The 55,479-nt window shown below is 68.5% G+C and carries 57 protein-coding genes, 1 tRNA gene and 1 pseudogene (1 of these 59 running past the window's edge); 33 read left to right on the top strand and 26 right to left on the bottom strand.

Annotated features, from left to right (window positions below; genetic code table 11):
* Nucleotides 1-57 carry the final stretch of an alpha/beta fold hydrolase gene (locus tag LJ657_RS16830; protein ID WP_232649422.1) on the top strand. The gene continues 912 nt to the left of window position 1, outside the view, so only the last 57 of its 969 coding nucleotides appear in the window; its start codon lies off the left edge, out of view; the stop codon is at nt 55-57.
* A 188-nt stretch (nt 58-245) separates the two neighbouring features.
* Nucleotides 246-428: a hypothetical protein gene (locus tag LJ657_RS16825; protein ID WP_232649421.1), complete on the top strand. Its 183-nt coding sequence runs from the start codon at nt 246-248 to the stop codon at nt 426-428.
* A gap of 29 nt (nt 429-457) precedes the next feature.
* Here the strand turns inward: LJ657_RS16825 and LJ657_RS16820 are convergent, their stop codons facing one another.
* The 3 genes from LJ657_RS16820 to nth all read right to left on the bottom strand — a co-directional run bounded on the left by LJ657_RS16820 (nt 458) and on the right by nth (nt 3,514).
* Nucleotides 458-1,657: a MarP family serine protease gene (locus tag LJ657_RS16820; RefSeq protein ID WP_232649420.1), complete on the bottom strand. Its 1,200-nt coding sequence runs from the start codon at nt 1,655-1,657 to the stop codon at nt 458-460.
* Between the two features lie 113 nt (nt 1,658-1,770).
* The gene (locus LJ657_RS16815) at nt 1,771-2,475 is read right to left on the bottom strand and encodes an NUDIX hydrolase (RefSeq protein ID WP_232649419.1); all 705 of its coding nucleotides are present in this window, start codon (nt 2,473-2,475) and stop codon (nt 1,771-1,773) included.
* A gap of 79 nt (nt 2,476-2,554) precedes the next feature.
* The gene (gene nth / locus LJ657_RS16810; protein ID WP_232649418.1) at nt 2,555-3,514 is read right to left on the bottom strand and encodes an endonuclease III; all 960 of its coding nucleotides are present in this window, start codon (nt 3,512-3,514) and stop codon (nt 2,555-2,557) included.
* A 318-nt stretch (nt 3,515-3,832) separates the two neighbouring features.
* On the opposite strand from nth, the gene LJ657_RS16805 reads away from it, so the two are divergent.
* Both LJ657_RS16805 and LJ657_RS16800 read left to right on the top strand, forming a co-directional pair.
* On the top strand, nt 3,833-4,507 hold the full coding sequence (locus LJ657_RS16805; protein ID WP_030942386.1) for a Crp/Fnr family transcriptional regulator: 675 nt from the start codon (nt 3,833-3,835) through the stop codon (nt 4,505-4,507).
* Between the two features lie 85 nt (nt 4,508-4,592).
* On the top strand, nt 4,593-5,420 hold the full coding sequence (locus LJ657_RS16800) for a nucleotidyltransferase domain-containing protein (RefSeq protein WP_232649417.1): 828 nt from the start codon (nt 4,593-4,595) through the stop codon (nt 5,418-5,420).
* On the opposite strand, the gene LJ657_RS16795 is transcribed toward LJ657_RS16800, so the two are convergent.
* From LJ657_RS16795 to sp36, 4 genes are all read right to left on the bottom strand, one after another.
* Nucleotides 5,417-6,247, bottom strand: a complete 831-nt coding sequence (locus LJ657_RS16795; RefSeq protein WP_232649416.1) for an MBL fold metallo-hydrolase — start codon at nt 6,245-6,247, stop codon at nt 5,417-5,419. The two genes, LJ657_RS16800 and LJ657_RS16795, sit on opposite strands and share 4 nt — an antisense overlap.
* Before the next feature lie 175 nt (nt 6,248-6,422).
* Nucleotides 6,423-7,340, bottom strand: coding sequence for an NUDIX hydrolase (locus LJ657_RS16790; protein ID WP_232649415.1), 918 nt, complete (start codon nt 7,338-7,340; stop codon nt 6,423-6,425).
* A 59-nt stretch (nt 7,341-7,399) separates the two neighbouring features.
* On the bottom strand, nt 7,400-7,864 hold the full coding sequence (locus LJ657_RS16785; RefSeq protein WP_232649414.1) for a RidA family protein: 465 nt from the start codon (nt 7,862-7,864) through the stop codon (nt 7,400-7,402).
* Nucleotides 7,861-8,019: a Sp36 family protein gene (sp36, locus tag LJ657_RS16780; RefSeq protein WP_003967454.1), complete on the bottom strand. Its 159-nt coding sequence runs from the start codon at nt 8,017-8,019 to the stop codon at nt 7,861-7,863. The genes LJ657_RS16785 and sp36 overlap by 4 nt, the downstream gene beginning before the upstream one ends.
* Before the next feature lie 95 nt (nt 8,020-8,114).
* Between sp36 and bagA the strand changes: the two genes are divergently transcribed.
* Both bagA and bagB read left to right on the top strand, forming a co-directional pair.
* On the top strand, nt 8,115-9,092 hold the full coding sequence (gene bagA, locus LJ657_RS16775; protein WP_232649413.1) for an ATPase BagA: 978 nt from the start codon (nt 8,115-8,117) through the stop codon (nt 9,090-9,092).
* Between the two features lie 58 nt (nt 9,093-9,150).
* On the top strand, nt 9,151-10,515 hold the full coding sequence (gene bagB, locus LJ657_RS16770) for an ATPase BagB (protein ID WP_232649412.1): 1,365 nt from the start codon (nt 9,151-9,153) through the stop codon (nt 10,513-10,515).
* A gap of 14 nt (nt 10,516-10,529) precedes the next feature.
* On the opposite strand, the gene wblA is transcribed toward bagB, so the two are convergent.
* Complete coding sequence (gene wblA, locus LJ657_RS16765) at nt 10,530-10,868, bottom strand: transcriptional regulator WblA (RefSeq protein ID WP_232649554.1); 339 nt, start codon at nt 10,866-10,868, stop codon at nt 10,530-10,532.
* A 408-nt stretch (nt 10,869-11,276) separates the two neighbouring features.
* Between wblA and LJ657_RS16760 the strand changes: the two genes are divergently transcribed.
* On the top strand, nt 11,277-13,535 hold the full coding sequence (locus LJ657_RS16760; RefSeq protein WP_232649411.1) for a transglycosylase domain-containing protein: 2,259 nt from the start codon (nt 11,277-11,279) through the stop codon (nt 13,533-13,535).
* Between the two features lie 66 nt (nt 13,536-13,601).
* Here LJ657_RS16760 and LJ657_RS16755 read toward each other — a convergent pair whose 3' ends face one another.
* Nucleotides 13,602-14,042 carry a hypothetical protein gene (locus LJ657_RS16755; RefSeq protein ID WP_232649410.1) on the bottom strand — a complete coding sequence of 147 codons (441 nt, stop codon included), beginning with the start codon at nt 14,040-14,042 and terminating at the stop codon, nt 13,602-13,604.
* A 200-nt stretch (nt 14,043-14,242) separates the two neighbouring features.
* Entirely contained in the window at nt 14,243-14,710 is a 468-nt protein-coding gene (locus tag LJ657_RS16750) for a GatB/YqeY domain-containing protein (RefSeq protein WP_232649409.1), read from the bottom strand.
* Between the two features lie 118 nt (nt 14,711-14,828).
* Here LJ657_RS16750 and LJ657_RS16745 point away from each other — a divergent pair, with 118 nt between their 5' ends.
* The 4 genes from LJ657_RS16745 (at nt 14,829) to LJ657_RS16730 (ending at nt 18,590) form a co-directional block, all read left to right on the top strand.
* Nucleotides 14,829-15,755, top strand: coding sequence for a metallophosphoesterase (locus LJ657_RS16745; RefSeq protein ID WP_232649408.1), 927 nt, complete (start codon nt 14,829-14,831; stop codon nt 15,753-15,755).
* A gap of 54 nt (nt 15,756-15,809) precedes the next feature.
* A complete protein-coding gene (locus LJ657_RS16740; protein WP_232649407.1) occupies nt 15,810-16,592 on the top strand; it encodes a Pr6Pr family membrane protein in 783 nt (260 codons plus the stop codon).
* Between the two features lie 42 nt (nt 16,593-16,634).
* Nucleotides 16,635-16,708 (top strand) — tRNA-Pro (locus LJ657_RS16735).
* 607 nt (nt 16,709-17,315) lie between these two features.
* Nucleotides 17,316-18,590: a hypothetical protein gene (locus tag LJ657_RS16730; RefSeq protein WP_232649406.1), complete on the top strand. Its 1,275-nt coding sequence runs from the start codon at nt 17,316-17,318 to the stop codon at nt 18,588-18,590.
* On the opposite strand, the gene LJ657_RS16725 is transcribed toward LJ657_RS16730, so the two are convergent.
* A complete protein-coding gene (locus tag LJ657_RS16725) occupies nt 18,520-19,362 on the bottom strand; it encodes a PE-PGRS family protein (RefSeq protein ID WP_232649405.1) in 843 nt (280 codons plus the stop codon). The genes LJ657_RS16730 and LJ657_RS16725 overlap by 71 nt on opposite strands.
* A 659-nt stretch (nt 19,363-20,021) precedes the next feature.
* Here LJ657_RS16725 and LJ657_RS16720 point away from each other — a divergent pair.
* A complete protein-coding gene (locus tag LJ657_RS16720) occupies nt 20,022-21,446 on the top strand; it encodes an SNIPE associated domain-containing protein (RefSeq protein WP_232649404.1) in 1,425 nt (474 codons plus the stop codon).
* Nucleotides 21,447-21,477: 31 nt separating this feature from the next.
* Nucleotides 21,478-22,355, top strand: a pseudogene (locus tag LJ657_RS16715) (phosphorothioated DNA-binding restriction endonuclease).
* Between the two features lie 823 nt (nt 22,356-23,178).
* On the opposite strand, the gene LJ657_RS16710 reads toward LJ657_RS16715, so the two are convergent.
* The 3 genes from LJ657_RS16710 to LJ657_RS16700 form a co-directional block, all read right to left on the bottom strand.
* On the bottom strand, nt 23,179-24,696 hold the full coding sequence (locus LJ657_RS16710) for a LacI family DNA-binding transcriptional regulator (protein ID WP_232649403.1): 1,518 nt from the start codon (nt 24,694-24,696) through the stop codon (nt 23,179-23,181).
* A 32-nt stretch (nt 24,697-24,728) separates the two neighbouring features.
* Nucleotides 24,729-25,103: a helix-turn-helix domain-containing protein gene (locus LJ657_RS16705; RefSeq protein WP_232649402.1), complete on the bottom strand. Its 375-nt coding sequence runs from the start codon at nt 25,101-25,103 to the stop codon at nt 24,729-24,731.
* Nucleotides 25,104-25,234: 131 nt separating this feature from the next.
* On the bottom strand, nt 25,235-25,750 hold the full coding sequence (locus tag LJ657_RS16700) for a helix-turn-helix domain-containing protein (RefSeq protein ID WP_232649401.1): 516 nt from the start codon (nt 25,748-25,750) through the stop codon (nt 25,235-25,237).
* A 382-nt stretch (nt 25,751-26,132) separates the two neighbouring features.
* Between LJ657_RS16700 and LJ657_RS16695 the strand changes: the two genes are divergently transcribed.
* The 7 genes from LJ657_RS16695 (at nt 26,133) to LJ657_RS16665 (ending at nt 33,343) form a co-directional block, all read left to right on the top strand.
* Nucleotides 26,133-27,053 (top strand): hypothetical protein, encoded by a 921-nt coding sequence (locus LJ657_RS16695; RefSeq protein WP_232649400.1) that lies wholly within the window; start codon nt 26,133-26,135, stop codon nt 27,051-27,053.
* Complete coding sequence (locus LJ657_RS16690) at nt 27,050-27,766, top strand: ATP-binding protein (protein ID WP_232649399.1); 717 nt, start codon at nt 27,050-27,052, stop codon at nt 27,764-27,766. Before LJ657_RS16695 ends, LJ657_RS16690 begins: the two co-directional genes overlap by 4 nt.
* Before the next feature lie 275 nt (nt 27,767-28,041).
* The gene (locus tag LJ657_RS16685; protein ID WP_232649398.1) at nt 28,042-29,358 is read left to right on the top strand and encodes a hypothetical protein; all 1,317 of its coding nucleotides are present in this window, start codon (nt 28,042-28,044) and stop codon (nt 29,356-29,358) included.
* Between the two features lie 50 nt (nt 29,359-29,408).
* The gene (locus tag LJ657_RS16680) at nt 29,409-29,855 is read left to right on the top strand and encodes a hypothetical protein (RefSeq protein ID WP_232649397.1); all 447 of its coding nucleotides are present in this window, start codon (nt 29,409-29,411) and stop codon (nt 29,853-29,855) included.
* A 40-nt stretch (nt 29,856-29,895) separates the two neighbouring features.
* The gene (gene mobC, locus LJ657_RS16675) at nt 29,896-30,570 is read left to right on the top strand and encodes a plasmid mobilization relaxosome protein MobC (RefSeq protein ID WP_232649396.1); all 675 of its coding nucleotides are present in this window, start codon (nt 29,896-29,898) and stop codon (nt 30,568-30,570) included.
* A complete protein-coding gene (locus tag LJ657_RS16670; RefSeq protein ID WP_232649395.1) occupies nt 30,567-32,300 on the top strand; it encodes a relaxase/mobilization nuclease domain-containing protein in 1,734 nt (577 codons plus the stop codon). Before mobC ends, LJ657_RS16670 begins: the two co-directional genes overlap by 4 nt.
* A 185-nt stretch (nt 32,301-32,485) precedes the next feature.
* The gene (locus LJ657_RS16665; RefSeq protein WP_232649394.1) at nt 32,486-33,343 is read left to right on the top strand and encodes a ParB/RepB/Spo0J family partition protein; all 858 of its coding nucleotides are present in this window, start codon (nt 32,486-32,488) and stop codon (nt 33,341-33,343) included.
* Between the two features lie 277 nt (nt 33,344-33,620).
* Here LJ657_RS16665 and LJ657_RS16660 read toward each other — a convergent pair whose 3' ends face one another.
* The 3 genes from LJ657_RS16660 to LJ657_RS16650 all read right to left on the bottom strand — a co-directional run bounded on the left by LJ657_RS16660 (nt 33,621) and on the right by LJ657_RS16650 (nt 35,594).
* Complete coding sequence (locus tag LJ657_RS16660; RefSeq protein WP_308117045.1) at nt 33,621-34,256, bottom strand: hypothetical protein; 636 nt, start codon at nt 34,254-34,256, stop codon at nt 33,621-33,623.
* 94 nt (nt 34,257-34,350) lie between these two features.
* Nucleotides 34,351-34,650 (bottom strand): hypothetical protein, encoded by a 300-nt coding sequence (locus LJ657_RS16655; RefSeq protein WP_372487926.1) that lies wholly within the window; start codon nt 34,648-34,650, stop codon nt 34,351-34,353.
* 260 nt (nt 34,651-34,910) lie between these two features.
* Nucleotides 34,911-35,594 (bottom strand): SPDY domain-containing protein, encoded by a 684-nt coding sequence (locus tag LJ657_RS16650; protein ID WP_232649552.1) that lies wholly within the window; start codon nt 35,592-35,594, stop codon nt 34,911-34,913.
* A 353-nt stretch (nt 35,595-35,947) separates the two neighbouring features.
* On the opposite strand from LJ657_RS16650, the gene LJ657_RS16645 reads away from it, so the two are divergent.
* Entirely contained in the window at nt 35,948-36,580 is a 633-nt protein-coding gene (locus tag LJ657_RS16645; RefSeq protein ID WP_232649393.1) for a DUF2461 family protein, read from the top strand.
* Between the two features lie 332 nt (nt 36,581-36,912).
* On the opposite strand, the gene LJ657_RS16640 is transcribed toward LJ657_RS16645, so the two are convergent.
* Both LJ657_RS16640 and LJ657_RS16635 read right to left on the bottom strand, forming a co-directional pair.
* Nucleotides 36,913-37,377, bottom strand: a complete 465-nt coding sequence (locus LJ657_RS16640; protein WP_232649392.1) for a hypothetical protein — start codon at nt 37,375-37,377, stop codon at nt 36,913-36,915.
* 39 nt (nt 37,378-37,416) lie between these two features.
* Nucleotides 37,417-38,607: an amidase domain-containing protein gene (locus tag LJ657_RS16635; RefSeq protein ID WP_232649391.1), complete on the bottom strand. Its 1,191-nt coding sequence runs from the start codon at nt 38,605-38,607 to the stop codon at nt 37,417-37,419.
* Between the two features lie 187 nt (nt 38,608-38,794).
* Here LJ657_RS16635 and LJ657_RS16630 point away from each other — a divergent pair, with 187 nt between their 5' ends.
* The 8 genes from LJ657_RS16630 (at nt 38,795) to LJ657_RS16595 (ending at nt 45,454) form a co-directional block, all read left to right on the top strand.
* Nucleotides 38,795-39,019, top strand: coding sequence for a hypothetical protein (locus LJ657_RS16630; protein ID WP_232649390.1), 225 nt, complete (start codon nt 38,795-38,797; stop codon nt 39,017-39,019).
* Between the two features lie 447 nt (nt 39,020-39,466).
* Nucleotides 39,467-39,796, top strand: coding sequence for a hypothetical protein (locus LJ657_RS16625; protein WP_232649389.1), 330 nt, complete (start codon nt 39,467-39,469; stop codon nt 39,794-39,796).
* On the top strand, nt 39,793-41,250 hold the full coding sequence (locus LJ657_RS16620; RefSeq protein WP_232649388.1) for a hypothetical protein: 1,458 nt from the start codon (nt 39,793-39,795) through the stop codon (nt 41,248-41,250). Before LJ657_RS16625 ends, LJ657_RS16620 begins: the two co-directional genes overlap by 4 nt.
* A gap of 84 nt (nt 41,251-41,334) precedes the next feature.
* The gene (mycP, locus tag LJ657_RS16615; protein ID WP_232649387.1) at nt 41,335-42,627 is read left to right on the top strand and encodes a type VII secretion-associated serine protease mycosin; all 1,293 of its coding nucleotides are present in this window, start codon (nt 41,335-41,337) and stop codon (nt 42,625-42,627) included.
* Nucleotides 42,628-42,667: 40 nt separating this feature from the next.
* Nucleotides 42,668-42,958, top strand: coding sequence for a DUF6317 family protein (locus tag LJ657_RS16610; protein ID WP_232649386.1), 291 nt, complete (start codon nt 42,668-42,670; stop codon nt 42,956-42,958).
* 2 nt (nt 42,959-42,960) lie between these two features.
* Nucleotides 42,961-44,193: a WXG100 family type VII secretion target gene (locus LJ657_RS16605; RefSeq protein ID WP_232649385.1), complete on the top strand. Its 1,233-nt coding sequence runs from the start codon at nt 42,961-42,963 to the stop codon at nt 44,191-44,193.
* 7 nt (nt 44,194-44,200) lie between these two features.
* Nucleotides 44,201-44,776 (top strand): hypothetical protein, encoded by a 576-nt coding sequence (locus LJ657_RS16600; protein WP_232649384.1) that lies wholly within the window; start codon nt 44,201-44,203, stop codon nt 44,774-44,776.
* A gap of 339 nt (nt 44,777-45,115) precedes the next feature.
* Nucleotides 45,116-45,454, top strand: coding sequence for a hypothetical protein (locus LJ657_RS16595; RefSeq protein WP_232649383.1), 339 nt, complete (start codon nt 45,116-45,118; stop codon nt 45,452-45,454).
* Nucleotides 45,455-45,567: 113 nt separating this feature from the next.
* On the opposite strand, the gene LJ657_RS16590 is transcribed toward LJ657_RS16595, so the two are convergent.
* Both LJ657_RS16590 and LJ657_RS16585 read right to left on the bottom strand, forming a co-directional pair.
* On the bottom strand, nt 45,568-45,798 hold the full coding sequence (locus LJ657_RS16590) for a DUF397 domain-containing protein (protein WP_232649382.1): 231 nt from the start codon (nt 45,796-45,798) through the stop codon (nt 45,568-45,570).
* Nucleotides 45,795-46,676, bottom strand: coding sequence for a helix-turn-helix domain-containing protein (locus LJ657_RS16585; RefSeq protein WP_232649381.1), 882 nt, complete (start codon nt 46,674-46,676; stop codon nt 45,795-45,797). Before LJ657_RS16585 ends, LJ657_RS16590 begins: the two co-directional genes overlap by 4 nt.
* 232 nt (nt 46,677-46,908) lie before the next feature.
* On the opposite strand from LJ657_RS16585, the gene LJ657_RS16580 reads away from it, so the two are divergent.
* The 3 genes from LJ657_RS16580 to LJ657_RS16570 all read left to right on the top strand — a co-directional run bounded on the left by LJ657_RS16580 (nt 46,909) and on the right by LJ657_RS16570 (nt 49,252).
* Nucleotides 46,909-47,457 carry an ATP-binding protein gene (locus LJ657_RS16580; RefSeq protein WP_269786540.1) on the top strand — a complete coding sequence of 183 codons (549 nt, stop codon included), beginning with the start codon at nt 46,909-46,911 and terminating at the stop codon, nt 47,455-47,457.
* Nucleotides 47,458-47,549: 92 nt separating this feature from the next.
* On the top strand, nt 47,550-48,473 hold the full coding sequence (locus LJ657_RS16575; protein WP_232649379.1) for a TauD/TfdA family dioxygenase: 924 nt from the start codon (nt 47,550-47,552) through the stop codon (nt 48,471-48,473).
* Nucleotides 48,470-49,252: a hypothetical protein gene (locus LJ657_RS16570; protein WP_232649378.1), complete on the top strand. Its 783-nt coding sequence runs from the start codon at nt 48,470-48,472 to the stop codon at nt 49,250-49,252. Before LJ657_RS16575 ends, LJ657_RS16570 begins: the two co-directional genes overlap by 4 nt.
* Nucleotides 49,253-49,324: 72 nt before the next feature.
* Here LJ657_RS16570 and LJ657_RS16565 read toward each other — a convergent pair whose 3' ends face one another.
* From LJ657_RS16565 to haaT, 5 genes are all read right to left on the bottom strand, one after another.
* On the bottom strand, nt 49,325-49,690 hold the full coding sequence (locus LJ657_RS16565; RefSeq protein ID WP_232649377.1) for a hypothetical protein: 366 nt from the start codon (nt 49,688-49,690) through the stop codon (nt 49,325-49,327).
* The gene (gene haaN, locus LJ657_RS16560; RefSeq protein ID WP_232649376.1) at nt 49,687-50,166 is read right to left on the bottom strand and encodes a cyclophane-containing RiPP N-acetyltransferase HaaN; all 480 of its coding nucleotides are present in this window, start codon (nt 50,164-50,166) and stop codon (nt 49,687-49,689) included. The genes LJ657_RS16565 and haaN overlap by 4 nt, the downstream gene beginning before the upstream one ends.
* Before the next feature lie 82 nt (nt 50,167-50,248).
* Nucleotides 50,249-51,406 (bottom strand): FxsB family cyclophane-forming radical SAM/SPASM peptide maturase, encoded by a 1,158-nt coding sequence (locus LJ657_RS16555; RefSeq protein WP_232649375.1) that lies wholly within the window; start codon nt 51,404-51,406, stop codon nt 50,249-50,251.
* Between the two features lie 13 nt (nt 51,407-51,419).
* A complete protein-coding gene (gene haaA, locus LJ657_RS16550) occupies nt 51,420-51,611 on the bottom strand; it encodes a HaaA family cyclophane-containing RiPP peptide (RefSeq protein ID WP_232649374.1) in 192 nt (63 codons plus the stop codon).
* A gap of 155 nt (nt 51,612-51,766) precedes the next feature.
* Nucleotides 51,767-54,547, bottom strand: a complete 2,781-nt coding sequence (haaT, locus tag LJ657_RS16545; RefSeq protein WP_308117044.1) for a cyclophane-containing RiPP biosynthesis TPR protein HaaT — start codon at nt 54,545-54,547, stop codon at nt 51,767-51,769.
* A 282-nt stretch (nt 54,548-54,829) separates the two neighbouring features.
* On the opposite strand from haaT, the gene LJ657_RS16540 reads away from it, so the two are divergent.
* Nucleotides 54,830-55,321 (top strand): hypothetical protein, encoded by a 492-nt coding sequence (locus LJ657_RS16540; RefSeq protein ID WP_232649372.1) that lies wholly within the window; start codon nt 54,830-54,832, stop codon nt 55,319-55,321.
* The last annotated feature ends 158 nt before the right edge of the window (nt 55,322-55,479 follow it).

Genomic DNA, 55,479 nt, shown 5'->3' with positions numbered 1-55,479 from the left:
GTCGCCTTCTCGGCCGAGCTGGTCAACTGGCTCAAGGATCCCGAACCTGACCGGTGACACGCGCACTTTCTGCACAGAACTGGTCAATTGGCCGGAAGGCCCCGAGCCCGGTCGGTGACCGAGCCGATGCGCCCGGTATCCGGATCTGAACGTGTGTCCTACGAACAGCCAATTGCCTGGCGCATAGGCCAATTGGGGGCTCAGGGGGCGGTTATCGACCTTGGGGCGGGGGCAGACGTCCGGGTATGGGCTGGACGCACGACTACAGTGACGCAGCACGCAATCGCCGCTCGGCCAGTGGCCTGAGCCCCCACCAGCGAGGCGGTGCACCGCAGATGGCGGGCACAGACCTCAGGGTGGGCATTCCGCGCATTCTGCGCCGCCGGGCCCGCTGGGTCTCGGTACGCCTGCGCCATCCCCGGGGCTGACGCGCCCCTCAGTTTCCCCGAACGGCAGCTCACAGCGCGCAGCTGTCGCTGTCCACCTGCTGGTTCGCGGTACGCCCCTTGGTGATGTCCTCCTGGATCTCGTCCGCGGTGAGGGCGTACCCCGTGTCGGCGTCGTCGAGGGACTTCGCGAACACCACGCCGTACACATTCCCCTTGGCCGTGAGCAGCGGACCGCCGGAGTTGCCCTGGCGGACGGTCGTGTACAGCGAGTAGACGTCTCGGCGGACGGTGCCGCGGTGGTAGATGTCCGGGCCGTTGGCCGGGAGGCGGCCACGCACGCGTGCGGCCCGTACGTCGTACGCTCCGTTCTCCGGGAAGCCCGCGATGATCGCGCCGTCGCCGCTGCGGGCGTCCGTGGTCGTGAACTTCAGGGCGGGCGCCTTGAGATCGGGCACGTCGAGTACGGCGATGTCGCGGTGCCAGTCGTAGAGGACGACCTTCGCGTCGTACTTCCTGCCCTCGCCGCCTATCTGGACGGTGGGCTCGTCGACGCCTCCGACCACGTGCGCGTTGGTCATGACGCGGCGGTCGCCGAAGACGAAGCCGCTGCCCTCCAGGACCTTGCCGCAGCTCTGGGCGGTGCCCATGACCTTGACGATGGAGCGCTTCGCGCGGGTGACGACGGGGCTGTTCGCGAGGGCCGGGTCGGGAGGACGGACATCGTTGATCGGCTCGTTCGAGAACGGGCTGAAGACCTGCGGGAAGCCGTTCTGCGCGAGGACCGAGGAGAAGTCCGCGAACCAGGTGTCGGCCTGGTCGGGAAGGGCCCGGGCGACGCCGAGGAGCACCTTGGAGCCGCGGACCTCCTTGCCGAGGGTCGGCAGCGTCGTGCCGGCCAGGGCCGAGCCGATCAGCCAGGCCACCAGGAGCATCGCCACGACGTTGACCAGGGCGCCGCCGGTCGCGTCCAGGGCGCGGGCCGGGGACCAGGTGATGTAGCGGCGCAGCTTGTTGCCGAGATGGGTGGTCAGGGCCTGGCCGACGGAGGCGCAGACGATGACGACCACCACCGCGACGACGGCGGCGGTCGTGCTCACCTCGGCGTTGTCGGTCAGCGCGTCCCAGATGACGGGCAGGGTGTAGACGGCGACGAGACCGCCGCCCAGGAATCCGATCACCGACAGGATTCCGACGACGAACCCCTGGCGATAGCCCACGATCGCGAACCACACGGCGGCGACCAGCAACAGGATGTCCAGCACGTTCACCGGTTCGAGCCTCGCCTCATCACTCTGCGGTCACCTCAGGTCGGCCGGGGGGCCGGCGCGTCGGTGACCGATCACAGTGTCCCCCGGGAAGACACAGCACGGCAGACACCCTGTCATGACCGCCAGTCGAGCGGGACCTGCTTCTCCCGGTCCCAGGGCCGCTCCCAGCCCGCGTAGTGGAACAGACGGTCGATGATTCCGGCCGTGAAGCCCCAGACCAGGGCCGATTCGACCAGAAATGCCGGACCTCGGTGGCCGCTGGGGTGGACGGTGGTGGCCCGGTTGCCGGGATCCGTGAGATCCGCCACGGGGACGGTGAAGACCCGGGCCGTCTCGTTCGGATCGACGACCCCGACCGGGCTCGGCTCGCGCCACCAGCCCAGCACCGGGGTCACCACGAAGCCGCTCACCGGGATGTACAGCCTGGGCAACACGCCGAAGAGCTGCACACCCGAGGGGTCGAGTCCGGTCTCCTCCTCGGCCTCGCGGAGAGCGGCCCGCAGTGGCCCGTCGGCCTTCGGGTCGCCGTCCTCGGGGTCGAGGGCGCCGCCGGGGAAGGACGGCTGCCCGGCGTGCGACCTGAGCGAACTCGCCCGCTCCATCAGCAGCAGCTCGGGGCCGCGCTCGCCCTCGCCGAAAAGGATCAGTACGGCGGACTGCCGCCCCGCCCCGTTCTCCGGTGGCAGGAAGCGGCTCAGTTGCAGCGGCTGCACCGTCTCCACGGCCCGCACCACCGGGTCCAGCCACTCGGGCAGCCCCTCCTTGCTGAGCACCACCGGACCACCCTGCGTATTGCTCGCGTTACTCGCGCGCGTCATCGCCACCCCCGTCCTGACGTGTCCAACGCCCCGAAGGCCCGAGATCGTTCCTGGACCCGGGGCTTTGCCGTGCCGCCCGTCATCCGGCCCCCAGCGGCGGCGCCGGCTTGCCGCCCGCGTCCAGGTACGACTGCGGGGGCTTGAGGCGCTGGCCGGGGAAGCCGCCCTTCTCGTACTTGAGCAGCTTCTTCGCCTTGTCCGGGTCCGTCTCGCCCTCGCCGTACGCCGGGCAGAGCGGGGCGATGGGGCAGGCGCCGCAGGCGGGCTTGCGGGCATGGCAGATGCGCCGGCCGTGGAAGATCACGTGGTGCGAGAGCATCGTCCAGTCGCCCTTGGGGAAGAGCGCGCCGACGGCCGCCTCGATCTTGTCCGGATCGGTCTGGTCCGTCCACTGCCAGCGCCGCACCAGCCGCTGGAAGTGCGTGTCCACGGTGATGCCGGGCCGCCCGAACGCGTTCCCGAGCACGACGAAGGCGGTCTTGCGGCCCACACCGGGCAGCTTGACCAGGTCTTCGAGCCGGCCGGGGACCTCCCCGCCGAACTGCTCCACCAGCGCCTTCGACAGGCCCATGACGGACTTGGTCTTGGCCCGGAAGAAACCGGTGGGGCGGAGGATCTCCTCGACCTCCTCCGGGTCGGCGGCGGCCAGGTCCTCCGGGGTCGGGTACTTGGCGAACAGCCCAGGTGTCGTCTGGTTGACCCTGAGGTCGGTGGTCTGGGCGGACAGCACCGTGGCGACCACCAGCTGGAACGGGTTCTCGAAGTCCAGCTCCGGGTGGGCGTACGGATACACCTCGGCGAGCTCGCGGTCGATGCGGCGGGCACGGCGGACCAGGGCGGTGCGCGACTCGTTCTTCGGCGGCTTGGCGACGGACTTCGCGGGAGGGGCGCCCTCGACCGCGGCGGACGCCTTCTTGGGCGCGACGGCCGCTTTCCTGACGGCCGCGGTCTTTTTCACGGCCGTCTTTTTCACCGCGGCCTTCTTCACGGCAGCCTTCTTCACCGCGGCGGCCTTCTTGACCGGTGCGCCTTTTGTCACTTTTGCCGGTTTCTTTCCGCCACCGGAGTTCTGTTCGCCCACAGCGGAATCACGACGTACAACCACCCGCCCAGCCCCCTTGGCCTGTGCTCTCACCGGCGATTTGGACACCCGGCCAGCCTAAAGCCCGGCACTGACATCCGCCCCGGACCCGGGAGATCGGCCCCCAATTGGACCCCTGCCGCTTACCTCGGGACATGTGTGCGGCATCCTTGTGACAGATCACACTGTTTGGACGGTCCGGCAAAATGGGGAGCACGGTCCCCTGGTACCAAGGGGGAGCAAGATCCCCTGAGCAGGTCGACAAGGAGAGAACTCGTGGACGACGTTCTGCGGCGGAACCCGCTCTTCGCGGCGCTCGACGACGAGCAGGCCGCGGAGCTCCGCGCCTCCATGAGCGAGGTGACCCTCGCGCGCGGCGACGCGCTCTTCCACGAGGGCGACCCCGGTGACCGGCTCTACGTCGTCACCGAGGGCAAGGTGAAGCTCCACCGCACCTCCCCCGACGGCCGCGAGAACATGCTCGCCGTCGTCGGCCCCAGCGAGCTGATCGGTGAGCTGTCGCTCTTCGACCCCGGCCCGCGCACCGCCACGGCCACCGCGCTGACCGAGGTCAAGATGCTCGGTCTCGGCCACGGCGACCTGCAGCCCTGGCTGAGCGCCCGCCCCGAGGTGGCCGGCGCCCTGCTGCGCGCCGTCGCCCGCCGGCTGCGCAAGACCAACGACGCGATGTCCGACCTGGTCTTCTCCGACGTTCCCGGCCGCGTCGCCCGTGCCCTGCTGGACCTCTCCCGCCGCTTCGGCGTGCAGTCCGAGGAGGGCATCCACGTCGTCCACGACCTCACGCAGGAGGAGCTGGCCCAGCTGGTCGGCGCGTCCCGCGAGACGGTCAACAAGGCGCTGGCGGACTTCGCGCAGCGTGGGTGGCTCCGCCTTGAGGCGCGTGCCGTGATCCTGCTGGACGTGGAGCGGCTCGCCAAGCGTTCACGCTGAGGCAGCCGGGGGCTCCGCCCTCGGACCCCCGATCGGCCTGAACGGCCTCGTCCTCAAACGCCGGACAGGCTGGTGCAGTGACCTCATGTCCGAAAACGCGAGCTCCAGAGGCCTCGACCCCCAGGGCTACATCGCGCGCGAAGGCTCCCTCGCGCGCGTGCCGCACGCCTTTCGGGCCGTCGTCGCCGCCGCGCGCGACCGGCTGCTCGAGGTGTTCGGCGCCCGGTTGGACAGCGCGTACCTCTACGGGTCCGTTCCACGCGGCAACGCGCGCGTGGGGCGCAGTGATCTGGATCTGCTGGTCGCCCTGCGGGAGGAGCCCACGGACGCGGACCGGGAGGCCACCCGGGCGCTCGGAGAGGCCGTAGACAAGGAGTTCCCGCAGATCGACGGCGTCGGCACGCTGCTGTACAGCCGGGCGCGGCTGCTGAGCGAGCTGGAGACGTACGACCTGGGTTGGTTCGCGGCCTGTCTGTGCACTCCGCTGCTGGGGGAGGACCTCGCCGAGTACCTGCCGCGCTACCGCCCCGACTCCCTGCTCGCCCGCGAGACCAACGGGGACCTCGCGCTGCTGCTGCCCCGCTGGCGGCAGCGGATCGCGGAAGCCGAGGACACGGACCAGGCCCGGCGGCCGCTCGTGCGGTTCATGTCCCGGCATCTCGTCCGGACCGGATTCACGCTCGTGATGCCCCGCTGGAACGGCTGGACCAGCGATCTCGCGGAGATGGCCGAGGCTTTCGGCGCGTACTACCCGGAACGGGCCGGGCAGCTGCGCGCCGCGGCCGCCCTCGGGTACGAGCCGGACGGCGATCCCGCCGTACTGCGCTCGTACGTCGACGACCTCGGGCCATGGCTCGCCGAGGAGTACGCGCGCGTGCACGGCATCAAGGCGCCGCGCCCGGACAGGGCCTAGATGAGTCCGTGCTCCTCCAGGTAGTCCAGCTGCGCCCGCACCGACAGTTCCGCCGCCGGCCACAGGGACCGGTCCACGTCCGCGTACACGTGCGCCACCACCTCGGACGGCGCGCGGTGGCCGTCCTCGACCGCCGTCTCCACCTGGGCGAGGCGGTGGGCGCGGTGGGCCAGGTAGAACTCGACGGCTCCCTGGGCGTCCTCCAGGACGGGCCCATGGCCCGGCAGGACCGTGTGGACGCCGTCGTCGACCGTCAGCGACCGCAGCCGTCGTAGCGAGTCCAGATAGTCGCCGAGGCGGCCGTCGGGGTGCGCCACGACGGTCGTGCCTCGGCCGAGGACGGTGTCGCCCGTCAGGACGGCCCGGTCGGCCGGGAGATGGAAGCAGAGGGAGTCCGAGGTGTGGCCGGGGGTCGGTACGACCCTCAGCTCCAGTCCGCCCGCCGTGACGACGTCCCCGGCCGCGAGCCCCTCGTCGCCCAGCCGCAGCGCCGGGTCCAGGGCCCGTACCTTGGTTGCGGTCAGCTCGGCGAAGCGGGCGGCGCCCTCCGCGTGGTCCGGGTGGCCGTGGGTCAGCAGGGTGAGCGCGATGCGCTTGCCGGCCTTCTCGGCCGTGTCCACGACATTGCGCAGATGCCCTTCGTCCAGGGGGCCGGGGTCGACGACGACGGCCAGGTCGGAGTCGGGCTCGGAGAGGATCCAGGTGTTCGTGCCGTCGAGGGTCATCGCCGAGGCGTTGGGCGCCAGGACATTGACGGCCCGGGCGGTGGCGGGGCCGGTGAGAACCCCGCCCCGCGGCTGTCCGGGAAGGGCTGCTGCGTCGGTCATGCGGTGTTCTCTTCCGTCGGCGTCGTCGGTCCGTCGAGTCGTCGGCCGGAGGCCGGCGCAGCACTCCGCAGTGCCCGACATGCCGCTCCCGCGGCGTGACTGCGCAGCGGTGCGAGCGGCCAACGAGGGATGGGGCCCCCGCCCCGCGGCCGGCCCGGAAGGGCTGCTGGGTCCGTCATGCGGAGGCTCCACCGGTCGGAAGGTCGGTAGGGCTGCTGGTCGGGCGGCTGGTCGGGCCGTCGGTCGGGATGTGCTTCGTGAACTCGTCGTGGCCCGGCCAGGACAGCACGATCTCGCCGTCCTTCAGCCGGGCAGTTGCCAGGACGGGGGTGAGGTCGCGGCCAGGGGCCGCGGCGAGCGCGTCGGCGGCCGTGGCACAGGGGGCCAGCTGGCGCAGGGTCGCGATGGTGGGCGGCATCATCGTCAGCTCGCCCTTGTCGTACGAGGCCGCCGCGTCCCCGGGGCGGATCCACACCGTGCGGTCGGCCTCCGTGGAGGCGTTGCGGGTGCGCTGGCCGTGCGGGAGTGCGGCCACGAAGAACCAGGTGTCGTAGCGCCTGGATTCGAACTCAGGGGTGATCCAGCGGGTCCAGGCCCCGAGGAGGTCCGAGCGCAGCACCAGGCCGCGACGGTCCAGGAACTCGGCGAAGGAGAACTCGCGGGCGGCCACCGCCGCACGGTCGGCCTCCCAGTCCTCGCCCGTCGTGTCGCCGACCACGGAGTCGGGGGACGGTCCGGCGAGCAGGACGCCCGCCTCCTCGTACGTCTCGCGCACGGCCGCGCAGACGATCGCCTGGGCGGACGCCTCGTCGACCCCGAGCCTTTGCGCCCACCACGCGCGCGTGGGACCCGCCCAGCGGACGTGGTGCTCGTCGTCGCGGGGGTCGACGCCGCCGCCCGGATACGCGTACGCGCCTCCGGCGAAGGCCATGGAGGCGCGTCTGCGCAGCATGTGCACGGCGGGGCCGCGGTCGGCGTCCTTCAGGAGCATGACGGTGGCCGCGCGCTTCGGGACGACCGGGGTGAGCGTGCCGTCCGCGAGCCCGCGGATGCGTTCCGGCCAGTCCTGCGGAAACCACTGCCCATTCGCCATGGGCGGAGGCTATCCCGTGGTGCGCGAATGTTCGAGAGGTCCCCGAGGTCAGAGCGCCGCTACGGGACGAGCTCGACCTGGATCTCGACCTCGACCGGTGCGTCCAGCGGCAGCACCGCGACGCCGACGGCACTGCGTGCGTGCACGCCCTTGTCGCCGAGGACCTCGCCGAGCAGTTCGCTGGCACCGTTCACCACGCCGGGCTGCCCGGTGAAGTCCGCGGCCGAGGCGACGAAGCCCACGACCTTCACCACGCGCGCGATGCGGTCCAGGTCGCCGGTGACGGACTTGACGGCGGCCAGGGCGTTCAGCGCGCAGGTGCGGGCGAGCTCCTTGGCCTCCCCGGGCGTGACCTCCGCGCCGACCTTTCCGGTGACGGGCAGCTTGCCCTCAACCATCGGGAGCTGTCCGGACGTGTAGACGTAGGAGCCGGACTGCACGGCCGGCTGGTACGCGGCCAGCGGCGGTACGACGTCGGGCAGGGTCAGGCCGAGCTCGGCGAGCTTCGCCTCCACGGCGCTCATGCCTTCTCCCGCTTCAGGTAGGCCACCAGCTGCTCGGGGTTGTTCGGCCCGGGCACGACCTGGACGAGCTCCCAGCCGTCCTCGCCCCAGGTGTCCAGAATCTGCTTCGTGGCGTGGACGAGCAGTGGCACGGTTGCGTATTCCCACTTGGTCATGTGGCCGACTTTAGCCGCTGCCCACCCACCACCCGCCGTCGCGTTATCCACAGGCTGTCGCGTGGTTGGCACACAGACTGGTTAGGCTCGAAGACGTGAGCAGGCTCCAGGTCGTCAGCGGCAAGGGCGGGACCGGAAAGACGACGGTCGCCGCCGCCCTCGCGCTGGCCCTCGCGACCGAGGGGAAGCGGACGCTTCTCGTCGAGGTCGAGGGCCGCCAGGGCATCGCGCAGCTCTTCGAGACGGAAGCGCTGCCTTATGAGGAGCGGAAGATCGCCGTCGCTCCAGGGGGCGGGGAGGTGTACGCCCTCGCCATCGACCCCGAACTGGCCCTTCTGGACTACCTCCAGATGTTCTACAAGCTCGGGGGCGCCGGCAGAGCGCTGAAGAAGCTCGGCGCGATCGACTTCGCCACCACCATCGCGCCGGGTCTCAGGGACGTGCTCCTGACCGGCAAGGCGTGCGAGGCGGTACGGCGCAAGGACAAGGCCGGGAGGTTCGCGTACGACTACGTCGTCATGGACGCGCCGCCCACCGGCCGCATCACCCGCTTCCTGAACGTGAACGACGAGGTGGCGGGCCTCGCCAAGATCGGCCCGATACACAATCAGGCGCAGGCCGTGATGCGGGTGCTGAAGTCGCCGGAGACGGCCGTGCACCTGGTGACCCTGCTGGAGGAGATGCCCGTCCAGGAGACCGCGGACGGGATCGCCGAACTGCGCGCCGCGAAGCTGCCGGTGGGGCGGATCATCGTGAACATGGTGCGGCCCGAGGTGTTGGACGCGGAGGATCTGGAACTCGTACGCGGCGTGCCGCGTTCTTCTGTTGCCAGGTCACTGTCGGCGGCGGGACTCGGCGGTGCGCGCCGCGGCGGGAACGCGGAGAAGCTGGTGGCCCCGCTGCTGCAGCAGGCCGAGGAGTACGCCGAGCGGTACGCGCTGGAGCACGAACAGCGGGCGGTGCTGGCCGAGCAGGGCCTGCCGCTGCACGAACTGCCGCTGCACGCCGAGGGCATGGATCTGGCGGGGCTGTACGAGCTGGCCACCGAGCTGCGGGAGCAGGGCCTGTCATGAGCCGGGGCACGCGGAGCACGAGTCGTCAGCAGCACAAGCAGCAGAAGCAGGGGATGTCATGAGTCCGGAGCCGGCCCACGCACAGGACACCGCCCGCCGCCTCTCCCCCGCGCGCGTGCTCGGCGTCGACCCGCTGCTCGACGACCCGGCGACACGGATCGTGGTGTGCTGCGGCTCGGGCGGAGTGGGAAAGACCACGACCGCGGCCGCCCTCGGCCTCAGGGCCGCCGAGCGCGGGCGCAAGGTGGTCGTGCTGACCATCGACCCGGCGCGCCGGCTCGCCCAGTCCATGGGCATCGACTCGCTCGACAACACCCCGCGCCGGGTGAAGGGCGTCGACGGCGACGGCGAACTGCACGCCATGATGCTCGACATGAAGCGCACCTTCGACGAGATCGTCGAGGCGCACGCGGACGGCGAGCGGGCCGCCGCCATCCTGAACAACCCCTTCTACCAGTCGCTCTCCGCGGGCTTCGCCGGCACGCAGGAGTACATGGCGATGGAGAAGCTCGGGCAGCTGCGCGCGCGGGACGAGTGGGACCTGATCGTCGTCGACACCCCGCCGTCCCGCTCGGCGCTGGACTTCCTGGACGCGCCCAAGCGGCTCGGCTCGTTCCTGGACGGCCGGCTGATCCGGCTGCTCACCGCCCCGGCCAAGCTCGGCGGGCGGGCGGGCATGAAGTTCCTGAACGTCGGGATGTCGATGATGACCGGCACGCTCGGCAAGCTGCTGGGCGGTCAGCTCCTCAAGGACGTCCAGACGTTCGTCGCCGCGATGGACACCACCTTCGGCGGGTTCCGCACGCGCGCGGATGCGACGTACCGGCTGCTCCAGGCACCCGGGACGGCGTTCCTCGTGGTGGCGGCCCCGGAGCGGGACGCGCTGCGCGAGGCCGCGTACTTCGTGCAGCGCCTGGCCGCCGAGGACATGCCGCTCGCCGGTCTGGTCCTCAACCGGGTCCACGGCAGCGGCGCCGCCCGGCTGTCGGCCGAGCGTGCGCTCGCCGCCGCGGAAAATCTTGTGGAGCCCCGCATTGTGGATCAGGACGGCGGGAAAGCTGGACTTCGTAACTCTCCCGACACGTACGGCAGTTCAGACTCCCCCGCTCCCGAATCCCCTGCCGGCGAGTCCTCCGGGCCTCCCGCGTCCGGGACCGGCTCCCCCGGTCCGGATCAGGAGGACGAGGGCGCCCAGGGCGTCGAGCAGCTCACCGCGGGCCTGCTGAGGTTGCACGCCGAACGTATGCAGCTGCTCTCCCGCGAGCAGCGCACCCGTGACCGCTTCACCGCGCTCCACCCCGAGGTGGCGGTGGCCGAAGTGGCCGCGCTGCCCGGCGATGTACACGACCTCGCGGGGCTCAGGGACATCGGGGACCGGCTCGCGGCCAACCGGCCGGAGCTGCCCGAGGCTGCCGTCGACTGAGCCGAGGGGTGCCCTCAGCTCACCGCCGCGTAGTTCTCGTACATCTCGTCGTCGTCGAGCGGCAGGATCCCCACGCCGCGTTCGTACTCCACACGAGCCGTCTCAAGAAGCCGGCGCCAGGAGGTGACGGTGGGTCGCCTGCGCAGCAGTGCGCGGCGCTCCCGCTCCGTCATGCCTCCCCACACGCCGAACTCGACGCGGTTGTCGAGCGCGTCAGCCAGGCATTCGGTGCGTACCGGACATCCGGTGCACACCGCCTTGGCCCTGTTCTGCGCTGCTCCCTGAACGAACAGTTCATCCGGATCGGTAGTGCGGCAGGCGGCCTGCGCACTCCAGTCGGTTACCCAGCCCATACCGGCGCCGTCCTCTCCCGAATCGAGGCTCCCCCACGGCGGCAGCGGCATATTCACCGCCGCCAGTTGAGGACGTTACGGAAGGTGGGCACAGCGCAACACCCCCTTCGGGCCCAATCTTGAATGGCCCGAACGGACTATGCGTAAGCGGCAGATCACCCGGGGGAGTGAGCTGGTGATATACGGGACTTTCCCGGCAAACCAGGACAGTTCAGTTGAGTCACAACGGGCGCCAGGTGACACACAAGGCGGATTCGGACACGCCCCCATCAAAAAAGTTGGGGAACCTCCGGAACGATTCGGGATCGCCGGACGTATTGATACGTGGCCCTACTGCTGTGACAGTTGAGAGCAGCTTAGGCCAAGGCATATACGCGTGTCCGGCGAATGAGAACGTAGGCTGCCCTCATGCCAAAGAAGCGCTCGGGCGGTGGCCTGTCCCCAACGCAGCAGGCCGCCAAGTTCCTCGGTGTCAGCGTGCTCGCGGGAGCCGTCCTGGCCGGTATCGCGCTGCCTGCCGTCGGCGCGCTCGGACTTGCGGCCAAGGGCTCGGTGGAGAGTTTCGACGAACTGCCCGCCAACCTCAAGACGCCACCCCTGAGCCAGCGCACCACGATCCTGGACGCCGACGGCGGCCAGATCGCAACGGTCTACTCGCGCGACCGCACGGTGGTCCCCCTCAAGGACATGTCGCCGTACATACAGAAGGCGATCGTCGCGATCGAGGACTCGCGCTTCTACCAGCACGGCGCCATCGACCTGAAGGGCGTCCTGCGCGCCCTCAACAAGAACGCGCAGAGCGGCGGGGTGTCCCAGGGCGCCTCCACGCTCACCCAGCAGCTCGTGAAGAACGTCGCGATCGAGGAGGCCGGCGACGACCCGACGAAGGTCGCGCAGGCCACGCAGCAGACCCTCGGCCGCAAGATCAAGGAGCTGAAGTACGCGATCCAGATCGAGGAAGAGCTCGGCAAGAAGAAGATCCTCGAGAACTACCTGAACATCACGTTCTTCGGCGAGCAGGCCTACGGCGTCGAGGCCGCGTCCCAGCGCTACTTCTCCAAGCACGCCAAGGACCTGAACGTCCAGGAGTCGGCGCTCCTCGCGGGCATCGTCCAGTCGCCCAGCCGGTACGACCCGGTCAACGACTCCACGGAGGCCACCAGGCGCCGTAACGTCGTCCTGCAGCGCATGGCCGACATGGGCGACATCTCGCAGGCGGAGGCCGACAAGGCCAAGAAGACGCCGCTGGGCCTCAACCCGAGCCAGCCCAAGAACGGCTGCATCACCGCGGTCAAGGGCGCCGGCTTCTTCTGCGACTACGTGCGCGAGGTGTTCCTCACCAACCCGATGTTCGGCAAGACCAAGGAAGCCCGGGCGAAGGTCTGGAACCAGGGCGGCCTGACGATCCGTACGACGCTCGACCCGCAGTCGCAGTCCTCGGTCGAGGCGTCCATCAAGGACCACGTCTACAAGACCGACGACGTGGCCACCGCGGCCACCATCGTCGAGCCCGGCACCGGCAAGATCCTCGCCATGGGCCAGTCCCGCCCGTACGGCTTCGGCAAGCACGAGACGCAGATCGACCTGTCCGTGAACCAGTCCATGGGCGGCGGCGCGGGCTACCAGCCCGGTTCGACGTTCAAGCCGATCGTGGCCGCGGCCGCCATAGAGGGCGGCACACCGGCGACGAAGTCGTACTCCTCGCCGTACGAGATGGACTACCCGGCCCCGGTCTCGGCCTGTGACGGCAAGACCTGGGACGAGAAGGGCGTCAAGCTCACGAACGAGAACGAGTCGGAGCACGGCCCGTACTCGATGAAGGAGGCGACCGCCAAGTCGGTCAACACCTACTACGTGCAGCTGATCAGCGACATCGGGATCTGCCCGGTGACGACGATGGCGCAGAAGATGGGCGTCGAGCGGGCCGACGGCAAGAAGATCCAGCAGGCCCCGTCCATCGCCCTCGGCACCCAGGAGATGTCCCCGCTGACGATGGCGAACGCGTACGCCACCTTCGCCTCGCGCGGCATGTACTGCACGCCGGTCGCCATCGAGTCGATCACCCAGACCGTGGGCAGCCAGAAGAAGTCGCTCGCGGTGCCGAAGTCGACCTGCACGCGCGCGATGTCGCAGAAGACCGCCGACACCGTGACCACCCTCCTCAAGGGCGTGGTCGAGGACGGCACGGGCAAGGAGGCGGGCCTCGACAACCGCCCGAGCGCCGGCAAGACCGGCACCACGGACAACCGCTACGCGGCCTGGTTCGTCGGCTTCACCCCGAACATGGCGGGCGCGGTCTGGGTCGGCGACCCGACGCACAAGCGCCAGATGAAGCAGATCACCATCGGCGGCGTCTACCACGACCTCGTCTACGGCGCCGACACCCCGGGCCCGATCTGGAAGGACGCCATGACAGGCGCTCTGGACGGCAAGCCCGTCGAGTCCTTCCACCTCGTCGACATCCCCGACGGCAACAAGGGCAAGGGCAACGACGACGGCCACAACGGTGACAAGGGCGGCGGCAACGCCAACGGCGGCCTCATCGGCGGCCTGACCACCGGCGGCACGGACGGCGGGACCACCTTCCCGACGCCCACCTTCTCCCTCCCGGGGAACCTGTTCCAGGGCACGAGCAACGGAAACGGAAACGGGGGGCGGCGCGGCTGACGCCGCGATCCGGAAACGGCCGACGGCCCCTGTCCCACCGGCTCGGCGGGACAGGGGCCCTGCGGTTCAGCCGCAGTGGTCCCAGCTGCTGGAGTCGTATGCGACGGTCCGGTCGTTGTAGATGATCGACCCCTCCCATCGCACGCACTTCCCGGCGGCGGCGACCTTCACCGGACCCGCGTAGTACGCGTAGGTCCCGTTGTCGATGTCGCTGCGCTCCGGGCTGGTACCGGCCATGAGCTTGATGCTCATGGAGGTGTTGAGGCCGTAGAGCGGTCCCCCCGACTTGGTGAAGATCGCACAGTTGTACGTGCCGTCCCAGTAGAGCCGGACCTGTCCGACGTACTGTCCGGCATAGGGGCTGTTGTCGCCCGTGACGTTGTAGGTGTCGATGAGACTCCCCGAGCAACTGCCCGCGGCCTCCGCCGTCCCCGAGAAGGTCAGCGTCGCGCCGACCACGGCCGCCGCGGTGAGGGACGCCTGGATGATGCGCTTGGGTCTGATCACGTTCACCCTCGATTCAAACTGGAGTTCGGATCGCCGCTCGGGGTGAACGTAGCATCGCCTCGATGCCGTCGTCTCTTGAACCGCAGCCGGCAGCTCCGGCCAACCGGCAACACAAGCAACGGAGTTGAGCCACAGGGGGGAACGCGCCGTGGGCGACGGCCCTCGGTGCGGCTCCGCTCGCCTTGCTGGGCCAGGAGTTCTCAGCCGGCCAGCAGCTTCTTCACCACCGCCGCGACCCGGCCGCCCTCGGCCAGGCCCGCGACCTTCGGGTTCACGATCTTCATGACGGCGCCCATGGCCCGCGGCCCCTCGGCACCGGCGGCCCTGGCCTCCCCGACGGCCTGGGCGACGATCTCGTCCAGCTCCTCGTCGCTGAGCTGCCTGGGCAGGTACTCGGCGAGCACCTCGCCCTCCGCCTTCTCCCGCTCGGCGCTCTCGGCCCGACCACCCTGCGCGAAGGCGTCGGCCGCCTCCCGGCGCTTCTTCGCCTCCTTGGTGATCACCTTCAGCACCTCGTCGTCGGAGAGCTCGCGCTTCTCCTTGCCCGCGACCTCCTCCTTGGTGATCGCGGCGAGCGTCAGCCGGAGCGTCGAGGAGCGGAGCTCGTTGCGCTCCTTGATCGCGGCGTTGAGGTCTTCCTGCAGCTTCGACTTGAGCGTGGTGGTCATGGATCTGATTGTCGCAGGTGCGGAACGTCCGACGCCCGTTCATTTAAAGGGCGGTGGGGCTCGGGTCTCCAAGGGCCGCCGGGCTCGACGGGTCTTCCGGGTCTGACACGATGGGTGTATGCGCGCTCGATACGGAGTACCTCTGGGAATCGCGGCGGCCGGTGCCGCCGGTGTGGTGTACGCGGCGGGATTCGAGGTCCGCTCCTTCCGGCTGCGACGGGTCACGGTGCCCGTCCTGCCCGCCGGCATGCGTGCCCTGCGTGTCCTCCAGGTCTCCGACATCCACATGGTCGGCGGCCAGCGCAAGAAGCAGCGATGGCTGCGTTCGCTGGCCGGCCTGCGCCCCGACCTCGTGATCAACACGGGCGACAACCTGTCCGACCCTGAGGGTGTGCCCGAGGTCCTGGACGCCCTCGGCCCGCTGATGGACTTCCCGGGTGCGTACGTCTTCGGCTCCAACGACTACTACGGCCCCAGGCCCCGCAACCCCGCCCGGTACCTGCTGGAGAAGGTCCAAGGCCGGCACGGCCTGAACGGCAACCCTCCGGTCGTCGGCGCGATCCACAACCCGTGGGAGGACCTGCGGGACGGCTTCGACGCGGCGGGCTGGCTGAACCTCACCAACACACGCGGCACCCTGAAGATCGAGGGCGTCACCCTGGAACTGACCGGCCTGGACGACCCGCACATCAAGCGCGACCGCTACACCCGGGTCGCCGGCGGCCCGTCCGCCACCGCCGACTTCTCGATGGGCGTCGTGCACGCCCCGTACCTGCGAGTACTGGACTCCTTCACGGCGGACGACTACCCCCTGGTCCTGGCCGGCCACACCCATGGCGGCCAGCTCTGCATCCCCTTCTACGGCGCTCTGGTCACCAACTGCGACCTGGACCCGGAGCGGGTGAAGGGCCTGTCCAGGCATACGGCGGAGGGCCGTACGTCGTACCTGCACGTCTCGGCAGGCTGCGGCACCAGCCGGTACACACCGGTACGGTTCGCGTGCCCGCCGGAAGCGACACTGCTGACCCTGGTGCCCCGGGCGTAACCCGGTCGCCTCACCCACATCGCCCGACATGCCCCCTTTGCCTAGCTTGGGGGCATGACCGCCCCCATACCCAGGGACATACCGGACCTCCCCGCACTGCCCGGCGGGCCCGTACTGATGCCCTCCCACGTCCCCGCCTCCGCGGTGGTGGCCCCCGTGCACCACCCCCTGGCCGCGGCGTACCGCCTGCTGGTCGCCCTGATGGCGGTGGCCGGCGTGACGATCGACCTGCTCCTCGGCAGCCCGGTCCACGTCCTGAGCTACTTCACGATCCAGAGCAACCTCCTGCTGGCCCTGGTCTTCACGCTCGCAGCCCGCCGCGCCTGGACGGCCCGCCGCCCGCTCCCCTCCGCCCTGACGGGAGCGACCCTGCTGTACATCACCATCTCCGGCCTGGTGTACCACCTGCTCCTGACAGGCGCCCCGACCCCGTTCTCCATGACGGGTACGGCGCCCCCGACCGGCTGGCAGTGGATCAGCAACCAGCTCCTGCACACGGCCGTCCCCGCCGCCGCACTGCTGGACTGGCTTTTCCTGACGGCCCCCGGCCGCCTCCACCTCCGCCAGGCACCGACATGGCTGCTCTACCCCCTGGCATACCTGGCGTTCTCCCTCGGCCGGGGCGAGCTGATCCTCCCCGGCACCCCGGGCCGCTATCTCTACCCGTTCCTGGACGTCGGCCTCCACAGCTACAAGAGCGTCCTCGGCAACGCCCTCCTCCTCGGCCTCGCCTTCTACGGCCTCGCCGTCCTCATGGTCGCCCTCGACCACGCCCGCCCGAACCCCGTCCGCCACCGCGCGAAAACCGGATTTCGTCTCCAGCCACCAGTGGGCTAAAGTAAACGACGTCGCCGCGACAAGCAGGACATGCGACGACATCGGGGTGTAGCGCAGCTTGGCAGCGCGCTTCGTTCGGGACGAAGAGGTCGTGGGTTCAAATCCCGCCACCCCGACAGTGAAATACCAGGTCAGGCCCGGTGCTGAGAGATCAGCGCCGGGCCTGATTTGCGTTGCGGGCCTGTTTTGGGAGCCATTTGGGAGCCAAGTGGGTGTGATCTTCGGGATCCGGCTCCCAGGTCGGCTCCCCCGGGAGTGGCGTTCTGCCTCCTCCCAGCACGGTGTACCGCCTCGTGCCCCCGAATGAGTCAGTGCACGGCTTGTGCCGAAGAGACCTGAGACGGTACGACCATCGCCATGCACCCTTGGTCTCCGTTAAATGACCGGCAGCTCGCACTCCTCACCCGCATCGGGGGCGGAACCGACCCCGTCACGTCGGACAGCCCCGAGCTCGCCGTCACGGCTCGCGCGCTCAGGGACCGGGGCTTGGTGACCATGCCCAGAAAGAAGGGGAGCTGGCAGGCGGAGATCACTGACGCGGGACGCTTCTACCTGGAGCACGGTCACCATCCCGACCGTCCAGGGCCGGCTCCACGCAAGCCTCGCGCGGCGGCGTCCGAAGCCGAGGTGCCAGTTGCCTCTCGTCCTCAGCAGGATGTCGATCCCCCGGCCGAGACGAAGTCCGCCCCGAAGCGTGCCGTGAAACCTCCGCGCCCGTCACCAGTGGCTGTAGGGCCAGCGCTCATCGCGCAGGTCCAGCAAGCCGGACGATTCCTTCGGATCCCGGACCCCAGCAGTGAGGAACGGGCTCGGTATCGCAGAGCCTTCGACGCGGCGCGGCAGTGCGCCCCGGAGGGGTACCACCTGAAGTACAGCGGGCGGGCGAAGGGAGACTTCTTCCTCGGTCTGCTTCGGGTAACTGGTGAAGACGACACCGAATGGAACCGGATCCGCCTGGCACGCAGCCGCGTGATCACCGACGTCGAGGACGTGCTCGCCGCGGTCACCAAGGACTACAGCGCCTTCGAGATCTCCGAAGAGGTCCTGCCGAGGGTGCTCACGCTGATCCGGCTGCTCGCCGAGCAGGCTCTCACGCGGTACGGCGAGATCGCGGTGTCCAAGAAGCGCAGGCAACCGAGGCCACTGCTCACCGTCCACGGCAGGACATACGAGATCAGTTTCCGTGAGCGGCAGAAGCAGGTCCGGTACGTCCCCAAGCAGCCAGGCCGCCGCACCTACGACTGGCAGCGGGTCACCCCCTCCCACAAGTTCGAGCCGTCCGGCGAACTGGAGCTGCTGGTCAGCGAGAACTCGGGCTACAGCTACAACTACGGCTGGAAGAAGGAATGGGCCGACACCGCCAAGAAGCCGTTGGAGGAGCAGATCGGCTCCGTCTTCCGCGCCTTGAAGGCGCGGTCGGAGGAGCAGGAGCGAGCCCGGCTGGAGCGTGAGGCGGAGCAGCAGCGTCTGCGCGAGGAACGGGAGCGGCAGGAGGCGGAGCGCCGGCGCCTGGCCGCGGAACGGGAGGAGCGCGAGCGGCGGGAATGGGAGGCCGCGGTCAGCGCGGCTTCGGTCAAGGCGGTGCATGCGGTTCGGGCCGAGCACTTCGGCACGGCCCTTGAGCAGTGGCAGGCCGCGGGTGAGATCCGGGCCTTCTGTGCCGCTCTGGAAGAAGCCGCGGCAGCATCGCAAGATGCCCTCGAAGCTCAGAGGCTGCGTGAATGGTCGGCTTGGGGGAACACAGAGGCCGATCAGCTCGACCCCACCACAAACGGCAAGGGCCTGGCCGCCCGTGACTTCAACGTGGAGCCGACGAAGAAGCAGCTACGACCGTTCCTCGACGGCTGGCACCCGGACCGGCCGGAGAAGGAGAAACCTCCGGCACAGCCAGCGCCGCCCAAGCCGGAGCCGGACCCGTGGCGCGGTGTCATCGACGCACATCAGGATCAAGGGTGGCGATATGGACGCCAAGGTCGCGCTCAATGGTGGAGGCGATAACACCGTGCCCGCGATCGCGTAGAGCCTTGACCGCCTTCTCGACGAGCTCCCCGAGCCGGATGACCTCGGCGCGCAGGGCGACCAACTCGTCATAACGCTCGGCCTTGTCCTCACCGCACCATGCACGGACGGTCCGCAGAACTGCCGCCTCCGCATCCAACTTGCGATCGTCACGCCGACTGTAGGAGTACCAGGAGGGCTGGGCACGCTCCTGCTCGATGTCCCGCTGTTTGCGGTCCACCTCCGGGAGGATCTCGTCGGCCAGGCGGGTGGCAACGTGGCGGGCGACGCGCTCGGTGACCGGCCAACCAGTAAGGCACATGCCATGGCGGTTTTCGAACACCATGGTCTCGCTACGGAGTTCGGCGGCATCCATGCCGATGAGCGGTGCCGTCTCGTCGAGGCGGCTCAGCTCCAGAACGCCTGCGTCCGCCACCGTTCGGCGGAGGCGCAGCCTGTTCTTCGGGCGGACAAACCCGAGAATCATGCGGGCGGCTTCGAACTCCGTGCTGCCCCGGACGTGGCGAGAGGACTCCACCAGTGCCAACTCCGCCGCGTCGTCCCGGCGGAACGTATCGACATCCGCCCACGGTGCTACGAGAGAGCCGGAACTGACCCACTCCTGCAGGCCGGCGGCATCGCCTTCGAGAAACCGCACGTGGACCCAGCCAGACCTGCCAGGGCCACCCACGCGAACGACCTCCACCTGGCGAACCGCGCCGCCCAGCTCCTTCGGCCTTGCGCGGTAGGCCCAGTGCTCGCCAATCTCCATGTGCCTATTGAGCCAGGTTTGCTGGACCCATCACTGGGCGTTTGCCATAACCACCGACGCCAGCTCCTCATCACCAGGTTGACACCGCCCTGGAAAGCATCGCGCGAGATAGCTTTGCCCCGGCAGCGACCGCAAGAAGGCACAGCAGCACGTCCGGCCATCCGCGCTGTCCCTCGTAGCGTTTCTCACCGGCCGACGCTCCCTCCACGTACAAGACTCAGTGGCTCGTCGACCAGTTCGCTGGTCGGGGACGTCGTCGCGTTCCACGTGGAACGCGCGTCCCTCCTCCAGAGAGAGCCTCACGCAAAGTCACAGCATGGTCACGAGGTGGAATATGCGGGTGATCTGATGGCTGGTCACCAAGAAAATGTCACTCTACGTTTGCCGGGAATATCCGGCGCCCTGGGTGCTGGGGAGCCTCAGGGGCGAGGGGGTGGGGAATGACTACTTACCGTTTCAATCCGCCGCCGGGTTGGCCTGTGCCACCCGCGGGATGGATGCCGCCGCCGGACTGGCGGCCCGACCCCTCGTGGCCCCCGATGCCGGAGGGATGGCAGTTGTGGGTTCCTGAGGCCGACTCCGCCACCGCCGCGCTCGCCGTCGGTCCTGCCACAGGTTCTGCGGTGCTGGCTGTGGCCACTCCCGGGAGCGCGACGGCGATGCCGGCGCCTCGGAAGGGCGGGCTGTTCGGACGGCGTCGTGCGGATGCCGTGTCCGAGGCCGAAGAGCTACGGGCGTGGATCGCGAGGACACAGGGCCTGGATGCCGCGCAGGTTGCGGGCCTCGTACGGCAGGTCGAGACAGAGGCCGCCGCGCTGCGTGAGAAGGCGTCCGCCGAAGCCACCGAGGAGGCCGAGGGGATCCTCAAGGACGCACGCGAGACTGCGAAGGAGATCATCGAGGACGCACGCCGGGCTGCGAAGGAGACCGAGCGAGTACGCAAGGAGGCTGACCGTCACCGCCAGAACATCGTGGAGGCGGAGCGGCGGCTGGCCGAACTGCAGGGCCGGATCGTCAACGCCGACGAGACCGCCATGCTGCAGGAGGCCGGGATCTACGCCTACCGGCACGCGCTGGACGACGCGATCGCCTACCGCAGCCGGCTCGACACGCTGCAGAACGAGATCAAGGCGCTCGCCCGTGCGGGCCGCGCCGTACAGGCGGCTACGGACTGGACGGTCAACGGCTCCAAGCGCGAGGGCCAGAAGATGGTCCGCGACTTCTCCAAGCTCATGCTGCGCGCCTACAACGCCGAAGCCGACTACGCCGTGCGGTCGATGCGGCCGCACCGGCTGAGCTCTCTCGTGGACCGGCTCTTCAAGAGCCGCGAGACGATCGCCAGGCTCGGCGCCACCATGCACATCCGTATCACCGACGAGTACCACAACGCGCGCGTGCGGGAGTTGGAACTCACCGCCGACTTCCTGCAGAAGAAGGACGAGGAGAAGGAGGCCCAGCGCGAGGTGCGCGCCCGGGAGCGTGAGGAGGCGGCGGTCCAGCGGGAACTCGACCGGCAGCGCGAGAAGCTAAACAAGGAACTCGGCCACTATCAGTCGGCACTTGACCGCCTGCGCGAGCGCGGTGACGAGGCGGGCGTGGCGGAGATGCAGGCCAAATTGGCCGAGATCGAGAGCGCACTGCAGGATGTCGAGTCCCGTGCAGCCAACGTCCGCGCCGGTTATGTATACGTCATCTCGAATATCGGTGCCTTCGGCGATCGCATGGTGAAGATCGGCATGACGCGTCGGCTCGAACCCCTGGAACGCGTCTATGAGTTGAGTGGCGCGGCTGTGCCCTTCCGCTTCGACGTGCACGCGCTGATCTTTAGCAAGGACGCGGTCGGCCTGGAGACGGAACTCCACCGGCAGTTCGCCTCGCGTCGGGTCAACCAAGTCAACAGTCGGAAGGAGTTCTTCTATGCCACCCCGGCGGAAGTACGCAACGCGCTGCAACGGTTCGCCGGACAGCATCTGATCGAGTTCACTGAGGAACCCCAGGCGCTGGAATGGCGGGCCGGCAGGCGCTCGGGCGAAGCCGGTGCGCCCGTCGCAGGCGCAGGAGGAGTTGCAGCCCGGACAGCATGATGCACGGCGAAGCATCACTACGATCACCGTCATGGATTGGCTGGAGCGTGCCGCGAAGCTGAGGCAGTGGAGCCGGGACGGGGTGCGGGCGCCGCACAAGCCGTTGCTGCTGCTGTACGCGCTGGGCCGGTTTCAGTCGGATGCCGAGGGCGAGTTGTTCTACAGCGCGGTGGAGACCGATCTGAAGCAACTGCTGACGGAGTACGGTCCGGCGCGCGGGACCACACCCGCCTATCCCTTCCACCATCTGGTCAGCGACGGGGTGTGGGAGGTACGGACCGATCACGGCGTCGGTAGCCCGGGCACCGGGGTGCGGGAACTGCGGGCGAGCCGGGCCGCCGGGCGGCTGGCCCCGGACCTGCGGGTGGCGTTGCGGCTGGACCGCATGGCCAGGGTGCTGCTAGATCTGCACTTCCCGCCGTCGCTGCACCAGGACCTGTGCGACGCGGTGGGCCTGGAACTGGAGCTGGCGCGACGGATGTGCTGGCGGCGCCCGAGCGGCGGCAGCGGGACCGGCGGATGCGGGAGATGGTGCTGACCGCCTACGAGTACCAGTGCGCCTTCTGCAGCTACGACGGCATGATCGGCACGTTGCCGGTCGGGCTGGAGGCCGCGCATGTGCGCTGGTGGGCGTTCGACGGCCCGGACGACGTCGACAACGGGCTGTGCCTGTGCTCGCTGCACCACAAACTCTTCGACAAGGGGGCCCTCGGCCTGGGCGACGGCCACCGCATCCTGGTCTCACAGCACTTCGTCGGCCGTAGCCCCGCCGCCCGCGAGCACGCCACCGCACTCGCCGGCCGTCCGCTCATCGGCCCGCAACCCGGCATCCGTCCCATCGCATCAGCCCACCGCTCCTGGCACACCAGCCAGGTCTTCCACGGCAGCCCACGCCCCACCGCCGCCTGATCCGGTGTCAATGCGGGATTTCAAAGGGCTGGGCGCACCAGGCATCCCTGATCGCTCCTCATGCTGCTTTCAATGCGTTCGGTCGTCGTGGGGCGCGGCTTGCGCAACCGAGTAAAACAGCGCAGTAAGCCGCTGGCCGGGCGATTCGCGCTCGGCGTCGCCTACGGCGCCAGCACCGCTGTCGGTGGACTCGTGATCTGGTGGATCACTTCGTAACACCACGCCGATCGGCAGGAGAATCCCCTCCCTTTGGACTGTGCCCAGAGGGCAACGCGACGGCCTGCCGCAAATTCGCGAGAGCTCGAATCAGCTCGCCGCGCAGTGCAGTCTCCTCCCTGTCCCTGGGGGCGCCGCCGGACACGACCAGTGGACTTGCGCGGCTAACTCCCAGCCGGTCCAAGGTCTGTTCACCCATTCACCGCGTGCTGTCGCACGCACAAGAACAAGGATTTGACATGCCCACCTCATTTGATTCCTCGGATAGCTCGCAGGCGCACGACGTGCCGTCGAGCGAGCCACGTACGCCGGAGCACACTCCTGCGGAAGGTTCACGCGCAGAGATCGCTCATGCCTGGGCCACGCTTGCTCTGTCTGCGCTGTTCTGCGCCGCCGGTACGGCGCTCTGCCTGAACGGCCACGGAGATGCCGGAAGCGCCCTCATTGGAGCAGGGCTCTCGGCAAGGCGTAGCAACTCCCGGAGGTAGCGCAGGTTCGCAGAGCCCCTGCCACTGGACTCATGCCGTCCGGCGGCAGGGGCGGGCTTCGTGCAGAGGCGCACCATCAGCCTGCGGTATCGGCCCGGACCTACGACTCCTCCGAGGAGCTATTGGCGGGTGGCTGCGCGTGCATGCAAGAGATCATTGAGCACGCGCACCGGCGACGTCGGGCACATAGCCCGTCGGGCGTCGAGCGCCGTCTCCCACTGCTCGGTCAGCCCGGCCACGAGGCGCTTGCGCATGCCAGGAGTGACGTGGGCGTAGCGTGCGGAGACTGAACCGTCGATGTGGCCCATGCGTTCGTCCATGAGGACCTTCTCGGTACCCAGGTCCTCCATGGCGGTCCGGTGGGTATGGCGCAGGCCGTGGGGCGTGAGGCCCTTGGCTATCGGAACCCAGCAGACGTCGGCCCGGTCGTTCGCGCCACGCCCTCGGGCCGGGACGCCGGGCCACGGTTCGCCGAGTACCGGTACGGGGCGGGCTTCCTGCGGTGCCTTCTTCGGGTACCAGCCGGAGACTGCCGGGGTGAACAGCCAGGTCGCGAAGCCGTTTCGACGCCAGTGGGCGGCGTTCTCCGAGACCGCGCCGCCTCGCACGAACCCCAGGTCCGCCATGGCCTGCTCCACCCGGGCCCGCTTGGCTTCCGTGACGCGGTCGGGGTGGTTGAGGACATTGGACACCGTGCCCGTGGAGACTTCGGCGCGGCGTGCGACGTCGACGAGCTTCGCGCCCTGGTGTCCTCCGGTGCGAGCAGCGCCCTGGCCCTTGAAGACGTAGGTCTTGCCGTGGCACGGGCAAGGTGTCGGCTTTGTGCGGGCTACGTGGTTTGCCACGAGCGCGGACAGCCAGTCCGCCGAATCGATGGTGCGGTAGCTGTCGTCCTTCGGCGGGCAGCGCACGAACTCCCCGGTGTCGAGTTCGTACAACTGCCACTCGACGCGGACAGAGACGGAGCGTACGAACTCCGTCTCCAACCCGACGATTTCACCCCAGCGCATGCCGGTGTAGCCCTTGAGGACGACGGCGACAAACTCGTCGTCTCGGCCAGAGAGCAAGGCGGCACGCTCGGCGGTGAGCAGGATGCCGAGGGCGTCGGTGATGGCCTTCTCCGGGCCACGGTCGCGGGAGCGGCCGGCGCGCTTGCCGCGCCCGCGCCGCCTGGCCGCCGGGTTGGACGTGATGAGCCCCTCGTCGATCGCGTCCTCGAAGATCAGGTGGAGCGTGGAGCGCCAGGTCTTGACGCTGGAGGCCGCATACTTGGCACGCTCCTTCTTCTCCCACAGTTCGACGTCCGTACGCAGGATGCCCACGAGCGCCTTGTCCTCGAACTCGGGGAGCAGATGCTCCTCGATGTGGCGCTTGTAGTTCTGCATCGTCGAGGCAGCCAGGTCCTGGGTGGCGTACCAGCGGTTTGCGTACTCGCCGAAGGTCTCCTGGCCGCGCGCAGGGTCGCGCCAGTCGCCGCGCCGATACTTGTTCTCGGCCTCGCTCGCGGCACGCTGGGCCTCGCCCTTGGTCGCGAACTTGATCGGCTTGCCGTCCTCAGCGACGACGGTGAGGTGCTTGCCGGGCGCGATCTTGTAACGGCCGCGCCAGTAGTTTCCGCGCTTCTCGCCGAATCCCAAGTGCCCCTCCCTTTCTTCTCTTCGTCGTCGTGCTAGGCGGCGGTCCCGAACTGGCCCTGACGGGCTCGGCGCGGTGGCCGGGCGCGCAGCTGAGCCGTGGCAACGGCAGGCGACGGAGAAGGCCGCGGAACGGGTGACTTGCGGGCAGGCTCACTTGCCGATGGCTGCTGCGCGAGGGCAGGACGGGCCTCGTGCATGCGGATGATCTCCGCGAGGTGTTCGCCGGTGAAGCGGTAGGCGCGGCCGACACGCGTGAAGGGGATGAGCCGGCGACGGGCGCGGTCCTTGACCCACCAGGCGGAGCAGCCGAGGACGGCGGCGACTTCCTCGGGGACGTACAGGCGCGGCAGGACGGCCCCGGTGTGCGGCGTCAGTTCGGAGGCAGGGGGTATTGCGGGTTGGCGCAAGGAGTGAGTCCTCTTCGGGTTGTGGCAGGCGTGGGCGCGGCAACACCGGCCTGCCGGTCGATCGCTAGGGATGAGGGTGAGATGCCCGTGCTGGGGGTTTGCGTGCCCAGGACGGGGGTGGGAGCCGGAGGCTATGCCTCGGTGGCGGAGTTGGTGTCGCCGTGCTCGCCGGGCGGGGGCCCGTATGCCTTCATGAGGTGCTTGTTGGCTTCCTCCGCGATGGCGTTGGAGACCATGACGTCGGCCTCGTCACGAATGTCGGGGTGCTCGGCGAGGTAGGCGTCGAGGGCGTCGCGCGCCTCGGTGAAAGCCGTGTTGGCGCGCTGGGTGGCACGGAACGCGTCCACGACCTCGTCGATGAGTTCCATGGCGCGGGCCTTGGCCGCCAGCTGAGGCGGCCCGACGAGGTTGCGCAGGTCGATGCCGAAGACCTCGGCGAAGCCGATGGCGTCGTCGAGGTTGATGCGGCGCTTCCCGTTTTCGATCCGCCAGACCGCGGACGGGTTCATCTCGAAGCCGGCCTCGTTGAGCCGGTCGGACAGCGCGTTGGTGCTCCAGCCGCGAGCCTCGCGCTCCACCCTGATGCGGGTCGCGACGTTCGCCTCGCCGCTGAGCAGGACGCCCTCGGCCGGTTCTTCCTCCGCCACCGCTCCCCTTCCGTTCGTAGCGATGCACTGCGGTTTGCAGCACAGCGTAAACAGTAGCATCCTTACTGCGAGATGCAAAACACTTCTGCGATCTGCAATTCATGTGGCATAGTGGTGGTACCCACCTCACACCCACAGGAGCCTGCGCGACCGGACGTCACATGAAAGAAGCCCCCGGCGATGCCGGGGGCCCAAGCGCAAACCTCTCAACCGCCATCCCTAGCGATCGACCCGCGGAGTCCGGGATTGCCGTCCCATATGGCCCGCGAGCAGAGGAGCTGATGCTCAGTATGGCCGATGCCCACCTGATAACGCCATCCCCGCACGTCACCGTCCATCCAACCCCCGCCGCGCTGTCGGCGGCGAAGGCGGGGCGATAGACATGGCACGGATACGCACCATCAAGCCGGAAGCCTTCATCTCCGAGTCGCTGGCCGAGGTCTCGATCTCCGCGGAGCGGACCTTCTTCGGGCTCCTCACCCAGGCCGACGACCACGGCCGCTGCCGCGACCAGGCCGCCGTCATCGCCGGTGCCTTGTGGGCACTGCGCCCCGAGCACGGCCCGCTCGCGGTCGAGGACGACCTCACCCAGCTCGCTGGGGCCGGGCTGGTCTGCCGCTACGAGGGCGACGACAGCAAGAGCTACCTGCACATCGTCACCTGGGCCAAGCACCAGAAGATCAACCGGCCCAGCGGCAGCCGCTTCCCGGCCTGCCCGCATCACGAGGGCGGGCGACTCGCGCAGTCGGCCATGAGCTCTCACGGAGGACTCGCGGAGCCTTCGGTGAGCCCTCACGGAGACCTCACAGAAGACTCGCGCACCCTGCAGGAGCGCTCGGTGAAGAACAACGAAACCGCAGCTCAGGAGCGTTTCGGTGAGACATCGCGGAGGATTCCGGGAGGGCTCACGGAGGACTCGGTGAACCCTCACCGTCCGGATCTAGGACCTAGGATCCTGGATCTAGGATCACCTCCGGTGGGGGACGCGAGCGCCCGCGCACCCGAGACCGCCTCGGCAAAGACGCTCATCGCCGAATACGCCGCCGCATGCGCCAACCGGCCTCCCGCCGGCTTCCTCGCCCATCTCGGCAAGGAGACCGCCAAGCTGCTCGCCGAGGGCATCGACGCGGCGTACGTGCGTGCCGGTCTCGATCGGCTGCACGCCAAGGGCCTGCACCCCAGCGTGCTGCCGACCCTGGTCAACGAGGCCATGAACCCGCCCACGCCGAGTGGCACGCCCACAGGGCACCGGGCATGGACCAACCCGGTCGACGCGCAGGCCGCGTACGGGGGTGAGCTGTGACCACGGCGACCGCTGCCCGCGAGCCCCGCCAGTTCGGCGGCGCCGTGGCCAAGCTGGACGCGATCCTCGCCGCCCGCGACATCGACCCCACCACCGTGGTCGACGCCGCGCCGTCGCCGGAACCGGTGACCGCACTGGAGCTGGCCGCCGCCCGCATCCCGCGCCGCTACCGCGGCGCCCTGGCCACCCACGCCGACGTATCGGCCTGGGTCGAGGAGATCGCGGCTGCCGGACGACCGGGGCCGGGCGGCGCACCGGGCATCGCCTACGGTCCCTCGCTGCTGATCGCGGGCCCGACCGGCACCGGCAAGACCTACCAGGCATACGGCGCCATTCGCTCGCTGCTCGGCGCCGGGGTCCGGCTGCGCTGGGAGGCCATCACCACCGCCGAACTGCACGCCACCCTGCGCCCCCGCCAAGGCCACGACGGCGAACGGCGCTTCCAGGAACTGGCCCGCAGCCCGCTGCTGCTCCTCGACGACCTCGGCGCCGCCAAGACATCGGAGTGGACCGAGGAACTGACCTACCGGCTCATCGACCACCGGTACGTCCACGAGCTGCCCACGCTCATCACCACCAATCTCCCCATCGCCGACCTGCGCACCGCCGTCGGCGACCGCGTCGCCTCCCGCCTCGCCGAGATGACCCGCCGCGTCATCCTCGACGGCCCCGACCGAAGGCGCAGCACGGCCACCGGCCAGGACGGGTACTAACAGGCCGTTGCGGCCCGGCGCCACCTGCCCCGCCTCGTCGACAGCACCTGGCCGCCCAGGGCCGACGACACCGCCGGAGGAACAGGGGGACGGCCCGGCAACAGGCCCGCGGCTACGCCTCCACCCTCCGTCTCACCGCCGTCCGCTAAGCCCTCGCGTCCCGCGCGAAGCGTTCACGCGACCGTACGCGCGCACCCTGCGCCCGCACGGTGCAGGGAACCGCTCACAGCGCCGTCACCCCTCAAGCCCCACTTCCCTGCCCTGGAGCCCGCCCCTTGCACTCCCCTGCCCCGATAGCCCAAACCGCCCAGAGCGTCAGCATCCCGCTCCTCCCGGGCTGGGCCACCTCACCCGCGCTGACAGCGGTGCTGGTCGCGCTGCTGGTGCCGCTCGCCCTGTTCGCCGCGTGGACGGCTCACCGGCAGCGCCGCCAGCCGCCCGCACGCAGCCGGTGGCGCTCAACCGTCGCCGTGCGGGTTGCTGCCATGGCCGCGATCGGCTGTACCGCTTACAGCGCGGACACCAGTTGGCGGTTCGCCGCCGACTACCTGGACATAGTCAGCACCGTCGAGCGCGCCTTCATGTTCGCCACCGCGGAACTGGCCTTGTTCGCAATGGCCTTGATGGCGCGCCAGAACCTGAAGGGTCCCAGGCAGGCGCCGGGGCCGCCCGGCGTCCTGGTATGGGTGATCACCGGCGGCCAGATCATCCCCGCCTACGCCGAGTCCGGTCCCGTCGGCGGCACGATCCGCGCCCTGATCGGCCCGGTCATGGCCGCAGTCCTCTGGCACCTGGCCATGGGAATCGAGCTACGCCACCACACCCCCGAGGCCGCCTCCCGCAGCCTGCTCGCGATCCTCGGCCGACAAGCACGCGAACGACTCCTGGCGCGCCTGGGCATCCATGACCAGGATGCCGATGCCGCACGGCTCATCCGCGAGCGCGCCCTGAGCCGGGCCGTCATGTTGATTCTCCGCATCGAAGCGATGCCCGAGAAGAAGCGCAACAAGGGGCGTGGCCGACGTGTGACTCGGCGCCTGCACGAAGCGCTGGAGAGGGCCGACGTCGACGGTGATCTCCGCCAGGACGAGCTGCTGCTGCGGAAGCTCGGGACCCGGCAGCAGGCCACCCGGTTGGCCTCGCTCCCGCTGCCCGCGCGGTGGGAGACGCCCGGATACCGAGTCAGCCAGCCCCGCGCTGGCGCGGCGAAGCGGGCAAGGCCCGAGCGCCCCGAGGCCGTACCGAATCCGGGCGACGAAGCCGGACACCGGTCGGACCGCCCGGAATCCGTCATCCGCCGTCAATCCGCTACTGATGCAGGCGCGGAGGTGAGTACGGGCACAGACACGGGTTCCGATCCGGGCGAGAAGCCGGAGCCGAAGCGCCCGGGTCGCAAGCCCGACCTGCCACGGGATGCCCTCATCGCGTACGCGGAGCGCATCTACCGCGAGACGGGCCGCCTCTCGCGTGACTCCCTCAGGGCAGCCGTCCGTGCCGACGGCCACCAGGTCGGCACCGACGTCGCCCAGAGCGTCGTCAACGCGGTCAAGGCCGAGCACCAGGACTCCGCCCGTACCGGCCACCCGCACTGACCCCTCTCCCCCGCACCTCTAACCACCCACCGCTGAAAGGCCCGCCTGCCATGCCCCGCTCAACCACGCCCGCCTGGGATTGCCACAACTGGTCCTGCCCCATCTGCACCGCGCCTGAGCGCGACGAGATGACCCTGCTGCGCTGCGCCATCCTCACTCTGCTGAAACACGGACGATGGATGGCCCAGGACGAGATCTCCCTTCCCGACATCCTCTCTGCCGGCGGCGACTACCTGCGCCGACTCAGGATCGGCCCCCTGGGCCAGATCAATGACGACACCCCGGTGCCGGCCACCGAGCATTGGGCCTGGCTCGAAGCCGAGCTGCGCCTGGTAGTCGCCCGCGCCGCCGGACTGGATGCCGTCAGCACCCTCGACCCGCGCATCGACGACGTCCTGGCCTCCGCCGCTCGCCTCCCGGAGCGGCGCCTGGTGCATCTGCTCGACCTCGCTGCCGAGCAGTTCGCCGAGCTCAACACGCAACCGCGCGCCGCCTGAACCCGCCACCCCCGCACCCCCGACACAAGGACATCTCGTCGTGCGCGACCACTACCCCGAACTCCCCATCTCCCAAGAGCAGATGGTCACCACTCCCGTCACACGCGCAGCAAGCAATGGCGATGGACCGTCCATGGGCCGGTCCATCGCGGACTCCTCCGCCCCGGGGGTGGCGGAGGAGCTGCTCCGGCGCGAGGGCGCGCCGGAGCAGGAGGGTGTGCGGCACGTCATCGCCGAAAAACAGTCATCGTCTGCCGTCGCGCGTGCAGCCGATGAAGCCGCGCTCTATCGAGCCGCGCACCGCCGCACGGCCAGCAGTGAAGGCCGTCGCGAAGAGCGCGTCGATGCCCGCTACAGCGTCGAGGAGAAGGCGCGGATCCTTGCCAAGGCGCAGACGTTGGAGATTACCGGCGCGCATCTGGTCGGCGCGGTCGTCATGGCCTTCGTCAACGGCGAGGAGCACCTTCCGAACCAGCGCACCGTCTACGACGATGCGGTCGACGAGTTCGCCGCTCTGCGGGCGCGGATCGCCCGGATCGGCAACAACGTCAACCAGATCGCCCGCCGCCTCAACTCGGGCGGCGATCCACACCCTGTGGACGCCGCGATCCTTCAGCGGGCGGAGCGCCTGCTCGCCACCGCCCACGACACGGTCCGGGCGGTCGACGACGCGGCTTTCCGGGCAGCCGGGCAGAAGGCGGGCGGCCTGAGGTGATCGCGAACATTGTCAAGCCGGGCAACAACACCCACGGCGTGCTGGCCTACCTCTTCGACAAGGGCCGCGCCAACGAGCACACCGACCAGCACATCGTCGCTTCCTGGGACGACTTCATTGCTGACCCTGGCCCGTATGACAGTCCCGGGCACAAGGAGCGGCTCGGCCAGCTCACCAAGGCTCTGGATCTGCGGGTCAAGCAGGCCGGCGACAAGGCACCCGAGGGGCACGTGTGGCACTGCTCGGTGCGCGCCGCGCCCGAGGACCGCATCCTGACCGATGCCGAGTGGGCGGCGATCGCCCAGCGCATGGTCGATGCGACCGGCATCGCACCCGAGGGTGATCCGGACGGCTGCCGGTGGGTTGCCGTGCGCCATGCGGACGATCACATCCACATCGTTGCCACCAAAGTCCGCGGTGATCTGCGCCCGCCGAGGAACTGGAACGACTACCACCGCGCCATGGCCGAACTCACCCAGGTCGAGAAGGACTTCGGCCTCACCCAGATTCCGCGCGGCCCCGAAGCCGCCACCGGCACCCCGGCCGTCAAGCGCCCCACCCGCGCCGAGCAGGAGAAGGCCAAACGGTTGGGCCACCACAAGACGGCGCGCGAGCAGCTGCGGCACACCGTGCGCACCGCGCTCTCCCACGCGAAGGACCTGGAGGAGTTCTTCAACCTGCTCGCCGACGCCGGTCTCCAGGTCGAAACACGCACGCTGCCCTCCGGCGACCTCGGCGGCTACAAGGTCGCTCTGCCCGACGACCCCGACACCAACAGCGAGCCCGTCTGGTACTCCGGCTCCAGCCTCGCCACCGACCTGTCCCTCCCACAGATCCAGCAGCGTCTGACCGCCGCCGAAGGGCCCACTGCCACGGCAGCCTCACCAGCCGGCCACTACCACCGCAGCCCTTGGCACCAGGCCACCGCGGCCGCAGAACGGATCCCCCACCACCTTGATCACGCCGACGACGGCGCTGTCCAAGCCCACCTGACCGTCTTCAGCGAAGTCCTCTACGCCCTGCCCGTCCACGCCCCCGTCCATCTCAAGGGCGAACTCCACCGCGCCGCGGTCGCCTTCGAGCACGCCGCCCACACCCGTGCCCGCGCCGACCACCAGCACGCCCGCGCCCTGCGCGGCGCGCTGAAAGCCATGCGCTACCAGGGCGCGGACCACACCGGCCTGGCCATGCTCCTGGACACCGCCATCCTCGTCGTACTCGCAGCCCAGCGCCGCAGCGCGCTCCGCCACCACGACCGGCAGGTGGCCGCCGCCCGGCAAACGCTCACCCATCTCCAGGCCGCCTACGACCAGATCGCCCCCACCAGTCTTGCCGTACTTGCCGGGCGCCGCCCTTCCGAGGGCACCGTCCATCGGTACGCCCGCACCCTGCACGAGGTCCTGCCCTCCCATGCCGGGCAGATCCTCTCCGAGGCTGCCTGGCCCGCGCTCACCGCCGCCCTCGCCGCCGCCGAAGCTGCTGGCCACAACCCCGCAGCCGTCCTCCAGCAGGCAGCCCGGCAACGCTCCTTGAGCGACGCAAAATCGGCATCCGAAGTTCTCGTCTGGCGCATCCAACGCCTCGGCGACCGGCACGCCCCCGGCCCAGGTGCACGAGCCGCACAAGCCCGCAGCCCTCAGGCCCGCCACGTCCTGTCCACAGGGCGGGCCTCCGCCGCGGCACCTCCCGCGTCCACGCCGCCGCCGTCCCGCACTCACCGGACGCGGTGAGCACCCCCCTCAGACAGCGGCTTCGCACGCCTCGCACCCGCTAACGAGGGCCACCGAAGTCCCGGTGACCACCGATCAACGATCACAGCCCTGCCCCCGGCCTTACGACGCCGCAGGCCATCTACGGCGCCCCACCTGACAAGGAGCACATCATCCAGACCCACCCCACCGCCGACATGTTCCCGATGCTCAGCACCGACGAGCTGCACGACCTGGCCGAGTCCATCAAGACCGAGGGCCAGCACGAGGCCATCGTCCTGAGCGCCGACGGCATCCTCCTCGACGGACGTAACCGTCTGGCCGCCTGCGAGATCGCCGGCGTCGCACCGCGCTTCACCACCTACACCGGCAGCGACCCCAAAGCGCTGGTCCTCGCCCACAACCTGCGCCGCCGGCACATCAGCAAGGGCCAGCAGGCGGTGATCGTCGCGATGGCCCGTTCCGTTTCGGAACACTCCCTGCGCCACCACGCCAAGCTCCACAGCATCAGCCTGACCCGCCTCTCCAACGCGGCCACGGTCCTCAAGCACCACCCCCACCTCGCCGAGCAGGTCCGCACCGGCACCCTCAGCCTCGATGCCGCCTACAGCACCGTCCGCGAACACCAGGCCCACGCCGCCGAGATCCAGGCCCAGCACGACCGCCTGCACGAGCACGCCCCCGACCTCGCAGAACAGCTCACCGATGGCTCCCTCACCCTCGACGACGCCACAGCGGCACTCAACCAGCGGCAACACGAAGAACAGCTCCGCCAGACCGTGCAGCACACGGACGCTCTCCGCCTCTCCGACGGCGACCCCACCCCGCCCATGGCCCCGCTCGTCGAGCGGGGAGACATCACCTGGGAGCAGGCCCACCAGCGCGCCGAAGAGTTCCTCGCCCACCGGCGCAACGCCATCCGGCAAACACAGCAGGCGCTCCAGGTGATAGCCGAGATCTGGACCGCTGTCCAAGACCTCGCTGCCCGGCCCGACACCCCCTACGGGCGGGACATCCTCGACGGCCTCACACCCGAAGTCCGCTTGCTCGTCCAGAACCCCTGACCGCCCTGGCCTGATACGGCAGCGCCCCTGAGGGCCGGCCTTGTCGGCTCCGGCCTCCAGGAGCGAGGGCGGCGAAGCCCGCCCAGGTCACAGGGCTCACCATGACAAACGGCATGCACGTCCGTGACCAGGACAGGGATCCGGTGCTACAGGAACCGCCTCGGCATAGGGGCCTGCGACGCCGTCCTTGCCTGCCGATCCGGCCTCATCACCCCGAAAGCCTGACCGCCGTGGCCTTGGCGACCGCCTTGCGCACATGGGCATCGACCAGGCCGGGCTACCGGAGACCACGACGACTACCGTCCCGGTGCGGACGGCCGTCTGCTTGACGACGCTGCTGCGCCCGCCGACTGTGAAGGTCAACAGCTGGCTCCACTGCTCGTCGCCCAGCTGGGCGACGAGCACTCTGAGCCGAGACCGTGACCGATGTACTACCGGCGAGGACCTGATAAGTGGGGCAGGAGGTCATCGCCTCGAAGATCCGAGCCACGCCCTGGGAGAGCTTGTCCTCGGTGTCGCTGTACAACTCCTCGGCCACCTCGGAGCCGCTGCCGCCCGCATAGGCGAAGGACACCTTGGCCTTGTGCGGGAAGTCGAAGCTGCCACCGACTGCAGCCTCACTGCCGAGCTTCTCCAGCGCCGGGCAGCCGGTGACGCTCACGTCATCGTGCTGCGCCGGGGGCTGAGGCGTGCGGGTGTAGCCCTCGCCCAGGTCGCTCTCGCCCAGGAGCCGCTTGGCCAGCGCGGCCGAGGACAACGGAGCGGGCACCGGGGCACTCTCACCGCCCGGGCGCACCCTGACGGTCGTCGGGGACGTCAGGTCGGTGGAATCAGCGCTGCCGGCCGAGCAGCCCGTCAGGGCAAGGACGGCGAGGGCGCTGAAGCTGAGGACGGTCGTGGCGCGAAGGCCCATGTGAAACCCCTATGTGGCTGCGGAGCTGACGGTCTGACCAGGCCGGTCCTCCGGCGCCGGCGGTCTGTAGGGGTAGGGGCGAGGGGTTTCGAGATCAGTGGCCGAGGTGGCGCAGCCCGTCCTCAAGGGTGGAGTGCCAGCGGTCGACCGGACCAGAGTTGCGGTTGTACCAGGCGGCGTCCAGACGAGGCTCTTGAACCTGGTGACCGGCCCGACAGCGGAGCCACACCGAGTCGTCGCGCAGGCAGAAGACGATCCAGTCCCGGTACCCGCCGCACTCGGTGCAAGTACGGACCTCGCCGTCGATGACAAGCGGCTGCTCCCAGCGCATCATCAGCCCTTCCACCTCCTGGCGCGAGGGAACCCGCAGGTCCGGCGGAAGGAAGTCAGGCACCAGCGCCTCTGATGCGGCCGGTGCCACCGCACCAGTGGTGTGGTCCGGCAGGGGCCACTCGGCATGCACCTGCTGTAGGAGCGCGTAACCCGCGCGCTGGGCTTCACGGAACGCACGGTCCGCGCGAGAGCGTCGAAACAACAAGATCCTCTTCCTCTCTGTCGACTGGCGGGCACAGGGCACGCCCCTCATACGTTTGACCTTCAAGTCACGGAAATCAGCGACCAGCAGCACCACGGACGGCGTCCGGAGACAGGCCGTCAGCGGCGTCGGACGGTGAGCCGGCCCTCGGCGCTCTTGGGCAGCGTGCGGCGGCCCACCGGGACCGGCGAGGCAAGCGAGGAGGCGAACGCGGCGACCAGGTCATGCGGGACGCTGGCGCTGAAGCTGGCGCACCACAGATACGGAGCGCCGACGACGGGCTCCGCCCACGCCTGCCAGCCCACCAGACCGGGGCGGGGATCGGCGTCCTCGATTAGCGGCGGCAGCATCTCCAGGGAGACGCAGGTGGAAAGCCCGGGATCCATGGCGGTGGTACCGGGACGGTCCACGTCGCGGATCCAGCCCCGACCGCTGAGCGCGTCGAGGACCGTCGCCGGCCCCGCGAAACCAACGTCGGGCGCCTTGCGAGCGTCGATGGCGATGAGGAGATCGGCAAGCGCCTCGTACGGGACGTCGGCGGTGAAGTACGCGTTCCACACCGTCATCGCGGCAGTGGCATACGGGCGGGCGCTCAGCTGCCAGGCAACCGGTAGACCACCCAACTCGAACGGATAGGCCGCGAGAATCCACTCGGCGCCGCACAACCCGTCCGGGCTCACATACAGAAGCGTGTGACGGGCGGTGGGCCACATACGCCAGCCGAGGCTGGCCAATGTGCTACCAATCCTCTCGGCAAGCACACCGTCACCACCCGCCAGATGGAGCGGGGTGACCCAATACACGGGGTCCGGCGAGTCGGGTTGGAACGGTTCGCTGGGATGGTGCGAGTGCAGGGGCGCCTCCTTGGGCTCAGGGGCAAGGTCTTCCGCCAGAGCGTTGTACGTTGGCATGCTCCTGCAGCAATGCGCCAGTCATTGCGGGATCTTCGCTGTCTGCCCGCGGCGAACTGAAGTGCCTGCCTCTCACCGTCGGCTTCATATCCGCTGCACTCTCCGTGTTCCTCGACGGACTCGCCCACCCCGCACGGCACATCGAACTGGCCGGCGAGCCCTGCCGCAGCATCTCCCACCTTGTCTGGGGTTACGCCTCCCTCACTCTCGGCGCGCGCGGATCACGGGTGAGCTAACCTGCGCGCATGCGCGGACAGTTCACCGGCTGGCCGGAGCAGGCCATGGACGTGTTGTGGCAGCTCCAGGGCGAACCGACCCACGCGACCCGTGAGCGCTACCGCGCGGACCGCGAACGGCTGGTCCGGCAGCCGATGATCGCCCTGCTCAACGAGGTCGCGGACGCCGACCCCCGGTACGAGGACTTCTCCGTCTGGCACTACCGCACCGACTCCTGGTGGTGGCAGCACCAGGGCGCGGTGATCCGGCTCGGCCGCAAGATCGAGATCGGTCTTCGGTTCTCCCTGGACGGCCTGCGGATCCAGGGCGCCTGGTGGTACCCCGATCCCGGCCAGGTGGACATGTTCCGCAAAGCCGTGGCGTCAGAGGGGAGCGGCCACGAACTGTCCGTCATCGTCAAGGACGTGCGGAAGAAGGGCTACGACATCTCCGGGGACGTGATGAAACGCCCTCCGCGCGGCTATCCGACGGACCACGCCCATGCCGATCTGCTGCGTCACCGTTCACTGATCGCCGCCCGTCCCCTCGGCTGCGAGGAGTGGCTGCACACCCCCGAGGCGGTCGACCGGGTCCTCTCGGCCGCCGCCGACCTGGACCCCCTGCTGATGTGGCTGGTCCGCCACGTGAAGCGCACCGCCTGACATCACGAGGGCACCGCGCGGCCGGAAGGAACCCCACCCGTGCCGCCAGCCCCCGCGCTCAGGAGCTGCGCACCTTCAGCGCCGACCGGTCGGCCATCTCCCGATAACCATCCGGCACCTCTGCAAGGGGATCAGCACGGTCGAAGACCGGCCGCTGATCTGGGCAGAGATCCGGACCAGGCTCTTGAACCGTCGGCAGCCGTAGAGTCTACGTCCCTTGGCTACGTCGGGACCTTCGCCGGTGCGTTCGGTTCAGTGCCGTCACTGGCGGATCCCGCCGACTGACGGGCGGCCTGCACCTGACTCCCGGCGCAGGCCGCCCAACTGGCCGGTCAGGAACCGGGTTTGTCGGTTGAGGCGGGTTCCTTGCCCGGCTCGGTCGGCTGATGGGTGAAGACCACGAGGTGCCACGTGCCCTTCTGCCGCATCACGGTGAAGGTGTCCTGCAGCGGCTTGCCCGCCTTGTCCTCGGCCACGAGGCGGGCCGAGCCGGTGTTCGGGCCCATGTCGTGCTCGATCTGCACGTCCTTGATCTTCCACCCGCGCCCGCCCCGGTCCGCGAGGATCTGCGCGGCTTCCTGCCTGGACCACTTCGCGTCCTTGACACCGCCGACGGCGATCAGGTCGGTGGCACTGCGGGAGTTCAGGGCGTTCACGTAGGTTTCGACGGCCTTGCGGGCTCCGTCGGCGGACGCCGAGCTCGAAGGGCTTGCGGGCGCGACCTTGTCGTCAGAGGACGAGCAGCCGGATGCGACGACCAGGACGGCCAGCACGGCCAAGAGGCGTCGACGTTTCACAGCGCACTCCTAGTTTCTCCTGTGAGGGGCAGCAGCCTGTCACGTGCGGTGCGCGTACCACCAGGTGCGCGGATGGTCAGAGAGCAGCTTGTTCAGGCTTTTGTTGTGGGTGTCGCCGGTGTGGTACGTCAGGTACGGCGTACCTCCGTACTTCTTCGTGACGATCATCGTGTGGTCGATGTTGTTGTTCCGGTCCCAGTCAGCCTGCAGCACATCCGACTTGGCCAGCTTCCACACGTTGTCGAGGATCTTGGTCCTCTTCGAGTGCTTCTTCGCGAACCAGTACCAGTTCTCGGCACCCGCCCAGGTGTAGCTGGTCGTCCACGTCGTCGGCCCGTAGAACCAGTACTTGTTGCTGGTCCTCTGAATGATGGCGCCGCCCTTGGGACCCCATCCGCCCTCCAGCATCGCCTGCGAGATGAAGTTGGTGCAGTCGTTGCCGTATGTGCGGAAGGCGCCGTTGTGGTGGTCCCAGTACTTGTCGGCGTAGGCCACCATCTTGTTGTAGTTGTAGCTGGCTGCGACCGTCGGCTTGACGACGTCGTCGACCGTGGCGGCGGGCAGCGGGGTCGTGTCTGAGGGGGCATCCTTGCTTCCCTCGTCCTCGTCCGCCTTACCGCCCCCATCGGCCGTCGCGGCGTCGACGTCCGCGTCGGAAACCTGTGTCGTCGGCGTCGGGCCGCCCTCCGTATCGGCCTTGTCGGACGACAACAGCCACGCACCGTCGGCGCCTTGGGTATACGTCACCGTGTGCGGGAGCGACAGCTCCTCGTACTCCGGCGCTCCCTGCTCGACCTCCTGCGCCGTGAACGGCAGGTAGAGGCGTGTGTGCTCGGTGAGTTGGAGCGTTGCTGTCTGACCGGAGACGGTGGTGTCGGTGACGTTCACGTCGACCTGCGCCTTCGTGTAGCCGCCGTCGACTTCCTTGTACCGCTTGCCCTTCTCTGCGAGGGCGGCGAGATCGTCCTGCGTGCGAGCGGCCATGGCGCGCGTGGCCTTGACGTGGACGACGACGGCCCTCACTGTCGGGCGGGACGTCGTCAGCATGTCGGCGCGCTGCTGCAGATAGCCCTCGGCGAGCTGAGCGAGTGCCGTGGTGTCGGTATTCGTCGCCGTCGGAGCGGCCAGGTCGGCGGGCTGGGCACTCGCAGGTGTGTCGATGAGCGCGAGCATCGCCGCGGTCGTGGTCACGGCTGCGGCGAAGACCCGTCTGTGCTTCGCAATGCGCATGAATCCCCCTTGATCACGGCTGACTGGTCGGGTCAGCCTGTCGATCAGGAGGGCAAATTCGAACATCGCGTTCCCGTGTGGCGTGTTCCTGATCCCGGAATGTCTGATTCCCGATCATGAAACAATTGGCAGAGCAAGGTTCCGCCCACCAAGCGGAAGACTTCGAGAGCGAGCGGTAATGGCGCCCTTGGCCTACTTCAGGAAGCTGTCCGAACAACCGGACTCCATTCGCTACTCTTTCGGTGAAGACCCGGAAGAAATGGACCGTACGCTCATCGTCGACACGTCCAGCCGCACCTCAACTTCCGACGACGGCATCGCCGACTACACGTTCGTCAAGGCATCACGGAAGATCCACTCCGTGTTCGAGGAGCGTAGACGTTGGCCGGAACGGGGTATGAGCGTCAGCTGACAGTTCGGTGATGGCAGGTGTGAACCCCGAGTTGCGCGCGCTGACATGGCCGACAAGCGGGGCACCGCCCCACAGCGCATCTAAGCCGCCCGCGCTCTCATCGCCATCGCCGACATGGTCCAGGCCGCCCGGCATCGTCGGCATCTGCTGCAGCGCGGCGAGAGGGAGGCCGGTCAGGCCGGCGCGCACATCGACGGGCGTCACGAAGTCGCTGACGCCGTTCCGTGCACGGCGACGGCGCACGAGCCCCGCTCAACGTCATCTGGAACCGGTTCGGCGTCGCCACCAGCGGCACCTAAAACGCTGTTTGACCCTGGATCCCGCCATCGGCACCCAAACCCGCTGTTCTCATCGAGGCCAGAAAGAGACCTGGGCGCTCTGCGCTGTCTGATGCAGCCGATAAGATTGCTAGCGCTATCAGTCGTACGGGGACAGGGGGCACTCGCGGTGGCGAGCGGCGAGCTGAAGGTTGATCTGAGCGCACTGGACGGTGTGGTCACACAACTCAACCGGATCATCTCAAATCTGGGCGATACCACCTCTGACTCGCGCTATCAGACTTACCTGCCGGCCGGCGCACTGGGCAGCGCGGATTTCACTGAGGCGAATGATCTGCACATTGCACACACGGAGATGAAGCAGCACCTCGAGGACATCGTCACCCATATCCACGGCCTGGTGGACGACTTCGGGACGAAGACGAAGAAGAACCACGGCGCATACCAGGACCAGGAAGCGGAGATCGCGGCTGCACTCTCGGACGGGGGTAAGTCATGAGCTCGGGCGGGAAGAAGAGCGACGGCTACACCTACGAGTACGTCCCGGCGGCGATGTGCTACGACGAGAAGGCCACGACCCCGTTCGCCGATCTGAACATGGACCAGATGAAGGCCATGGTCATCAACGCGAAGCCGGGCGTGGTTCACGACGTGGCCCGAGGCTGGCGCAAGGTCAACGATGATCTGGTGGGCGAGGACGGCGGCAGTGGATCGCGGCAGGATTTCCTGGCAGCAGTCCACGGGGTGCTGGAGCACTGGGAGGGCGAGGCCGCCGATCGGTTCAAGGCGCGGGCCGAGGTCATCGCGAAGAAGATGCAGGACGGCGCCCAGTACGCCAAGTACACCTCCATCGCGCTGGGCAGCGCGGCCACGGTGCTGGAGACCATCAAGCCCGAGGTCGAGGCGATGGAGAAGCCGGGGACGATCTCAAGCGGCCTTGACTTCGTCGGGGACGGGTTCTCGCACGACGACAGCGGCTACCAGGCGGACAAGCGGGCCGGGATGTCCACCCAGGAGGCCCTGGACAAGAACAAGGACGACCTCTCGGCGGGCAAGGAAGCCCAGTTGAAGATGGCCGTGAAAATGGAGCAGTTGGGGGCGGCGTACGCGTCGCAGACCAAGGCCATGGGTACGTGGAACCGCAGGCCGTTCGATGAGTCTGACGACTACCCCGGTGATCCGGGAGGCACGACGCCGGTCCCCATCGTCGCGATCCCGACCGAGAGCGGCCCCATGCTGGTGGGCCGGACTCACACCAGTAGCGGCGCGTCGCGCGGCTCGAGCCGGTCGACCATCACGGCGTCCCCCAGCACCCCCCACCGCGTTGCCGGTGCAGGCACTGGTTCCTCTTCAAAGGCGTCCGCTTCAAAGGCGTCCGCGCCCTCCGGGGTCGGCACGGATGTAGACGGGCTTGCGACCACCAGCCCCAGTGGCACCGGCGCCGGGGACGGCGGCGGCCACGGAGGCGGAAGCACTGCCCGAGTCGGTGGCGTGGGCGGCGGGTCTGGAACAGGTGCCGGTTTGCCCGGTGTGCCCGGCGGCCCTGCGGGCGGCTTGGCCCGCGGTGGCAGCGCCTCCGGCGAAGGCTCCGCGGCGGGCAGCGGCCGCACGGGCGTGGGCGGTGTGGGAGCCGGGACCGGGGCAGGTGCCGGACGCGGCAACCAGCCCAGCGGCCGGGGTCCCCTGGCCCGCACGAAGGGTGGGGTGATCGGCGAACCCGAAGACACACCCTCCACTGGAAATCGGGCCGGTTCCGGTCTGCACGGCAGCCGCGGTGGCACGACCGAGGGCCGCAGGGCGGCGGGCCTGACGGGCTCCGGACAGGCCGGCGTGGCTGGCCAGGGCCGCGGCAAGAAGAAGAAAGACGGTAAGCCGGTCCCGGACTATCTCGTCGAGGACGAGGAGACCTGGGTGCCAAAGCGGGACGACACCACCCCACCGCTCATCGAGTAGACACGATCGCGGCAGGACAGAAACGGGGCTCGCGTCATCCACCACGCGAGCCCCGCCCGGCGGGACGAAAGAGAGAAACAGGGCATGGGTCTCACGCGGACGCTGCGCATCGCGGGCAGTACGGCAGCGGTGGGAGCACTGCTCTTCGCCACCGCGACCACCGCGTCGGCGGACCAGGTCAGGAGTGACCAGTGGCCGCTCCAGGCCCTTGACGCCGAGGCGGTCTGGAAGATCGCGACGGGCAAGGGCGTCACCGTCGCCGTCATCGACGACGGCGTTGACGCCTCCCACCGCGACCTGAAGGGCAACGTCCTGCCGGGCAAAGACTTCATCGACGGGGACTCCGACGCCTCGCCCGCCGCGGGAGACAGCCACGGGACGGCCATGGCCGGCGTCATCGCCGGGCATGGACACGGTGTCAACGGTTCGGACGGCGTGAAGGGACTCGCCCCTGACGCGAAGATCCTGCCCCTCCGTGACAACGGGGGCCAGTCGGACGGTTTTGCCTCGTCGATCAGGTACGCGGTGGACCACGGCGCATCGGTCATCAACATCTCCCAGGGTGGAAGCCTGCCAACCGCCGGTGGCGAGGAGCAACAGGCGATTAGGTACGCCCTTCAGCACAATGCGATTGTCGTGGCAGGGTCAGGCAACGAGGGGAAGAGCGGCACCGAAGCCGTCAGCTATCCGGCCAGTTACCCAGGCGTGGTGAACGTCGGCGCTGTCAAGGACTCCAAGGAGATCTGGGAGAAGTCCAACTCCGGTGCGAACCTCCTACTGACGGCCCCCGGCTACCGCGTCGTCTCCGCTGGCACGGACTCAGACGGCTACCGCATGGGCACCGGCACCTCCGACTCCGCCGCCTACGTCTCCGCCGCCTGCGCCCTGCTGCACGAGAAGTTCCCTGACCTCACCGCAGGCCAGATCGTCAATCGCCTCACCAAGACGGCCGGCCTCCCAGCCTCGGCCAAGGGCCTGAACCTCCCTGACGAGAAGTACGGCTACGGCTACATCCAACCCCTCGCCGCCCTTCAGCAGAACATCCCGGCCGGCTCCAAGAACGGCCCGCTCACCATGCCCTCATCCAATTCTCAGGCAACACCCGAGGACAACACAGCGGCATCCTCCGCGTCCGATGATTCGAGCAGTGGACTGACCACCAACTCAGTCATCGCGCTCAGCACGCTGGCAGCTCTCGGTGTGCTCATCGTGATCGGTGTGGCTCTGTTTCTGGTTCGGCGCGCGAAGCGCCGTCGGGCGGCGGAGCAGAGCCAGTTCAATCAGCAGTCCGGATACGGAAGTTATCCCCCGAACTCTTACCCCGGGTCCGCTCCGTACCAGCAACAGCCGCCGTCCGACCGCTATCCGCACCAGTAACAGCGGGACCGCCCATCCCGGTTCTAGTGAAGGGGGATAAATGAGCGAGTATCACGTCGTCCTGGAGGACCTTGAGCAAGCCTATCTCGCCTTTTTTCGTGAAGAGCGAACGCTGGGCGAGCAGAAGCACAAGGTGCACTGCCCGGTTCCCGATTGCGGGGACTCTGACACGAATAAAGCGTGTCGAGATGCGCTCGACGTCGTGAAGACCCTATACGACCTCCTTATCGAGACGGTGAAAGATCACGGCGAGAAGATGAAAAAGGCTCACGACGGCTACACCAGGGATAACCAGGACGTCATGAATCTCTTCAATACGCTGGAAGGCTGAGCGTGTCCGACTCGTACCTAACAATCGAAGGCGATCGAAGCACGCTTTACTCCAGCGGTCAGGATTTGGCCTCCGCCTGCAGCGAGCTTGTCGAGATCACTCACGTCTTGAACACCCGGGTCCGTGATCTTGTACACGATGCCGGCTGGTGGGGGGATGCGGCTGACAATTTCAAGCAAGACTGGCTTGTATCTTCAGCGGCGAGTGACGCCATCGTCCAAGCGATGGGCCATATCTCGACCACGATGGAACACCTGGCGGTCGCTCTTGGTGAAGCTCAGGGTGACCTTGATGACGCCAGGGACTATGCCAAGAAGCACGGTATTCCGCTTGACCCCGATGGGCACCCACTCCCTGTGACGATGGACATCAGCGAGTACGTGGAGCGTGCGGAAGCGGCGGTGCAGAAGGCAAAGCGGGCGCGGTCGGATGCCGCGCAGAGCTTCGCCGCGATCGTCTCGCAGCTTGCTCCGGGTGGAAGTGACGACACCCTCGGAACCAGTGACGACGTCACGTTGGCGGACGCCGCGCGCGCACTGTACGGAATTCCGGCCGCCCGCGCTGCGCTGAGCCGCGAGAAAATGGAACGCCTCAATCAAGAACGTGTGGAAATGAAGCGTCTCCATCGCCACATGCCGAAACAATCACGGGAATGGAAAGAGTTCCAGACAGAGCGACTTGCTAACCGTCGAGCGTTGCGAGAAGCAAATAAGGTACTCGCTGATGTCGAAAAGTCTGCGTCGAAGTGGAAGTTCTCCGGAAAGACAGAATTCGAATTTTCACGGCTGCGCGAAAAGCTCAATCTCGACGGTCAATTCAAAGTCCTGGACAGCATCCCAATACTTGGCACGACAGTGGGCCTAGCGGGTATTTATCTCGCCTCCAAGGATGATATGGAGAAGGGTTGGGGTTTCTGGCATAGCGTTGGAGTTGAGACGGGCAGTACGGCGCTTTCTATGGCTGCGGGGGCCGCTATTGAGGCTGGTGCCGCAGAAAGCGTACCCGTCGGAGTGACTGTAGGTGCAAGTCTCGGCGTGGGGTATGTTGCCGGAACCTATGGCGACGAGCTGGTCAAAGCTGGCCATTGGGAACATAACATCCATACACGTGGAGTGGTTTCCGGGATCGGGCACAGCATTGGCGACGCCTCTGCAACATGGTGGAAAGAGGACTTTAAAGGCATGGGCGACAAAATCAAAAACTCAACCGTGGATCTTTGGAATGATGTCTTCTAGTTCTAACGTGAAAGTCTCGCAGGTTGCGCCGGTCGATTCACTCGCGTTTGTCGGCAAGTCGTGGCACAAGCGCGGTCTCATTTATTGGGTGGTTCGCACCTTCGTCGCACTCTTTTTTTTCCTGATGACGGGGCTGGTATTTGCCGCGGCCGTTGGAATCACCATCGGCATCATCGATGCAGGCGCCTCTCCTTGGGTTGTCGTTCCTGTGGTGGTGGCGGCGAGTGCGTCGAGCACTTTCATCACCGTCCGATCGGTGCTTCAGAAACAGCGTGAGCAGGCGCATGTTGGTGATCACGAGCTGAAGCCTGAGCGTGCTAGAGATGGCGAGGCGAGAGCACGTAGTAAGCGCATAGGTGGCAGTGTTGGAGCACTCGGCTATGGTCTGCGTGCGTTGGGTGGCATAGGCGCGTTCTTTGCCGCTATCTGCGTGCCAATTGCGGTGGGCGTCGTTCCGGTGATTCTCTGGTTCTGGTTGAAGCCTTTGGTGCCTGGCGAGCTCCGCGCTCGACGCAAGCTTGCACGCTGGCTCACGGTCCATGGCCGGGAGGATGAGATTCCGGCTGGCTGGAAGATTCCTTGATCCGTCGCGAGAGCGTTGCAGGGGAGCCCCGGAAGCCCTTGCTGGGGCTCACATAGGAAGAACGTTGCTGCTCGGACGTGACCATCCGTGGTGTTTTCGTGGGCCGGGACTGCCACCATCGTCGAAGAGGCCAGCGTGAACGCGGCGTTGATCGGCCGCTGTCTCCGCGCTGGTCGCGGTCCTCGGGACCAAGAGACAGCACATGACGGTCATCAAGGGAGAAGCGGCGGACACCAGCACGTTCCCTGGTGGTCATTGGCCGGACGCCCTGGCTTGATGCCTGGCAGCGGCCTCTTCTCCGATCCGCCCCTACTCCAGCCACAGGAAGGCGGCAAACGCATGTACGGACCCCGTGCAGCCATGTGGGGCCTGGCGGGATGCTCCTTCTTCCTGGCCTTCATGTCCATCGCCAACTGGCCGGTGATCCTCGGCGAGGCGTTCTTCGTCGTCGGACTCGTGCTTATAGGGAGCGCGGAGGTGTACGGCGACCGCAGAAGGAAGCGCGAGAAGTTCAACCAGCAGTTCGCCAGCGTCGACGACTTCTTCCAGACGGTCGACAAAGAAGCGCTGCTCCGGATCCGCGAGGAGCGAGGGGTCGCGGTCGCGGTGCGTGAGCTGAAGCGCCAGTACCCGTCCGTTTCGCTCGCTACGGCGGCCCAACTGGTCAAGGGGCTGTGAGCCTCTTGTACCCCCTCGGTCCGATCGGCGCGTGCCGAGGCTGAACCACACGCTCGGAGGGCGTTCCAGCCTCGGCACGGTTCAGGCAGACGTGCGCCGTATCACCGTAATCATCAGCTGTGTCGGATGCCCTGAATGAAGGCCATGTAGGGGGCCGGGTCGATGAGCAGCGCGGGCCCGTGGGGATCCTTGCTGTCACGGATCGCGATGCCGGCGTGCGCCGTGGCGGTGAGGTCGGCGACCTCTATGCAGTTGTTGCCGGCACCGTCGGAGTATGACGACTTGAACCAGTGCGCTCCGGCGTTGGTGAACTCGGGTGCCATGTGGGTACGGGGCTGGGTCATTTGGTGATCTCTCGCGTGAGTTGTTGCAGGAACGCGGGTGTGTCCTCCGGCGGCAGCGCTGACGCCGTGAGGGCGTTGAACTTGCGGGTGAACCGTCCGACCTCGCGTGGTTTGTCGGAGACCGACGTGGCGCTCCACGCGTTGTCCACCTGGACCGAGGTGGGCATGCCGTCGTCCAGGTGCAGAATCGTGAAGTCGTGCACGGACAGGTATCCCCGCAGTGTCTGGGGGAGGACCTGAACGCTCACGCCAGGCAGCGACGCCAGCTCGGCGATCTCCTCGTACTGCTCCCGCATCACCTCCGGGTTTCCGACGACGTACCGCAGAGCCGGCTCGTACAACACGGCTCGCAGCCGCAGCGGTTCCTCGTCCCTCGTAAGGGCGTCTTTGCGTCGGAGCCGGACCTGGACGTTCTTCTCGATGAACTCGCTCGTGGTCTCCTCGATGGGCTTCGCGAGCTCGTACAGCGCGCGTGCGTACGCCTCGGTCTGCAGCAGTCCGAGGACAAGCGCAGGATGGAAGGCCCACGTCTCTCGTGCCGCGGTCTCGATGCCGACGAAGCGCGGCATGCCTGACGGCATCGTGGACCGGAACGGGGTCCACCAGTCCTGGCTGGAGCCGTCGCGCTGGATGTGCAGGAGCTGGTCGACGTCGCGGTCGTCGGTCACGCCGTACAGCTCCAGCAGCGCGCGCAGATCACCGGCGCTGCGGAGGTCCTGGAGCCCCTTCTCGACGCGGTGCAGCTTGGTGACGTACAGCCCCTTGATGGCGCCGCTCCCGGCGACATCCTCGAGCGTCATCCCGGCACGTTCGCGCAACTGCCGCAGCTCGTAACCGAGTTCGATTCGCCGCACGGTCGGCCTGGGTTTGGCTGCCATGTGTTCGCCTTTCCATCGCATGCGTTCGCCGAAGCCGCGATGCGCGAAGTCTGACACGCGTTACGCGCGCCGCAACAGACCATGCGCTTGCGGTGTCATGTGCCATTTTCGTTCGCGGAGAAATTTCTAAAGCATTTTCGTTGCGAAGCAACTTTCCCACGCGGCACGGTGGTTGGGCCATGGAGAGCGTTCTGCACTCCTGATCCCCCTTGACCTGCGGAAGGACTGGGCGATGACGCCTGCGGTTCGGACGACGGCCCCACTCGCTCCCGCGCGCACGTCGAGCCCCCGCGCCACGTCCGCGACTCCCGCACTCGTGGGGCATCCGTCGCCTGTCGAGATCGCCTTCGTGCGGGAGGTGTCGAGGGTCGAGCACGCCCGGCGTATTGGGGCCGCGTGGCTGCGGAACATGTGCCGCATGCCCGCGGCAGACGTCGACTCCGCGGAGGTGGTGATCTCGGAACTGGCCACCAACGCGGTGGTGCACGGGCACGGCTCCACGGTCGGTCTCCGCCTGAGACATACCGATGACCACGTGCGGTTGGAGATCAACGACCACTGCCCCTCCGCGGTCCCTCGCCCGAAACAGGCCGGCGCAGACGAGGAGAGCGGACGCGGCCTATGGCTCGTGGACGCCCTCGTCGAAGAGCTCGGCGGGAAGTGGGGCTTCAACGCTGACGGGACGGTGGCCTGGTGTGTCTTCCCGTGTCGTATGCCGGTCCCGTCTGAGAACCGGGGCCACGCGACGCAGGGCCAATCACCGGGGCTGCAGGCGAGGTGATCGAGGCCCCGCATCGCAGCGGGCCTCAACGCCGGCGCCCCTCCCTCTCCGTGCACCACCGTCCACCACACACTTCCGATCCGAGGAGTGCCATGCCGACACCGCCGCTGCCGGAATACCGCCTCAGCCTGGCGCCGGAGTTCGTTGCCGAGCTCGTCAAGAGCACGACGATCCTCCCCGAGTGGGAGCTCAAGGACGGTCTCCTGGCCCCGGAGATCGCCCAGCGCTACCGGCGGACACTGTCCGGCCTGCCAAGCGTCTCGGTGATCGCCGCGACCTGTGAGTGGCTGCTGAACGCCCCCGACGGTGAGGGCTTCGTCGTCCTGGAACTGGGCGGACTCCTCGACGCCGTCGACACGCAGGCCGACTACCTGCGCGCCATCACCGCGATGCTCTCCCTAATCGCCAGGCCGCTGCGCGCCTTCGACCGCTGGCCACTGTGGAAGCCGCTCGATACCAACCTCAGCCTCGACCCGATGCCAGCCACCGGCTCCGGCTACGGCCCGATGCACATCGACGTCGTCAACTCCACCTGGCCGCCCGACTACAGTGCCCTGCTCTGCGTCCACCCGGCCCCGAAGGGTCAGGGCCACAGCCTCGTCTCACAGGTCCGCCGGGCCGTGGACCGGCTCAGCTACGGGGACACCGACCTGCTCAGCCATCCGAAATACGAGGGCGGCGCCTTCCATGAACTGAGCGGGGTCGGTAGGGAATGGACGCCCTTCCCCGTCATCGACGGCCGCTCACCGCTCGGCGGCTTCGTACGCTTCACGGCGAAGATGCTCGCCGACGCCGCCCCCGACGACCCATACGCCAAGGCGGCCCGCGCGCTGGAACGCGAACTCATCGGCGGCCAGCGGAGGTTCCCACTCAAGCGAGGCGACCTGCTGATCGTGAACCAGCACCTGTGCTGCCACGGCCGCGAGGATCTCAGCGACGACCAGGAGGACAAACCCGAGGACGAACGCCGGCTGCTCCTGCAGATTTTTCTGCGCCGCGGGGAGGCCCTGTCGTGACCAGACCCCTGCCGCTGCCCATTCCAGCCGTTGACGCGGCGGCCCACCCCAACGGCCGCATGTTCGCCGTCCTTCTCGCCCTCCTGCGCGCGCACGGCATATCACCCATGCGGTGGCTGGAGCTCGCAAGGGCGATGGACCACGGTCCGACTCTGTCGGCCGTGCTGAAGGAGTTCGAAGCAGAGAGAAGCGGACATCTGTGGGACGACCGCGCGGCGCTGTTGGCGTACGCGACCGACGAGATCGATCAATACGTCGAAGGCCGCCTGGGCAACAACCTTCTCCGCACGTACCGGATCCGGATCCTCTCCGAGGCTCTGGAGGACACCGTGGACGTGGCCGTTCGCGCATGCCTGGCGGCCCTGCGAGAGGCCGGTTTCAGTGTGGGCGGTGGCAGCCTGATCGAGGCGCTGGTGTGCGAGGGCGCCGAGTACCACCGCCTGATGCTCTCCGACATCTTCCGCATCGACCCGCCCGAGGTCCTGTGCCAGACCGCGCGCTTCAACCTGAACCGCCTCCTGGCAGCCGTGCGCAACCGGGAGGACATACGCGATCCCCGCCGCTTCCTGCGCGTCGAGGAGGGCGTACGGGAATTTGTGCTCACCCCCGCCCAGCAGCACACCCTGACCACGTACCTCCGCCAGTTCGGAACCACCCCAGGGGGCATCGGGCGGCTCCTCACCAAGGTCCGGCTGCCTGATGTCGTCCGAAAGGCCCGGCTGTCCCCTGGCCGGGGCACCGATGGGGCGCCCGCCGGAACGGAAACCCCTATGACGTGATCAGTGCTGACCTCGACCTCCGCCTCGGCCTCCTGAAAGTCCTGCTGAGCGTTTCCATCTGACGGTCCCAGGTCACGACGAAGCCGCGTCGCAGTCCGGGCACCGCTTGATCGCACGTCGCGAGGTGTTGCCCTGTGTGGCGGCTGCCGGGTGGCTGATGCCGAGACGGTCCCAGAGCCCGGGTGCCGGATCAGGAATCCAGCCCCAGCGCGGCGGCTGCACCAGCTCCTCGGTGAGGTGAGGGCACCCCGACCGGTGCGCGTACTGCGTGGGTGAGATGAGGATGGTGTCGGTGGGGAAGCGCCGCCACTCCTCGCGCACCTGGGATGCGGTTCGATGCGTCGGCACGCGGCCGTCCGGCGGGCAGTCGCACCCCAGCCCGATGACGATCCGGCTGCCGCACTCGTCACACCGTTCGTCCTGTACGGCGTTGCTCATTCCGTGGCCGCTCCCGCGTTCACGCGGTAGACGATCTTCCCGTTGTCCTGTTCGAAGCCCAGAAGCCGATAGAACGCCTGGGCGTTCGGGTTGTCGCGGTCCGTCATCCACTCCATACGGCTGCACCCGGGGCGGGCAGTGGCGATGTTGCGGAGTTCGGCCATCAATTGGGCGCCGATTCCCTGTCGCCGGAGGGTGTCGCGGACGTAGAGCTCCTTGAGGAAGAGGGAGTGCGTGGAGCCTGCCGCCGGCCAGAGGAACGAGTACGCAGCGAGGCCCACGAGGTCGCCAGCCTCGTCCTCGACGACCAGCGCGGAGGCGAGGGGCGGGGAGCCGAACAGGGCTTCCTCCACCTGGGCCTGGCGTTCCTCGAAGGGCTGGAATTCGGTCGATCCGTAGAACCGCTCGATCTCCTCGATCAGTGCGGCCAGGGCGACAGTGTCCCCCTTGTCGGCGGGGCGGATCGTCGTGCTCATCGGCATGCATCTCCTGTTGTTCTTCATGTTCGCTCGACTCTGTGACTCCAACGTTCGCGCCCGTCGTCGCGGTGCGGTACGGCTATGGAGAGGATGCGGCGGACGCGGCTGGCTGATCCCAGCCGTGCCGGCGCAGAGAGTCCTGGACGTAGCGGATGAGGTGTTCCAGGTCCGCGCAGTACACGGAGGGGTTGCGGTAGCCGCGGGCCGTGCTGAAACGGTGCGGGAGGTAGCCTCCGCCGCACACTTCCACCAGCGGGCAGCGCTGGCACTTCTCCGCGAGCGCCTGCCTGCCGTACAGCCGGTGCTGGAGCTTGGGGTGGCCGAGTGCCTCGTCGAAGGAATGCCCGAAGACGTCGAGCCCGAGCCAGGAGGCGCCCTCCTCGACGGACCGCAGGGTGTCCACGCCCTCGATGGTGCCGTCCGACTCGACGACGACGCTTGTCGGCGGGGCGAGGCCAAGCGTCTCCACCGAGCCGCGCACACCGGAGCCGAGGGCGACGATGTCCTCCAGCATCCGGACGCTGTGCCGGTACTCGGGGCGGGCGAGCCAGGCGTCGTAGACCCGGCTCATCCACAGCCCGTACTCGGGCAGGTGCGGGTTGTCGCGGTGCGGCGGGTCGTCGTGGGTGCCGTGCGGCAGTCCGAAGTCGATGGCGGGCGGTTCGAAGGAGGCGAGGTAGTCGTGGACCTCGACCGGGTCGTTGGCCAGGTCCACCACGGCGAGCAGCCCGGCGAACAAGTGCGGTCGGGTGCGCAGGAGCTGGATGCCGCGTACGGCGGAGGCGGCACTCGACCGGGAGGAGTGGGTGAGCCGGTGCCGGTCGTTCGCCGTCGGCGGCCCGTCGAGGCTGACGCCCACGGTGACTCCGAACCGTTCGAAGAGGTCGAGCCATGCCTCCGACAACAGTGTGCCGTTGGTCTGGAGCTCGAAGCGGACCTTCGTGCCCGCCGGGATCTCCTCCCGGACGACGCCGAGCAGGTCCGCCATGTGCCGCGGCCCGGCGAGCAGCGGCTCGCCGCCGTGCAGGATGACGTGCACGGTGCCCAGCACGTGTGCCGCGGTGTGCTCAGCGATCCGTCGGGCGGCTGCGCGGGCCACGTCCAGGTTCATCCGGGCGGGCAGATTCCGCCACGCCTGGTCCTTGGAGTTGAAGACGTAGCAGTAGTCGCAGTCGATGTTGCAGCGGTTTGCGACCTTGAGGATGAACGACGTGAAGGGGGCGCGGAGTTGGGGCATCTACCGCTGCGGCTCAGAACGGCCAGGGCCAGATCAGCGAGGCCGCGTGCGCGCCGTCGCCGATGCGGCTCGTCGCCGCCTGCTCAGCCGCGAGGCGCTGCCCTACACGGTGAGCGACACGGTCCAGGACCGGGTTGCTGGACGCCGTCTCCGGTGCCGAATGCGCGACGTCGTGCGGTCCGGGGAGGCTCGGGGGCGGTGTCATTCAACACTCCTCGTGAAGTACGCGACGGGGACCCGACGCGGGACGACGGCGGTAGTTGAAGCGACAGATCATTCGGCAACGTAGCAGTCCTGCGGGGCAGGACGGCATACGGATTCTGGCCACATGATCCGATCTCCGGAAGCAGACGAGAGGGTTCACCCGGCCTGTGTCACGAGAAGCCGCTCGATACCGTCGGCCGTCGCATCCAGGCCCAACCGCCGGTATACAAGGATGGATTGGCGCAGCGTCTCGACGGCATTGTCGGAGCCGTCGGTCATCCAGACGCACCGCCCGACACCCTCCAGGGCCCGCGCCTCCTCCAACGGACAACGGATGGCCCGGGCCAGCCCCAGCGCCTGCTCGAAGCGCTCGCGCCCGGCGGCCGCCTCGCCGGACGTACGCAGCAGCTCTCCCCAGTGATTGAGCACCTCCGCCTCGCCGCTGCGGTCGTCGAGCTCACGCAGGATCTCCAGGCTCCGCCCGAACGCTTCAGCAGCACCGTCCCATTCGCCGAGGACCGAGCGAGCGGCCCCCAGTTCGCCGAGGGCGGCGGCCTCGCCTCCACGGATGCCGAGATCGCGATACACCTGCAAGGCTTCCTCCAGCACCCGGATCGCGGTTGTCGCGTCCCCGGACAGACGATCCAGCACCCCGAGATGGCGGATGCTGTTCGCGCGCCCGAACCGCTCGCCGAGCTCGACGAAGTACTCCAAAGCCTGCGTGTGGGCTTCGCGGGCGCCGTCGAGATCGCCCCTGAGCCGACGCACCACGCCCAACTCGTTGAGGGCGTACGCCTGGTGGACCCGGTCGTCGAGCTCGGAGTAGAGATCGAACGCTTCACGGTGGCGCTGCATGGCCCGCTCGTACTCACCCATGAGGCAGTGCACGACGCCCAGATCCCGCAGGGAGTTGCCCTCCCCGTACCGATCGCCGAGCTCGCGGTAGATCGACAGGGCCTCAGACTGGGCCCCCACGGCCGCGTCGAAGTCGCTGGTCTGGCGGCGCACCATGCCGAGGTCAGCGAGGGCGTTGGCCTGTCCGAGCCGGTGACCGACCTCGCGGTAGAGGGCGAGGGCCTCGGTCTGGGCGCGGGCGGACGCGTCGTTGTCCGCGGTCAGGTACCAGACGATCCCGGCCTGGTTGAGTGCGTCTGCCTTACCGCGCCGGTCGCCGACCGCGTCGTACTGCGCCACCGCCTCGTTCAGGGCCTCGGCCGCCTCGGGGTAGGCGGACATGAAGCGCCGTACGACACCAAGTTCGGCCAGCGCGCCGGCCAGCGCCCGCTGGTCGCCGGTCTGCCGGGCGGCCTCGGCAGCGGTCCGATGCAGCCCGACGGCCTGGTCCCAGGGGCCGGCTTGCCGGAGGAAGGGGGCCATGGCCGCGGCCAGCCGGATCACCAGGTCGTACAGCGCAAGCCCGTTCGCCTGCCGGATACAGGCCAGGACGTTGGGCCGCTCGGTCTCCAGCCAGCTCAGCGCGTCGGTGCGCGACTCCATGACCGGGGTTTCCACCTGCGCCGCGTCGTCCGGCGGAGGCGGGACGCCCGCACCGCTGCGGACGATGTGCTCGTTCGCGACAGCGAGAGCAGCGAGGTAGTGGGTGCAAACACGCTGAACGGCCTGTACGTGGTCCATGCTGTCCCCTTCGTCAGCGAGACCGCGGGCGTAGTCGCGTAAGAGGTCGTGAAGCCGGTAGCGGCTGCCGGGGTGTTCGTCGATCAGGTGGGCGTCGTAGAGCGCGTCGAGCTGCTCACGGGCCACCGCCACCGAGACCTCACCCAGGGCTGCTCCGATGTACACGTCGAGTTCTGTGCCCGGATAGAAGCCGAGCCCCCGGAAGAAGCGCTGCTGCTCGGGAGCGAGGTCCCGATAGGAGAGATCGAACGTCGCGGCGATCGCGCGGTCACCAGCGCGCAGCTCTCCCAACTGGTGGCGGGCTGCCACCAGCCGCTCGCGCAGGTCCTCGGCGCTCCAGGACGGGTGGTGCCGCAGCCGTGCCGCGAGCAGCGACACCCCGAGCGGCAGGTACCCGCACAGCCGAGCCAACTCCTCGAGCACGTCCCGGTCGAGCGCGTCCGCCGGCCGCCCGCTGAGCCGTACGAACAGGTCGACCGCGTGATCCGGTGGCAGCGCCTGCACGGGGAGCACCACCTCCTCGTGCGCGGCCAGACGCTTGCGACTGGTCACCAGCACGAGACAGTCACTCCCGCCGGGGAGCAGCGGCTCCAACTGCCGGTAGCTGGCGGCATTGTCGAGGATGAGCAGCGCCTTCTTGCCCGAGAGCCGACTGCGCCACATCGCGGCCCGCGCCTCCGTGATCGCCCCCACGTCGTCGCCGACGGGTATCTGCTGCGTCGGCACACCGGCGGCCGCGAGGAGCGAGGCGAGAGCCTCGGTGGCCTGCACTGGGCTACGGCCCGTGGTGTGCCCGTTCAGGTTCACGAAGAGCTGCCCATCGGGGAACCGCTCGGCGAGCACATGCCCTGCGTGCACGGCGAAGGTCGTCTTCCCGACTCCAGGCATTCCGTCGATCACATGGACTGGCAGCACCTCACCTGCCTCCTGCGCCGCATGGACCGAGCGGACCAGCGACTCCAGCTCGGCGGTGCGGTTGGTGAACGCCGTCGTGTCGCGCGGCAGCGAGCGCAGGACCAGCGCAGCGCCAGGCGGACCCGACGCATCGTCTGCACGCCCCGTCGGCTCCGGGCTCTGCCCCGGTGCCCGGCGATCGTCCAGGGCAGCGAGCAACGCCGTCAGCCCGGCCGTGACCGCCCCCAACACGACGAACGACAACCAGGGGTGCTCCTGTAACCAACCCAGCCAGGAGGGCCAACGCGACTGCGCCGACACCGCGTTCGTGACCAAGCCCACGAGCATCGTGGTCACCGCGCCGCCGCCAGCGACCGCGGCAATCGCCACGCCTCGACGGAGCCTCATACGGTCACCGTGCCACTGCCGGCGAACCGTGAGAGCGCAGGTGGAACCAGCCTGGACACCAAGGGACCCCCGAAATCGATACCCAACCGTCCAAGCGCATCAGGCGCACGCTGAGCGGTCAAGGACGCCTCAGGCCAAGGAGCGGCACTACACCGGTAGACCGGCAGGAGGCCCAGCACGACCCGACTACAGCATTGTCCACCTCCAGCCCCTCACCACCCCCATGGGGTGAACTTCACTCGCCCCCAAAACTGGCCCGGACCAGGCCACTACGGTCACCTCATGGGCTCGCACCGTCACGACGGCAACCAAATCTCGACGGAGCTGGAAGCGCTCCTCGCCGGTATAGGGCTTCCGGTCTCCGATACCGACGACCGCGACAAGGCCGTGGGCATCCTCGTCTCGTCAGCGGGCACCAGGGCCGCGTCGATCGAATGGTTCGTCTCGACCACCGCCCGGAGCGCCGCTGCTCGCGAACAGATCGAGGGCCTTGCCGATGGGCGAGCCGGAGTACTTCACCGAACGGCGCGCGCTTACCTCCACCACGCGCTCGCCGGCGTTCTCCAGGAACTCGGTTACTCCGCTGCACAGACAGCCACTGGACTGCGCATCGAGGGACTACCGGGCGCATCAGCCGGAGCCGAGACCGCCCAAACGCTTACCGAGTCGCTGCGCGTGACGATCGACAGCCTCGACGACGCGCGGGAACGCAAGAAGCGCGGCGACAACGACGAAGGGGACGACGGGCTCGCGGGAGTACCCGCCCGCGTGTAAGGCGCCACGCAGTCGGAACTCGTGGCTCTCACCGGGTGTCGGAATCTCAGCCATCGAGTGGATCGCGCCGAGCAGTACACCTGGGCCTCGGGCAAGTCCCCATCTCCTGCGCCGCTGTCTGTGGAGCGTGTGGTCTCCGGGCGGTGACAAGCAGCAGC

The organism is Streptomyces guryensis, from assembly GCF_021261325.1.
GTDB lineage: Bacteria > Actinomycetota > Actinomycetes > Streptomycetales > Streptomycetaceae > Streptomyces > Streptomyces guryensis.
The sequence above is the reverse complement of the archived record's forward strand: the minus strand, read 5'-3'. Positions and strand labels throughout refer to the sequence as shown.

Bases quoted from the DNA above. Each gene is read 5' to 3' on its own strand.
- LJ657_RS16790 (WP_232649415.1), bottom strand. From the start codon at position 7,340: ATGGCGAATGGGCAGTGGTTTCCGCAGGACTGGCCGGAACGCATCCGC.
- mycP (WP_232649387.1), top strand. From the start codon at position 41,335: ATGGGTCTCACGCGGACGCTGCGCATCGCGGGCAGTACGGCAGCGGTG.
- LJ657_RS16760 (WP_232649411.1), top strand. From the start codon at position 11,277: ATGCCAAAGAAGCGCTCGGGCGGTGGCCTGTCCCCAACGCAGCAGGCC.
- haaN (WP_232649376.1), bottom strand. From the start codon at position 50,166: ATGAGCACGACGATCCGCCCCGCCGACAAGGGGGACACTGTCGCCCTG.
- LJ657_RS16555 (WP_232649375.1), bottom strand. From the start codon at position 51,406: ATGCCCCAACTCCGCGCCCCCTTCACGTCGTTCATCCTCAAGGTCGCA.
- LJ657_RS16720 (WP_232649404.1), top strand. From the start codon at position 20,022: ATGCCGGCGCCTCGGAAGGGCGGGCTGTTCGGACGGCGTCGTGCGGAT.
- LJ657_RS16620 (WP_232649388.1), top strand. From the start codon at position 39,793: ATGAGCTCGGGCGGGAAGAAGAGCGACGGCTACACCTACGAGTACGTC.
- LJ657_RS16815 (WP_232649419.1), bottom strand. From the start codon at position 2,475: ATGACGCGCGCGAGTAACGCGAGCAATACGCAGGGTGGTCCGGTGGTG.
- LJ657_RS16540 (WP_232649372.1), top strand. From the start codon at position 54,830: ATGGGCTCGCACCGTCACGACGGCAACCAAATCTCGACGGAGCTGGAA.
- LJ657_RS16680 (WP_232649397.1), top strand. From the start codon at position 29,409: ATGCCCCGCTCAACCACGCCCGCCTGGGATTGCCACAACTGGTCCTGC.
- LJ657_RS16785 (WP_232649414.1), bottom strand. From the start codon at position 7,864: ATGAGCGCCGTGGAGGCGAAGCTCGCCGAGCTCGGCCTGACCCTGCCC.
- LJ657_RS16590 (WP_232649382.1), bottom strand. From the start codon at position 45,798: ATGACCCAGCCCCGTACCCACATGGCACCCGAGTTCACCAACGCCGGA.
- LJ657_RS16595 (WP_232649383.1), top strand. From the start codon at position 45,116: ATGTACGGACCCCGTGCAGCCATGTGGGGCCTGGCGGGATGCTCCTTC.
- LJ657_RS16750 (WP_232649409.1), bottom strand. From the start codon at position 14,710: ATGACCACCACGCTCAAGTCGAAGCTGCAGGAAGACCTCAACGCCGCG.
- LJ657_RS16565 (WP_232649377.1), bottom strand. From the start codon at position 49,690: ATGAGCAACGCCGTACAGGACGAACGGTGTGACGAGTGCGGCAGCCGG.
- LJ657_RS16725 (WP_232649405.1), bottom strand. From the start codon at position 19,362: ATGGAGATTGGCGAGCACTGGGCCTACCGCGCAAGGCCGAAGGAGCTG.
- LJ657_RS16660 (WP_308117045.1), bottom strand. From the start codon at position 34,256: ATGGGCCTTCGCGCCACGACCGTCCTCAGCTTCAGCGCCCTCGCCGTC.
- LJ657_RS16745 (WP_232649408.1), top strand. From the start codon at position 14,829: ATGCGCGCTCGATACGGAGTACCTCTGGGAATCGCGGCGGCCGGTGCC.
- LJ657_RS16610 (WP_232649386.1), top strand. From the start codon at position 42,668: ATGAGCGAGTATCACGTCGTCCTGGAGGACCTTGAGCAAGCCTATCTC.
- sp36 (WP_003967454.1), bottom strand. From the start codon at position 8,019: ATGACCAAGTGGGAATACGCAACCGTGCCACTGCTCGTCCACGCCACG.
- haaA (WP_232649374.1), bottom strand. From the start codon at position 51,611: ATGACACCGCCCCCGAGCCTCCCCGGACCGCACGACGTCGCGCATTCG.
- LJ657_RS16580 (WP_269786540.1), top strand. From the start codon at position 46,909: ATGACGCCTGCGGTTCGGACGACGGCCCCACTCGCTCCCGCGCGCACG.
- wblA (WP_232649554.1), bottom strand. From the start codon at position 10,868: ATGGGCTGGGTAACCGACTGGAGTGCGCAGGCCGCCTGCCGCACTACC.
- LJ657_RS16695 (WP_232649400.1), top strand. From the start codon at position 26,133: ATGGCACGGATACGCACCATCAAGCCGGAAGCCTTCATCTCCGAGTCG.
- LJ657_RS16800 (WP_232649417.1), top strand. From the start codon at position 4,593: ATGTCCGAAAACGCGAGCTCCAGAGGCCTCGACCCCCAGGGCTACATC.
- LJ657_RS16585 (WP_232649381.1), bottom strand. From the start codon at position 46,676: ATGGCAGCCAAACCCAGGCCGACCGTGCGGCGAATCGAACTCGGTTAC.
- LJ657_RS16795 (WP_232649416.1), bottom strand. From the start codon at position 6,247: ATGACCGACGCAGCAGCCCTTCCCGGACAGCCGCGGGGCGGGGTTCTC.
- LJ657_RS16635 (WP_232649391.1), bottom strand. From the start codon at position 38,607: ATGCGCATTGCGAAGCACAGACGGGTCTTCGCCGCAGCCGTGACCACG.
- haaT (WP_308117044.1), bottom strand. From the start codon at position 54,547: ATGAGGCTCCGTCGAGGCGTGGCGATTGCCGCGGTCGCTGGCGGCGGC.
- LJ657_RS16665 (WP_232649394.1), top strand. From the start codon at position 32,486: ATGCTCAGCACCGACGAGCTGCACGACCTGGCCGAGTCCATCAAGACC.
- LJ657_RS16645 (WP_232649393.1), top strand. From the start codon at position 35,948: ATGCGCGGACAGTTCACCGGCTGGCCGGAGCAGGCCATGGACGTGTTG.
- LJ657_RS16575 (WP_232649379.1), top strand. From the start codon at position 47,550: ATGCCGACACCGCCGCTGCCGGAATACCGCCTCAGCCTGGCGCCGGAG.
- bagB (WP_232649412.1), top strand. From the start codon at position 9,151: ATGAGTCCGGAGCCGGCCCACGCACAGGACACCGCCCGCCGCCTCTCC.
- LJ657_RS16740 (WP_232649407.1), top strand. From the start codon at position 15,810: ATGACCGCCCCCATACCCAGGGACATACCGGACCTCCCCGCACTGCCC.
- LJ657_RS16825 (WP_232649421.1), top strand. From the start codon at position 246: ATGGGCTGGACGCACGACTACAGTGACGCAGCACGCAATCGCCGCTCG.